This is a genomic window from Pantoea cypripedii, assembly GCF_011395035.1.
Classification (GTDB): Bacteria; Pseudomonadota; Gammaproteobacteria; order Enterobacterales; family Enterobacteriaceae; genus Pantoea; species Pantoea cypripedii_A.
On sequence record NZ_CP024770.1, the window covers coordinates 433,785 to 488,815 of the forward strand.

General features: G+C 53.2%; 63 protein-coding genes and 1 pseudogene. 18 read left to right on the plus strand and 46 right to left on the minus strand.

Annotated features, from left to right (window positions below; all coding sequences use genetic code 11):
- Positions 1-109 precede the first annotated feature (109 nt).
- A complete protein-coding gene (locus CUN67_RS25230) occupies positions 110-325 on the plus strand; it encodes a YdgH/BhsA/McbA-like domain containing protein (protein WP_084878987.1) in 216 nt (71 codons plus the stop codon).
- A gap of 297 nt (positions 326-622) precedes the next feature.
- Positions 623-835 carry a transcription antiterminator/RNA stability regulator CspE gene (gene cspE, locus CUN67_RS25235; protein ID WP_016495754.1) on the plus strand — a complete coding sequence of 71 codons (213 nt, stop codon included), beginning with the start codon at positions 623-625 and terminating at the stop codon, positions 833-835.
- Between the two features lie 247 nt (positions 836-1,082).
- On the opposite strand, the gene CUN67_RS25240 is transcribed toward cspE, so the two are convergent.
- Entirely contained in the window at positions 1,083-1,850 is a 768-nt protein-coding gene (locus tag CUN67_RS25240; RefSeq protein ID WP_208718220.1) for an arylamine N-acetyltransferase family protein, read from the minus strand.
- Positions 1,851-1,886: 36 nt separating this feature from the next.
- Here CUN67_RS25240 and CUN67_RS25245 point away from each other — a divergent pair, with 36 nt between their 5' ends.
- Both CUN67_RS25245 and CUN67_RS25250 read left to right on the plus strand, forming a co-directional pair.
- The gene (locus tag CUN67_RS25245) at positions 1,887-3,371 is read left to right on the plus strand and encodes a PLP-dependent aminotransferase family protein (protein ID WP_208718221.1); all 1,485 of its coding nucleotides are present in this window, start codon (positions 1,887-1,889) and stop codon (positions 3,369-3,371) included.
- Between the two features lie 173 nt (positions 3,372-3,544).
- Positions 3,545-3,769: a hypothetical protein gene (locus CUN67_RS25250; RefSeq protein WP_208718222.1), complete on the plus strand. Its 225-nt coding sequence runs from the start codon at positions 3,545-3,547 to the stop codon at positions 3,767-3,769.
- A gap of 87 nt (positions 3,770-3,856) precedes the next feature.
- Here CUN67_RS25250 and CUN67_RS25255 read toward each other — a convergent pair whose 3' ends face one another.
- Both CUN67_RS25255 and CUN67_RS25260 read right to left on the minus strand, forming a co-directional pair.
- Complete coding sequence (locus tag CUN67_RS25255) at positions 3,857-4,465, minus strand: hypothetical protein (protein ID WP_208718223.1); 609 nt, start codon at positions 4,463-4,465, stop codon at positions 3,857-3,859.
- Between the two features lie 267 nt (positions 4,466-4,732).
- Positions 4,733-5,608: a LysR family transcriptional regulator gene (locus CUN67_RS25260; protein WP_208718224.1), complete on the minus strand. Its 876-nt coding sequence runs from the start codon at positions 5,606-5,608 to the stop codon at positions 4,733-4,735.
- A 136-nt stretch (positions 5,609-5,744) separates the two neighbouring features.
- Here CUN67_RS25260 and CUN67_RS25265 point away from each other — a divergent pair, with 136 nt between their 5' ends.
- The 3 genes from CUN67_RS25265 to CUN67_RS25275 are packed head-to-tail and all read left to right on the plus strand — an operon-like array spanning position 5,745 to position 7,489.
- On the plus strand, positions 5,745-6,440 hold the full coding sequence (locus CUN67_RS25265; protein WP_254711481.1) for an AzlC family ABC transporter permease: 696 nt from the start codon (positions 5,745-5,747) through the stop codon (positions 6,438-6,440).
- Positions 6,430-6,738, plus strand: a complete 309-nt coding sequence (locus tag CUN67_RS25270; RefSeq protein ID WP_208718226.1) for an AzlD family protein — start codon at positions 6,430-6,432, stop codon at positions 6,736-6,738. Before CUN67_RS25265 ends, CUN67_RS25270 begins: the two co-directional genes overlap by 11 nt.
- A 25-nt stretch (positions 6,739-6,763) precedes the next feature.
- Positions 6,764-7,489: an alpha/beta fold hydrolase gene (locus CUN67_RS25275; RefSeq protein ID WP_208718227.1), complete on the plus strand. Its 726-nt coding sequence runs from the start codon at positions 6,764-6,766 to the stop codon at positions 7,487-7,489.
- 61 nt (positions 7,490-7,550) lie between these two features.
- Here the strand turns inward: CUN67_RS25275 and CUN67_RS25280 are convergent, their stop codons facing one another.
- Positions 7,551-7,952, minus strand: coding sequence for an H-NS family histone-like protein (locus tag CUN67_RS25280; RefSeq protein ID WP_208718228.1), 402 nt, complete (start codon positions 7,950-7,952; stop codon positions 7,551-7,553).
- 363 nt (positions 7,953-8,315) lie between these two features.
- On the opposite strand from CUN67_RS25280, the gene CUN67_RS30610 reads away from it, so the two are divergent.
- Positions 8,316-8,450: a hypothetical protein gene (locus tag CUN67_RS30610; RefSeq protein WP_302882771.1), complete on the plus strand. Its 135-nt coding sequence runs from the start codon at positions 8,316-8,318 to the stop codon at positions 8,448-8,450.
- Positions 8,451-8,461: 11 nt separating this feature from the next.
- A complete protein-coding gene (locus CUN67_RS25285) occupies positions 8,462-9,574 on the plus strand; it encodes an alkene reductase (RefSeq protein ID WP_208718229.1) in 1,113 nt (370 codons plus the stop codon).
- 40 nt (positions 9,575-9,614) lie between these two features.
- On the opposite strand, the gene CUN67_RS25290 is transcribed toward CUN67_RS25285, so the two are convergent.
- From CUN67_RS25290 to CUN67_RS25300, 3 genes are all read right to left on the minus strand, one after another.
- The gene (locus CUN67_RS25290) at positions 9,615-10,340 is read right to left on the minus strand and encodes an SDR family oxidoreductase (RefSeq protein ID WP_208718230.1); all 726 of its coding nucleotides are present in this window, start codon (positions 10,338-10,340) and stop codon (positions 9,615-9,617) included.
- Positions 10,341-10,418: 78 nt separating this feature from the next.
- Entirely contained in the window at positions 10,419-11,189 is a 771-nt protein-coding gene (locus CUN67_RS25295) for an enoyl-CoA hydratase/isomerase family protein (protein ID WP_208718231.1), read from the minus strand.
- A 21-nt stretch (positions 11,190-11,210) separates the two neighbouring features.
- Positions 11,211-11,834: a glutathione S-transferase family protein gene (locus CUN67_RS25300; RefSeq protein ID WP_208718232.1), complete on the minus strand. Its 624-nt coding sequence runs from the start codon at positions 11,832-11,834 to the stop codon at positions 11,211-11,213.
- Between the two features lie 136 nt (positions 11,835-11,970).
- Between CUN67_RS25300 and CUN67_RS25305 the strand changes: the two genes are divergently transcribed.
- Positions 11,971-12,858 (plus strand): LysR family transcriptional regulator, encoded by an 888-nt coding sequence (locus tag CUN67_RS25305; protein WP_208718233.1) that lies wholly within the window; start codon positions 11,971-11,973, stop codon positions 12,856-12,858.
- A 92-nt stretch (positions 12,859-12,950) separates the two neighbouring features.
- A complete protein-coding gene (locus CUN67_RS25310) occupies positions 12,951-13,649 on the plus strand; it encodes an RluA family pseudouridine synthase (protein WP_208718234.1) in 699 nt (232 codons plus the stop codon).
- A gap of 22 nt (positions 13,650-13,671) precedes the next feature.
- Here the strand turns inward: CUN67_RS25310 and CUN67_RS25315 are convergent, their stop codons facing one another.
- From CUN67_RS25315 to CUN67_RS25330, 4 genes are all read right to left on the minus strand, one after another.
- Positions 13,672-14,211 carry a DUF2058 domain-containing protein gene (locus CUN67_RS25315; RefSeq protein WP_208718235.1) on the minus strand — a complete coding sequence of 180 codons (540 nt, stop codon included), beginning with the start codon at positions 14,209-14,211 and terminating at the stop codon, positions 13,672-13,674.
- 336 nt (positions 14,212-14,547) lie between these two features.
- The gene (locus tag CUN67_RS25320; RefSeq protein WP_208718236.1) at positions 14,548-14,940 is read right to left on the minus strand and encodes a putative quinol monooxygenase; all 393 of its coding nucleotides are present in this window, start codon (positions 14,938-14,940) and stop codon (positions 14,548-14,550) included.
- 42 nt (positions 14,941-14,982) lie between these two features.
- A complete protein-coding gene (locus CUN67_RS25325; RefSeq protein ID WP_208718237.1) occupies positions 14,983-15,384 on the minus strand; it encodes a nuclear transport factor 2 family protein in 402 nt (133 codons plus the stop codon).
- A 136-nt stretch (positions 15,385-15,520) separates the two neighbouring features.
- Positions 15,521-16,438 (minus strand): LysR family transcriptional regulator, encoded by a 918-nt coding sequence (locus tag CUN67_RS25330; protein WP_208718238.1) that lies wholly within the window; start codon positions 16,436-16,438, stop codon positions 15,521-15,523.
- Between the two features lie 126 nt (positions 16,439-16,564).
- On the opposite strand from CUN67_RS25330, the gene CUN67_RS25335 reads away from it, so the two are divergent.
- Positions 16,565-17,119, plus strand: coding sequence for a VOC family protein (locus CUN67_RS25335; RefSeq protein WP_208718239.1), 555 nt, complete (start codon positions 16,565-16,567; stop codon positions 17,117-17,119).
- Positions 17,120-17,167: 48 nt separating this feature from the next.
- Entirely contained in the window at positions 17,168-17,623 is a 456-nt protein-coding gene (locus tag CUN67_RS25340) for a nuclear transport factor 2 family protein (protein ID WP_208718240.1), read from the plus strand.
- 61 nt (positions 17,624-17,684) lie between these two features.
- Here the strand turns inward: CUN67_RS25340 and CUN67_RS25345 are convergent, their stop codons facing one another.
- The 14 genes and pseudogenes from CUN67_RS25345 to CUN67_RS25410 form a co-directional block, all read right to left on the minus strand.
- A complete protein-coding gene (locus tag CUN67_RS25345; RefSeq protein ID WP_208718241.1) occupies positions 17,685-18,065 on the minus strand; it encodes a hypothetical protein in 381 nt (126 codons plus the stop codon).
- 103 nt (positions 18,066-18,168) lie between these two features.
- Complete coding sequence (locus tag CUN67_RS25350; protein ID WP_208718242.1) at positions 18,169-18,954, minus strand: hydroxypyruvate isomerase family protein; 786 nt, start codon at positions 18,952-18,954, stop codon at positions 18,169-18,171.
- A gap of 9 nt (positions 18,955-18,963) precedes the next feature.
- Positions 18,964-20,235, minus strand: coding sequence for a 3-oxo-tetronate kinase (gene otnK, locus CUN67_RS25355; protein WP_208718243.1), 1,272 nt, complete (start codon positions 20,233-20,235; stop codon positions 18,964-18,966).
- The gene (locus tag CUN67_RS25360; RefSeq protein ID WP_208718244.1) at positions 20,229-20,906 is read right to left on the minus strand and encodes an aspartate/glutamate racemase family protein; all 678 of its coding nucleotides are present in this window, start codon (positions 20,904-20,906) and stop codon (positions 20,229-20,231) included. The genes otnK and CUN67_RS25360 overlap by 7 nt, the downstream gene beginning before the upstream one ends.
- A 38-nt stretch (positions 20,907-20,944) precedes the next feature.
- The gene (locus CUN67_RS25365; protein ID WP_208718245.1) at positions 20,945-21,649 is read right to left on the minus strand and encodes a molybdate ABC transporter substrate-binding protein; all 705 of its coding nucleotides are present in this window, start codon (positions 21,647-21,649) and stop codon (positions 20,945-20,947) included.
- A gap of 37 nt (positions 21,650-21,686) precedes the next feature.
- Complete coding sequence (otnC, locus tag CUN67_RS25370) at positions 21,687-22,325, minus strand: 3-oxo-tetronate 4-phosphate decarboxylase (protein ID WP_208718246.1); 639 nt, start codon at positions 22,323-22,325, stop codon at positions 21,687-21,689.
- 17 nt (positions 22,326-22,342) lie between these two features.
- Entirely contained in the window at positions 22,343-23,674 is a 1,332-nt protein-coding gene (locus CUN67_RS25375) for an MFS transporter (RefSeq protein ID WP_208718247.1), read from the minus strand.
- 91 nt (positions 23,675-23,765) lie between these two features.
- The gene (locus CUN67_RS25380; RefSeq protein ID WP_208718248.1) at positions 23,766-24,533 is read right to left on the minus strand and encodes a DeoR/GlpR family DNA-binding transcription regulator; all 768 of its coding nucleotides are present in this window, start codon (positions 24,531-24,533) and stop codon (positions 23,766-23,768) included.
- A gap of 274 nt (positions 24,534-24,807) precedes the next feature.
- A pseudogene (locus CUN67_RS25385) lies at positions 24,808-25,007 on the minus strand (nitrogen fixation protein NifQ); the annotation flags it as partial.
- 208 nt (positions 25,008-25,215) lie between these two features.
- The gene (locus CUN67_RS25390) at positions 25,216-25,731 is read right to left on the minus strand and encodes a nitrogen fixation protein NifQ (protein ID WP_208718249.1); all 516 of its coding nucleotides are present in this window, start codon (positions 25,729-25,731) and stop codon (positions 25,216-25,218) included.
- Positions 25,728-27,131 carry a nitrogenase cofactor biosynthesis protein NifB gene (gene nifB, locus CUN67_RS25395; RefSeq protein WP_208718250.1) on the minus strand — a complete coding sequence of 468 codons (1,404 nt, stop codon included), beginning with the start codon at positions 27,129-27,131 and terminating at the stop codon, positions 25,728-25,730. The genes CUN67_RS25390 and nifB overlap by 4 nt, the downstream gene beginning before the upstream one ends.
- A gap of 146 nt (positions 27,132-27,277) precedes the next feature.
- Complete coding sequence (gene nifA / locus CUN67_RS25400; RefSeq protein ID WP_208718251.1) at positions 27,278-28,849, minus strand: nif-specific transcriptional activator NifA; 1,572 nt, start codon at positions 28,847-28,849, stop codon at positions 27,278-27,280.
- A complete protein-coding gene (locus CUN67_RS25405; RefSeq protein ID WP_208718252.1) occupies positions 28,846-30,333 on the minus strand; it encodes a PAS domain-containing protein in 1,488 nt (495 codons plus the stop codon). Before CUN67_RS25405 ends, nifA begins: the two co-directional genes overlap by 4 nt.
- Positions 30,334-30,466: 133 nt before the next feature.
- Positions 30,467-30,634, minus strand: coding sequence for a hypothetical protein (locus CUN67_RS25410; protein WP_208718253.1), 168 nt, complete (start codon positions 30,632-30,634; stop codon positions 30,467-30,469).
- A gap of 46 nt (positions 30,635-30,680) precedes the next feature.
- Between CUN67_RS25410 and CUN67_RS25415 the strand changes: the two genes are divergently transcribed.
- From CUN67_RS25415 to CUN67_RS25430, 4 genes are all read left to right on the plus strand, one after another.
- Positions 30,681-31,211 carry a flavodoxin gene (locus CUN67_RS25415; RefSeq protein WP_208718254.1) on the plus strand — a complete coding sequence of 177 codons (531 nt, stop codon included), beginning with the start codon at positions 30,681-30,683 and terminating at the stop codon, positions 31,209-31,211.
- 187 nt (positions 31,212-31,398) lie between these two features.
- Positions 31,399-31,608 carry a YdgH/BhsA/McbA-like domain containing protein gene (locus tag CUN67_RS25420; protein WP_013508023.1) on the plus strand — a complete coding sequence of 70 codons (210 nt, stop codon included), beginning with the start codon at positions 31,399-31,401 and terminating at the stop codon, positions 31,606-31,608.
- A 137-nt stretch (positions 31,609-31,745) separates the two neighbouring features.
- Complete coding sequence (locus CUN67_RS25425) at positions 31,746-31,961, plus strand: YdgH/BhsA/McbA-like domain containing protein (protein WP_084878987.1); 216 nt, start codon at positions 31,746-31,748, stop codon at positions 31,959-31,961.
- A gap of 570 nt (positions 31,962-32,531) precedes the next feature.
- Complete coding sequence (locus CUN67_RS25430; RefSeq protein WP_208718255.1) at positions 32,532-35,093, plus strand: bifunctional diguanylate cyclase/phosphodiesterase; 2,562 nt, start codon at positions 32,532-32,534, stop codon at positions 35,091-35,093.
- Positions 35,094-35,153: 60 nt separating this feature from the next.
- On the opposite strand, the gene CUN67_RS25435 is transcribed toward CUN67_RS25430, so the two are convergent.
- Genes CUN67_RS25435 through CUN67_RS25455 form a run of 5 tightly spaced genes read right to left on the minus strand, consistent with a single transcriptional unit; the run spans position 35,154 to position 39,278 of the window.
- Positions 35,154-36,122: an agmatinase gene (locus tag CUN67_RS25435; RefSeq protein ID WP_208718256.1), complete on the minus strand. Its 969-nt coding sequence runs from the start codon at positions 36,120-36,122 to the stop codon at positions 35,154-35,156.
- The gene (locus tag CUN67_RS25440) at positions 36,112-36,888 is read right to left on the minus strand and encodes an amino acid ABC transporter ATP-binding protein (RefSeq protein WP_302882790.1); all 777 of its coding nucleotides are present in this window, start codon (positions 36,886-36,888) and stop codon (positions 36,112-36,114) included. The genes CUN67_RS25435 and CUN67_RS25440 overlap by 11 nt, the downstream gene beginning before the upstream one ends.
- Complete coding sequence (locus CUN67_RS25445; RefSeq protein WP_208718257.1) at positions 36,885-37,556, minus strand: amino acid ABC transporter permease; 672 nt, start codon at positions 37,554-37,556, stop codon at positions 36,885-36,887. The genes CUN67_RS25440 and CUN67_RS25445 overlap by 4 nt, the downstream gene beginning before the upstream one ends.
- A 12-nt stretch (positions 37,557-37,568) precedes the next feature.
- Complete coding sequence (locus CUN67_RS25450) at positions 37,569-38,297, minus strand: transporter substrate-binding domain-containing protein (protein WP_208718258.1); 729 nt, start codon at positions 38,295-38,297, stop codon at positions 37,569-37,571.
- 15 nt (positions 38,298-38,312) lie between these two features.
- Entirely contained in the window at positions 38,313-39,278 is a 966-nt protein-coding gene (locus CUN67_RS25455; protein WP_208718259.1) for an agmatinase, read from the minus strand.
- A 106-nt stretch (positions 39,279-39,384) separates the two neighbouring features.
- Between CUN67_RS25455 and CUN67_RS25460 the strand changes: the two genes are divergently transcribed.
- Positions 39,385-40,266, plus strand: coding sequence for a LysR family transcriptional regulator (locus CUN67_RS25460; RefSeq protein ID WP_208718260.1), 882 nt, complete (start codon positions 39,385-39,387; stop codon positions 40,264-40,266).
- Between the two features lie 283 nt (positions 40,267-40,549).
- On the opposite strand, the gene CUN67_RS25465 is transcribed toward CUN67_RS25460, so the two are convergent.
- The 16 genes from CUN67_RS25465 to nifH form a co-directional block, all read right to left on the minus strand.
- On the minus strand, positions 40,550-40,939 hold the full coding sequence (locus tag CUN67_RS25465) for a putative T6SS immunity periplasmic lipoprotein (protein WP_208718261.1): 390 nt from the start codon (positions 40,937-40,939) through the stop codon (positions 40,550-40,552).
- Positions 40,940-40,944: 5 nt separating this feature from the next.
- Positions 40,945-41,487 (minus strand): type IV secretion protein Rhs, encoded by a 543-nt coding sequence (locus CUN67_RS25470; RefSeq protein WP_208719481.1) that lies wholly within the window; start codon positions 41,485-41,487, stop codon positions 40,945-40,947.
- 255 nt (positions 41,488-41,742) lie between these two features.
- Entirely contained in the window at positions 41,743-42,522 is a 780-nt protein-coding gene (gene nifM / locus CUN67_RS25475) for a nitrogen fixation protein NifM (RefSeq protein ID WP_208718262.1), read from the minus strand.
- 5 nt (positions 42,523-42,527) lie between these two features.
- Positions 42,528-42,965 (minus strand): nitrogen fixation protein NifZ, encoded by a 438-nt coding sequence (locus CUN67_RS25480; RefSeq protein ID WP_208718263.1) that lies wholly within the window; start codon positions 42,963-42,965, stop codon positions 42,528-42,530.
- Positions 42,962-43,219: a nitrogenase-stabilizing/protective protein NifW gene (locus CUN67_RS25485; protein ID WP_208718264.1), complete on the minus strand. Its 258-nt coding sequence runs from the start codon at positions 43,217-43,219 to the stop codon at positions 42,962-42,964. The genes CUN67_RS25480 and CUN67_RS25485 overlap by 4 nt, the downstream gene beginning before the upstream one ends.
- A 1-nt stretch (position 43,220) precedes the next feature.
- Positions 43,221-44,363, minus strand: a complete 1,143-nt coding sequence (gene nifV, locus CUN67_RS25490; RefSeq protein ID WP_208718265.1) for a homocitrate synthase — start codon at positions 44,361-44,363, stop codon at positions 43,221-43,223.
- Between the two features lie 13 nt (positions 44,364-44,376).
- A complete protein-coding gene (gene nifS, locus CUN67_RS25495) occupies positions 44,377-45,579 on the minus strand; it encodes a cysteine desulfurase NifS (RefSeq protein WP_208718266.1) in 1,203 nt (400 codons plus the stop codon).
- 30 nt (positions 45,580-45,609) lie between these two features.
- A complete protein-coding gene (gene nifU, locus CUN67_RS25500; protein ID WP_208718267.1) occupies positions 45,610-46,434 on the minus strand; it encodes a Fe-S cluster assembly protein NifU in 825 nt (274 codons plus the stop codon).
- 204 nt (positions 46,435-46,638) lie between these two features.
- Complete coding sequence (locus tag CUN67_RS25505; RefSeq protein WP_208718268.1) at positions 46,639-47,103, minus strand: NifB/NifX family molybdenum-iron cluster-binding protein; 465 nt, start codon at positions 47,101-47,103, stop codon at positions 46,639-46,641.
- The gene (nifN, locus tag CUN67_RS25510) at positions 47,090-48,463 is read right to left on the minus strand and encodes a nitrogenase iron-molybdenum cofactor biosynthesis protein NifN (protein WP_208718269.1); all 1,374 of its coding nucleotides are present in this window, start codon (positions 48,461-48,463) and stop codon (positions 47,090-47,092) included. Before nifN ends, CUN67_RS25505 begins: the two co-directional genes overlap by 14 nt.
- A 15-nt stretch (positions 48,464-48,478) precedes the next feature.
- Entirely contained in the window at positions 48,479-49,852 is a 1,374-nt protein-coding gene (gene nifE / locus CUN67_RS25515) for a nitrogenase iron-molybdenum cofactor biosynthesis protein NifE (RefSeq protein WP_208718270.1), read from the minus strand.
- Positions 49,853-50,014: 162 nt separating this feature from the next.
- Positions 50,015-50,677, minus strand: a complete 663-nt coding sequence (locus CUN67_RS25520) for a NifB/NifX family molybdenum-iron cluster-binding protein (RefSeq protein ID WP_208718271.1) — start codon at positions 50,675-50,677, stop codon at positions 50,015-50,017.
- Between the two features lie 10 nt (positions 50,678-50,687).
- Positions 50,688-50,906, minus strand: a complete 219-nt coding sequence (nifT, locus tag CUN67_RS25525) for a putative nitrogen fixation protein NifT (RefSeq protein WP_208719483.1) — start codon at positions 50,904-50,906, stop codon at positions 50,688-50,690.
- A gap of 42 nt (positions 50,907-50,948) precedes the next feature.
- Positions 50,949-52,511, minus strand: a complete 1,563-nt coding sequence (gene nifK / locus CUN67_RS25530) for a nitrogenase molybdenum-iron protein subunit beta (protein ID WP_208718272.1) — start codon at positions 52,509-52,511, stop codon at positions 50,949-50,951.
- Positions 52,512-52,566: 55 nt separating this feature from the next.
- Positions 52,567-54,015 carry a nitrogenase molybdenum-iron protein alpha chain gene (nifD, locus tag CUN67_RS25535; RefSeq protein ID WP_208718273.1) on the minus strand — a complete coding sequence of 483 codons (1,449 nt, stop codon included), beginning with the start codon at positions 54,013-54,015 and terminating at the stop codon, positions 52,567-52,569.
- 13 nt (positions 54,016-54,028) lie between these two features.
- Positions 54,029-54,910, minus strand: a complete 882-nt coding sequence (gene nifH, locus CUN67_RS25540) for a nitrogenase iron protein (protein WP_208718274.1) — start codon at positions 54,908-54,910, stop codon at positions 54,029-54,031.
- Positions 54,911-55,031: the final 121 nt, after the last annotated feature.

Genomic DNA, 55,031 nt, shown 5'->3' on the forward strand with positions numbered 1-55,031 from the left:
ATCGCACTAATATCGCACTAATTATCAATCGTGAAATGATAACTAAGGTTATTATTGCTTCCATCGAAGGCACACAGCCTTCTAAACAGACAAATTAAGGATTAAGACCATGAAAACTATCAAAGCAATGTCCATCGCCGCTGTCGCTGCTCTTTCACTGATGTCATTTGGCAGCTTTGCTCAGAGCATCTCCGTCACCTCTTCAACACTGGACGGTGCGGAAGCGAAAATCGCCGCTCAGGCAGCACAGCAGGGTGCGCAGTACAAAATTACCGAAGCGAACACCAATAACCGTGTTCACATGACCGCAGAACTGTACAAATAATGGATGGTCGTACAGGGAAGTGCCGGAAGAGGTCGCCGCAAGGCGGCCTTTTCCGTTTGTAAGCGGATAAAATAAAAAAACATAAACGTTGCTAAATTCATTTCGCTGTGTCTTAATGGCGCCCTCGGTTTGGAATACAGACCTTATGAAAGCAGTTTTAGTAAAGCAGTCCTCAGTTCAAGTGTTATCCGCAGATACCCTTCTTCATGAGCCTCCTCCTAAGTGCCAAATAAGTCACTCTCTCATTACAGGCCATTTCTGCCGCTCTTAGTGGCTCATAAATTTAAGGAAGTATCTATGTCTAATAAAATGACTGGTTTAGTAAAATGGTTTAACTCAGATAAAGGTTTTGGCTTTATCACTCCAGACGATGGCAGCAAAGATGTATTTGTACATTTCTCCGCTATCCAGAGTGACAGCTACAAAACCCTCGATGAAGGCCAGAAAGTCTCCTTCACCATCGAAAGTGGCGCTAAAGGCCCTGCGGCCGGAAACGTCACCGCGCTGTAAGCCGCGCTGATTATCAGTGGTACTTACAACAGCGATGAAGGCAATAGCCTGAGCAGCTAAGCTCTACTGATAATAAAATGAACCCGCCCAGTGCGGGTTTTTTTATTGCATTAATTTTGGACGACCACTCTCTTTCCTGTCTGGAAAAGGGACGGATCAGAGTTACTCATTGAATCAGCCTCGGCTGATGCATATTCCGACCCAATTCGATCACCAATTCCGGCGTAACCGACCACGCGCCGATTGATCACGGGACGGACAGAGCGAAGTGGTTCGCCAGTACATGAGCAATGTCGTTTTCCGCCAGCGTCTGTTTTTCCACGCCATCTGCAGTGACCGTCTTCAGCATATCGCCCAGCAGGATTAGCCGTCCCTCGGGACGGTGCTGCACGATCAGCAGTTTCTGTACAAAGATCGCATCGGGGTGGGTGGAGTTGAGATAGTTGGCCGGGACGAAATCGACCCATTCCTGGGGTGACAGATCAAAGCCGTATTGATTCGCCCATTCACCCTCCACCTTCGCCTGCAGCAGGTAGTTGCCATGCGCGTCACAGGTGAGTCGGAAAGTGTCGAAATCCTGCACGATATCGGTATCGAGCCTGTCTAAGGCCACCGGCGCGCGGATACCGTAGCTACCGAACCCAAGGTCGCAAAGCCACTGACGGCCATCGACTTCAGCAATTAACGCCATATGGGTCTTCGGTCGGCGCGCTGGGTAGAACATCGGCCGTGCCGCGATGAAACGGTAGGGAATACCTAACGCTTGCAGCGCCATGGCAAATAGCCCGTTGACCTCATAGCAGTAGCCACCCCGGCCATGATTCAGTAGCTTGTCGGCAATGTCTTCCGGCACCAGTGAGACGACTTTGCCGGCCTGCACATCCAGATTCTCAAATGGCACCGAAAAGAGTTGATGGCGCATGATGGCGTGCAACGTGGCAGTATCGGCAGCCGCATGCCCGGAATAGTTAATACGATGGAAATAGGTGGAAAGATCGAAATTGTCGCTATGCATAATGCCTCCCTGACTGGATGGTGTTCGACACTATAGATGGCACACCGCTTCGTCTGTATAGTCAGATTTATCGAAAATCAGACTGTACAGATCGTCATGTCCGTCCCATCCCTGCCGTCCTCTCATTACCGCCGGATCGCTGAAATGCTGCGGCTTACCCTTGCCTCAGGTGCGTTGCGACCCGGCGATCGAATGATCTCCGCTCGTAAACTGGCCGAACGCGAGCAGGTCAGCCTGCCAACGGCACTGGAAGCACTGCGTTGCCTTGAGGCGGAAGGCCTGATTGTCGCCCGACCGCGCTCAGGCTACTTCGTCAGCCGGAGCCTGGTCGGGCAGCCATCCCAGGCGTTGCCCGGCCCCGTGCCGGTGACAATGTCAGCCGTCGCGCGTTCACTGTTCAGCAGCGCAGAATCTCGTCTGGTGCCGCTCGGGGCAGCGCTGCCCGATCCCGCCTGGCTGCCGACAGATACCCTGCAGCGGGCGCTGCAGGCCGCAGGTCGTCGCCTGGAGGCGCGTGGGCAGAGTTACAGCCTGCCTCCGGGCAGAGCAGATCTGCGTAGTAAGATTGCTGCACGCGCTGCACAGTGGGGGGCCCGTTTTAGTTCGGATGATCTCGTCATCACTGCTGGCGCGACGCAGGCGCTGCGTCTGGCTCTCCGCGCCGTGTGCCAGCCGGGCGATGTGGTGGCGATCGAGCAGCCTGCCTACTTCGGTACGCTCCTGCTGCTGGAGGACTTAGGCCTGAAGGCACTGCAAATCCCCACGGATCCAGCCGAAGGTTTGTTGCTGGCACCGCTTGCTGAAGCCATTGAGTGCCACCGTCCCGCTGCCGTGCTGGCCTCGCCCACGGTGCAAAATCCGCTCGGTGCCAGCATGCCCGTGGCGCGTAAACGGGAACTTGTGGCCATGCTGGCACGGGCGGGCATCCCTTTCATTGAGGATGATGTGTATGGCGATCTGGCGGGCGAGGGGCAGCGTCCTCCGGCCTGTAAAGCATTCGACCTGAGCGGAAATGTTATCTACTGCAGTTCGTTGTCCAAAACCCTTGCGCCGGGCTGGCGCATCGGTTGGATTGCGGCTGGACGCTATCATGCACAGGTATTGCAGGCTCGCATGGCCGGAGACTGGGCAGGCGCGCCGCAGCTTGAAGCCGCGGCGAGTGAAGTACTGGCAAGTGGCGACTACGAACGACATCTGCGACGCCTGAAATTGCGGATCGCAGAGGGGGTGCAAGCCGTCATCACCAGTGTCGAGGCGAGCTTTCCGCCCGGCACACGAATTGCCATGCCAGCAGCCGGGTTCTTGTTGTGGGTAGAACTGCCGCACCCGATAGATGCGCTGGAGGTACATCGTCGCGCGCTGGCGCTGGGCATTGGTGTCAGCCCGGGCCCCCTGTTTTCTCCTGGCGCAGAATTGCAGAACTTTCTGCGATTAAACTGTGCGAACGAACCCACGGCCCAGTTGCTAAAGGCAGTGGAACAGATCGGCGCGCTGTGCCATGAACTGGCTGCTGAACTTTAGCTGCTACGCAATATCGCTCTTTCAGGGCGACTACCGCTGTCACCGGCATCGAACCGTGTTCCGGAAAAAAGTTCACCATCGCCATGTGTAGCGTTAAGTCGTTAAAGTAACTTGCATTGGGTGTGATTTTTCTTTGTAATGATTTACACACCTGATTAAGCGAGGAGAATACCGTGGGGGATTTTGAACGTATATTCGGAGCAGGGAAAAGCGTTGAATCTATGATTGATGGAATTAACCAGGACTATTTTCATGAAGCGCTGATAAATAATTCAAAGAGAACGTTTAAATCTTATAAAGAGGCAAGTGAATGGGCAAGGAAAAACCCAGGTAAAGTGATCATTAAATCTCAGTGGGGTGAGGGATATGAAGAAAAATGGCCATCTTCATCAGAGTGAGTCACACATCTTTAACCTGTTATTTTTTCTCAATGCTTAGAAAGGTGCCTGAATTCAACGGCTGTGTTCACATCCATCACTGTTATTTTATTCATTTTCTAACTCTTTATCCTTTCTCAGCATTTCTGCTATTTCCGCATCTCTTACTTTTTGATAGTGTTCCCTGGAATACTGAGGAGAAACCAGGTCCAGGTAAGCATGCTTTGTTAGCTCCTTATAAAGGGTTTGGTCCTGGTATATGCTGGCATCTATTATTTCGTTGTTGTATTTTCTAAATATTGCTGAAAGCAAATGAAAAATGTCATAGTATTCTTCTCCAATCATTAATAACACATCAAGCTGCGCAAGTTCTGCTTCGGTGGGTTTGATATAACTCATTTTTATCTTTCTGTTAAAATCAGTCAGATTTAGTAATGGATCAAGAAAGAATTTTTTCTTGTATTTATACTTAGTGATTTGTGTGAGTGTAAAGCCGACGGCGTAATAAATATTATTAAAACAGTGATCGATATGCTCACTTTCGAACTCTTTCCAAAAGAAATTACGAGAGGAGTAATAATCATGTAAAGCAGAGAAAAGAGTTTCTGAAATTTCTATTCTGCTGAAATATAATTCGTGTCTTTTTAGATCGGCCGCAGACACTTTACTTATATCTAACCTGTAAGATAAATGACTGGGGAAAAATTTTATGCTCATGTTAGCTTCCTTGTTTTTCATCATTCACGAAGACCAATCTATCATTGTTAGTCGAAGTGAGAATCTAATTCAAGCTGGAATTTAATTTTCGCGACAGTCTGAGTTTAGGCTTTCTTATGAATTGCTGGTCTTAGGGAAATTTAATACATACATAAGTTATGTTTTTATCGGGTTCTTGAGTTTTGAGTCAAAATTTTTATCAAGAGTGTTTATAGATTAAGGCCTGCTATCACCATCAATCAGAAGCAGGCATTATTTACAATACTCCTATATCTGCGCTGTCTCAGAAATCCTCAGTGTCCTGATTAACAGGTCATAGAACCGGTCAACCGCCTCAGCCCCCTTTGAAGCACGGCTTCTGAACACGGCCACCTCCATCGGTTCCAGCGGTCCCAGCCTGTGATCGCTGCCCAGAATATCCAGGTGAGGAGGGGCACTGCATTGCGTCAGCACTGCAACAGCTAATCCACTTTCCACTGCGGCGATCTGTCCGGCCAGGCTGGAGCTATGATAAACCACCTTATAGCGACGCCCCTGCAATGCCAGGGCGTTAATGGCACTACGCCTGGCGAGACTTTCACTTTCATAAACTGCAATCGGCAAGGGATCCCGTCGCCAGACTTCGAATTGTGGGCAACCGACCCACACTATCGGCTCGTAAAATAATAACGTCCCCTGATTGGGATATTCCCGGGAGACCAGTGCCAGATCCAGATCCCCACTCTCTACGCGAGGGATCAGTGAAGTTGATTGTTCGCAACTCAGCTCGATTTCCACTGAACCATGATGCAGGGCGAACTTTTTGAGCGCGGGAGTCAGGTATTTTGCTGCATAGTCGTCAGGTACGCCCAGCCGGATTCGGCCAGCAACCTCTTTCCCGCGAAATGCTGCTTGCGTTTGAGCATGCAGATCGAGCATGCGGCGTGCATATCCCAGCAATTTCTGCCCCTCTGCCGTGAGCTGTAATTGACGCGGTCCACGCATCAGTAGCTGGCAACCCAGCGCAGATTCCAGCTTTTTAAGTTGCATACTGACTGCCGACTGGGAGCGGTGAACTTCTGGTGCCGCAGCAGAAAGCGATCCTGCATCCACTACCGCAACAAAGCATTTAAGCCAGTCCACCTGAAGATCCTGAAATGTCATACCCGCCTCATCTATTCGGTATTCGAATAGTATAAACATGAATTATCCGTTTTTATCAACAAGGTTATCCCGGCATAGTCATGGCTGAAAGTGCATACAGACGAAGGATTAGGCGATGGTTAGCCCTCATAGCAGGATGTATCAACTGGACAGGACATTGGTCTGGTCTGGCTTCCGACAGCTTTTACCCGTATCAGTATTTGTCATGATCTTCGGTGCGGCGTTCGGTCTGGCGGCAACCCAGCAAGGTCTCAGCCATCAGACTGCTGCCACAATGAGCACGCTGGTTTTTGCCGGTTACGCCCAGTTTGCGGCGCTGGATCTATGGGGATCTCAGGTTCCGATCATCACACTGGCATTGACGGTTTTCGCCATCAATGCCCGACATCTTCTGATGGGAGCCACTTTATATCCGTGGCTGCGTGTATTACCGTCAGCTAAAAAATACGGCGTGATGCTGGTTGTTTCCGACGCTAATTGGGCGATGTCAATCCAGGCATTCAGCCGAGGTCAACCTGGCTTCGGTCTGTTGTTTGGTGGTGGCCTGGCGCTCTGGTCTTTTTGGGTACTCGGTACTTTACTCGGTCTTTATTTTGGCAATGCCGTTGGGGATGTTAAAAGCCTGGGGCTGGACATGGTCATGGGCTGTTTCCTGCTCGCGATGGTCTTTGAAGGCGAAAAGAACCTGAGGATACTTTTTATCTGGATAGTCGCAGCCATCTCATCACTGGTGGCTTACCGGTATCTGCCGGAAAACAGCCACGTCATTGTTGGCGCGCTGGCGGGTGGTATTGCTGGAATAACGTCAGGAGCGGCGAAAAATGAATATTGAAACCTCAGGAACAGGGGCGCTGATCATTATTCTGGTGATGGCATTGGTCACCCTGGTAACCCGTTGGGCGGGAGTTTACATTATGTCACTGGTGCCGATCGGTGACAGAATTAAGTTGTTCATCCAGGCCATGTCGGGTTCCGTACTGGTGGCCATCCTGACACCGATGGCGGTGACGGGGGATAATGGTGCACGCATGGCATTGCTGACTACCGCAGTGATGATGCTGTTGCTGAAAAAGCCTTTACCGGCGATCAGTTGCGGTATAATCGTGGCGGCTTTCATCAGGAGCTTTTAGTTATTCTCACACAATGGGGATCGAAGTGAATACTGTTCCACGCTCAATTGTTCTGATTCCTGGCTACATGCTGGATGAGACACTCTGGGATAAATTCAGGGAAAACCTGACGAAAGAATGGTCCGTTTTTAACGCGTCACTCAGCGGTGGAAAGACCATCAGGGAAATAGCCCATGCTCTTGCTGATCATCTTCCGCCCAAATTCGTCCTGGTGGGTTTCTCGTTAGGTGGATATATTGCCAGGCAGCTGGCAGCGGATTTTCCGCATCGGGTGGATGCATTAGTGATTATCGCCAGTTCCCTGCGTGAAGATACCGAACAACAGATGGAATCAAAGCAGCAAGCCATACAGGCGCTCTCGGCATCGACTTTCAAAGGACTGAGCCGTATATCGATCGCCAAATCACTACATCCGCGTAATGCATTGGATACAAAGCTGATTTCTCATATTAAACAGATGGGATGTCGTTTGGGTTACCAGGCGTTTGTCGATCAGTCATCACTACGCCGTACCGATGTTCCGGCCACAACAATCCGTTGTCCAACATTGGTTATTGCGAGTGCTAATGATGGTCTTCGCTCCATGGAGGAAGCGAGTGAATTAGTTGCAGCGATACCCAACGCCTCACTGCAGATTGTTGACGGAAGTGGGCACATGATCCCATTGGAACAACCTGAAGAGCTGGCTCAGACTATTATCCAATGGCTGATGGTGGCGGAATCACACCAGGAAGGTGATGTCATAAAATAAAACAGTTATGTGGAGAGTAAACCCCACATAACTGCCCGCAATAATTAAGACTGAAACGCAATTAAATCAGGAAGTCATCCAGTGATTTACCGCTGTCGATGGCAGCTTTAATCGGAGCGGGAGTACGTCCCTGACCAGTCCAGTTTTTTTCCTGGCCGTTCTCATCGGTATATTTGTACTTAGCAGGACGCGGTGCACGTTTGGCACGCGGTTTACCTGCGCCTTGCAGGGATCCCAGTAATTCATTGGGATCAATACCGTCTTCCAGCAGTAACTCACGATATTTAGCCAGCTTTTCTGCTTTCTCACGAACAGCAGCTTCCTCAGCATGGCTTTCTTCACGACGCTCAGCAACGACCACGCTGAATTTCTCAAGCATTTCTTCCAGATCAGCCAGAGCCAGTTCACGTGCCTGGGCGCGCAGTGTACGAATATTATTTAACGCTTTAAGTGACTCACTCATGGAGATCTCCAAAATCCGGGTTGTAAATTGAATAAAGATGGTTTTTTTAAAAAAATAGGATACAGCCGTAAACAGAGTATATACATACACTCCATTACTGAAAAGTAAAACATGAAGGTTAATAAAAAAGAAGTTAAATTGTGTCTTTTACACAGAACAATATTGCTTAACAACTGCGGTAACTTTGATCACCCAGCGATTTTTCAGACAAATATTAATGCCAGGGCACAAAAAAATATTTACTTTCGATATTTTCTATCATCCCGGCGAAGTGTGGTGCGCCAAAATCCAGGGATAACCGAACAGATAATACATGAGTGTAATTATTTCGTAAGAATGCCCCTGCGATCATGGAGACGCTGGATGCTGATGCTGAATAAGCAAGGGAAGATATTTTTCCAACGGGTTTACGGTATTCCTGAGTGGCATAGCGGTTATGCGGGTGAAAGCGTTTCTGACATTAACTCATCTCTTTATGCTTTTCTCATCATTCAATGAGAGAGCGACAAATGAACACATTATTTACCCCCATAACGGCTGGAAAACTGCGTCTTCAGCATCGTGTCGTCATGGCACCGGCAACGCGGATGCGCACCGATATTGGCGGCATCCCCGGTGATTTAATGGTTGAATATTACCGTCAGCGCGCCAGTCAGGGTGGGTTGTTGATTGCGGAAGCGACCGCAATTTCACCGTTCGCCAATGCCTATGCCGATGCGCCAGGCATCTTCAATGATGCTCAGTCCGTCGGATGGCAACGTGTGGTTGCTGCCGTTCATGCACAGGGTGGCCAGATTGTGCTGCAACTGTGGCATCCTGGGCGGCAGTCGTTGCCGGAGCTGTCAGAGGGACATCAACCCGTCGCACCCTCTGCATTGCTGGCACGCGATACTTACGGCGTGGGTAAAAATGAAGACGGTAGTTACGAGGGCAAATTGTTCCCTGAACCTCGTGCGCTGGATGAGCATGAAATCTACGAAATCATAGAAGAATTTCGTCTTGCCGCAATCAGGGCAAAATCTGCGGGTTTCGACGGTGTTGAACTCCATGCCGCAAACGGATACCTGCCCGAACAATTTCTTCTGGACGGCAGTAACCACCGTCAGGATGAGTGGGGCGGGAGCCGGCCAAACCGTGCACGCTTCCTGCTGGAAGCTGTTTCAGTGCTGACAGAGGTATGGGGAACGGGGCGGGTGGGGGTGCGCATTTCGCCCAGCGGTATTTATGGCGATATGCACGATACCGATCCGGCGGCAACTTTCAGTTATCTGGCCGGGAAGCTTAATGATGCGGGGCTGGCCTACCTGCATATCATCGAGCCACGAATTGTCGGGCCGGAAGATCGGGAAACGGGTGACTACGCTGAACCCATTGCCAGTCGTCAGCTACGGGAGTTTTATCACGGCATCATTATCGCAGCAGGTGGCTTCAAGCCTGAAGCCGCTGAAAAAATGCTGGATGCGGGTGAGGCTGATTTAATTGCGTTCGGCAGGTTGTTTACCTCGAACCCTGACCTGCCAGGGCGAATCAGGCATGGCTATCCGCTGGCACAGTATCAGCGCGATACGTTCTTTGGCGGTGACGCCCGGGGATATACTGATTTTCCAGCCTATGCGAGATAATGAATCAGGGCAGCCCTATGGCTGCCCTCATCTGTGAGCATTAAATCTGAGATACCCCTATCGAAGCGCCGCCATCGATATACAGCGTCTGTCCGGTAATAAACCCCGCCTCTTCTGATAACAGGAAATGAATAGCAGCAGCAATTTCATCAGGTTTCCCGAAGCGTTTCATTGGGACACTGGCGAGATAGCGTTGCTCGCCTTCACTGCCCGGCGCATTGCTGGCGCGAAACAGCTCTGTCTCCGTCGGGCCAGGTGCGACGGCATTCACCGTAATGCCCTGCGTGGCCAGTTCCAGCGCCCAGTTGCGGGTAAAGCTGACTAATGCCGCCTTGGCGGCAGCATATGACGTTCGCTGCGGCACGCCGAGTACCGTCAGGCTGGCAATATTGATAATCCTGCCCCAGCCGCGAGCCTGCATACCCGGCAAGGCAGCCTGAGCCGCCAGCAGCGCGGGATGCAAGTTAACCCTGAGTACCTCATCGAGTACGTCAGGTGTCACATCTGGCATCCACTGTGGGCGTACCAGCCCAACGTTATTGATGACGCCGTCGAGAGTAAACTCAGCACTTAAGTCGCGCAGTCTTAGCTGGACTGCCTGCGTATCGGCGAGATCAAGCGTGATGAAATGGCCGGGATAATCCCGCTCAGGGCTGTGACGGGCAATGCCAATCACGGTATGCCCTGCTGCGGCCAGGCGTTGAGATAATGCGTAACCGATACCTTTGCTGGCTCCGGTAATGAGAAACGTTCTTTGCGGATTCATATCTTCCTCCAATCGGCAAAACGACAAAAACCGGCGCAATGATTTGCGCCGGAGAAATAAAAGTGCCTGCAATTGCGATTAAGACGCAGACGCTGCCTGTAAAGCCACATCGGCGGCACTGATCCCTTCCAGCGCCAGACCGTAACCCGCCCCTTCATCAATGATGCGACGCAATTTCTGTGTCAGTGCGATGCGCGTATAACGGCTGGTCAGGGGTGGCAGGGCGGCAAGCGATTCTGCCAGCTGGTGGGCGCGTGTCAGTAAGGTGTCACGCGGCAGAACCTCATTCACGACGCCCCAGTCTTTTGCGGTTGCCGCGTCCAGTTCCTGACGTGTCAGCAGAAAATAGCGGCCACGCACGCTGCCTATCACTTCAGGCCACAACAGGTTGACGCCGTCTCCCGGCACAATGCCAAATTCGAAATGAGGTTTGTCCTGAAAGACGGTATCGGGTGTTGCCAGCACGATGTCAGAGAGCAGTACGTATTCTGAATGCAGACGAACCGGGCCGTTTAATGCCGCAATGACCGGCACTTCAATGTCCAGCAGATTCATCAGTACCTTTTTGCCTTCGCGATAGATTTTGTCGTAGCCACGAGGCGTGAAGAAATCGAACCCTTCCGGGCTGATATTTTCCATAAAAGCATCGCCTGCACCGGTCAGGATAACCACGCGGTTATCCGGGTCAGCACCGATCTGATGAAACAGTTCGACAAATTCTTCGTGCGTATGGCCGTTAAACAGCAAAGCGCCACCCTCCGTGTGAAACATCACTTCCAGTACACCGCTGTCTGAGCGGGTAAGGCGCGCATTGTTGAAGCTGTGACGGTAATTTTCGAAACGGGACATAGTCATTTTCCTTCCGGGTTATCAGGATTCGATTAAAGCGTTCAGTTTTGTGACAGCACGCATGACTGCGGGACGTGCAGATACGGTTTCAAACCAGCGGGTGAGATTGGGGAGTGCTTCGAGACTGACGCCAGCAAATTCACGTCGCCACAGCCACCCGTAATGAGCGATATCAGCGATGGTGTACTCATCACCAGCAAGCCAGGGGGTGTTAGCCAGCTGACGTTCCAGCAGGCTGCTGACCCTGATGGCTTCAGCGTTAAAGCGTTGCTGTGCCAGTGGCTGGGGTTCACTGGCAAGCCGGTTGAAGAATCCGGCCTGGCCGAATGCGGGACTGACTGCCGAGGCATGGAAAAAAAGCTGCTCGAAAACCCTGGCGCGGGGCAGTCCTGTTGAGGGAAGCAGGGCAGCGTGCTTCTCAGCCAGATAAACCAGAATGGCCGCTGACTCACTCAGCACCATATTGGTGTTGTGGTCGAACAGAACCGGCACTTTGCCGTTGGGATTCAGTTGCAGAAAGTCATGATGTTTTTGCGCACCCTGGCGAACGTTAACAGCGTGCAGTTCCCACGGCTGTTCAAGTTCTTCCAGCAGGATGGCGGGCTTAATGCTGTTGGGTGTGGCAAAGGCGTAAAGTTCGTACATTTTCTGGCTCCACATTTATCAGGCTAACCGGGGCTGTCAGTTCAGCCGCGTTGTCGTTGAAGTGGAGTATCTGCTATTGTCATGGGGTAATGGCAGATAGCCAAAAACCATAATTGCTATTCCTGGGAGGAATATCATGGATCGCTTTCAGGCGATGCAGATGTATGTTCAGGTTGTTGATGCTGGTTCGTTTTCGGCAGCGGCGCGCATACTCGATATTGGTCAGCCCGCAGTGTCGAAGACCATTGCTCAGCTGGAAAAGCATCTGGAAGTCCGTTTATTGCTGCGCACCACGCATGGGCTGACGCCAACCGAAGCGGGACAACGATTTTATGAGCGCGTCCGTATTGCTTTGCAGCAAGCGGAGGAAGCCGAGATGGCAGCGCGCGGCGCTGACAAGGGTCTTTCAGGCATACTGCGGGTTGCCGCCGCACCGACCTTTGCCCGGCTTCATGTCATTCCGCACCTGCCAGAATTTATGTCGCAGCATCCGCAGCTGAAAATCGATATCAAACTCGATGACCGCCCCATCGATTTGGTTGCTGAAGGCATAGATATTTGCCTGCGGATGGGAACCCTGCAGGACTCGGGGGCAGTGGCACGAAAACTGGCGACCTCGCAGCGTTCGGTACTGGCCACAAAGGGATATTTAAGCCGTTACGGTTACCCGAAACATCCGAGCGAACTTAGCCAGCATGAGGCGCTGGTTTTCAGCCAGCTGAATGATACATGGCAGTTCAGCCGGGGAAACGAGGTGGAGAATGTGGTGTTAAAAGGGCGGCTTCATCTCAGCGCAGCGGAAGGGGTCCGGGCGGCAGTGCTGGCGCATATGGGGCTAACCGTTGCGTCAGACTGGATGTTTTCTCAGGAAATCGCCGACGGCACCGTCGAGCGTCTGGTCAGCGACTGGACGTTGCCAGACATTGACCTGTGGGCAGTTTTTCCTGGCGGACGTATGGCCACAGCCAAAGCCCGCCAGTTTGCGGCGTTTGTTGAAACCGCCGTGCAGGCGAATGGGAAATAAGTTTGGGTGTGCCAAGTGACCTTGCCGCGGGAATTCGCCAGTCGGCCTGAAATTCGTTATCATCCGCTCCCACTCTCCAGCCGGGCAGCCTGATGTCTGAAATTGTTGATACCTTTATTGCCCCGCCGTGCCATGACCAGATTGAGTGTCTCTATCAGGACGATCATCTGGTACTGATCAATAAACCCGCCGGGCTGCTCAGCCTCTCGGGTAAAAATCCGCGAAATCTCGATTCAGTTCACCATCGGCTGGTACAGATCTTCCCCGGCTGTACGCTGGTGCACCGCCTTGATTTCGGTACTTCCGGGCTGATGGTCATCGCCCGCAACAAGGCGATTAATGCTGCCCTGTGTCAACAGTTTACCCAGCGTACAGTGACCAAAGTTTACACCGCACTGCTTTGTGGACATCTGAAAGACAACGAAGGGGTGATAGACGCAGCGATTGCGAAGGATCCGGCTCTGTTCCCGCTGATGTTGATTTGCGCAGTCCACGGCAAACCCGCTCGCTCCGGCTATCGGGTGGTGGAGCGCTTTTATCATGAGCTGGAAGATGGGACGTTGCTGCCAGTAACGCGGGTACAGCTAACCCCGGAAACCGGACGTACTCATCAACTCCGTATTCACTGCCAGCAGCTGGGACACCCGATTTTGGGCTGCGATCTGTATGGTGGTCGTCTGTTGCCTGGCACCGAACAGATACCGCGTCTGATGCTGCATGCCAGTGAGTTGCATTTTGTTCATCCCATCAGCGCAGAAAGCATCGCAGCTCGCTGCGCCAGCCCGTTCTGAAAGTGTCTGAAGTAGCGGTTCATTACCACATCAAATCATCGGGCACTTTAAAATCAGCATAGGGATCATCTTCATCCTGCTCTTCCTGACTCAGCGCACTATTTAAGACAATACTGTTCGCATCTCGCTGCGAAATTTTATCGGCGACGCTGGCGGGGATAATAGCGTATTCACTTTCACCATTGTTATCCATAACCACACGAGCAATGGCGAGACGACCACTAATCAATTGAGATTGCGTCAGTTTATCCACAAATATTTTCTTAATTAAGTTATTATCTGTGAAGTTAAAACCAATATCACCTTTTGAAATTTCGATTTTATTCATTTCAATCAGCTGTTTCACCTGAGCTTTATACTCTTTAGACAGAACCTCTTGCTTACGTTGTTCGCTCAGCTTTCGGTCATGCTCAAGTTGTGCTTTTTTATTTTCTTCTACCGCCTCCCTGGCCTCACGAGCCTGAATTCGTGACTTTTTAGCCGTTTTCTGGACTTTGGCCATTTTTTTGCTGGTCACCAATCCTGCTTTTAACATCTGCTCTTGTAAGGTAAGTTTTGTCATCTTCGTATCTAAACCGGTTGGATATTTGGTGAAATTATACATGTTATTGGTATGAATCTGGAGGGCATATCATCGGTGGATGTGGCCTGATAGTACATAAAGCAGGGTTTGATGGTATGTATTATCCGTCGAGGAAGGATAAGCGTTATCAGGCCGGATCCTGTGAGCCAAAAAGCTTTGCCAGACGGTGCAGCTCTGCCATCACCATCGGGTCGGGATTGCTTCAGCTATGGTGAAAGGTTTACCGTTTGAGGGATAACCGTCAAGTATCGTATTACGCTCTTCTATAAAGATAGCCTTGCCGCCAGCGCGATGACTGGCAGCCGCTTATATCACTCAGGACGAGACTTTGCCGCGTGGATCGTCGATATGCTGTTTTGCCACGTCATAGCGGATGCCTTCCCGATGCAGGATACGCACATTTTTGACCACCGTCGCCAGCGCCTTGAGGAAGGTGGCGGAGTGTTCATGGCGTTCATAGGCTTCAATGTCGGCCCAGCCTTCTGATAAATGGAAGGCGTCAGGATTCACTAAATCCTGCGAAAAGGCATAAAACACACAGCCTGGCAGTTGCTGTGCCGCCTGCATTTCCGGCTTAACCGCATCGATAAATGTCTGACGATCATCCGGATGTACGCGGTAGTACGCACTGACGATGATTTCAGTCGGTTGCGTTTTGTCATGATCGCCAGCAGATGAGATACGTGCGTCGGTAGTTTGCTGATTCATTTCATGCTCCTGATGATTTTTATGATCGATGTAAAGGGTGACTTAGCCCTGTTCGCCGGAAAACGCGCGCCAGGCGGCCAGCGTGTCCAGTGATTCACGCAGCAGTTTTATCTTGCCGTCTTCTGCCACCAGGCGACCGGCATAAGTCTGTTTATAGACGCGGTCAGTGCCGGCAATGCCCGCTTCGACACTGTATTCACCGAACGCCTGCGTCGGCGTATCAATCAGGAATTGAATATTGCGGAAAGTAAAATCCGGGACCTTGCTCAGCAGGCCGGCAATAAAGGCCTCAATTTCCTGCGGTCCCTGCACACGATGCGGCAGACCGAGTGTCTGGAGATAAGGTAATTCCAGCACGCCGTCAGCGGCGAAAAGGGAAGCGGCGGTGTGAGGGTTCTGGATGCTGTCGAGATAATTTTGCAGTAGCTGCACGGCTGTTTTCATGATGCGTTTACTCCTGAAGTTGTCATGGTCCGCACCCGTTCGGCGGTGTGAAATCACGATAATCAACTTCAGGTGTTAGCAAAATAGCAAAGAATGAAACCCATCATTTCATTTATGCAATGATGGGTTAACTCTATCAGCCGCGCCAGCGCCAGTCTGGTTCACTCAGATGCCGGGCAAAGAAGTCAGAGATCACTCTGACCTTGAGTGGGCGACTGCGCGAGGTCGGGGTGACGAAATACAGGCCGCCCTGGGTCATGGTCCATTCCTCCAGTAAACGCACCAGACGACCATCGCGCAGATACTCAGTCGCGATAAATTCCGGTAGTTCAGAGATCCCCAGCCCTGCAAGTAACGGTGGGAGGAGCGCATCGGAATTCGTCACGCGCAAGGGGCCGTTTGGCACAATGTCTTCCTGTAAACCCGTGGTGTGGGTGAAACGCCATACCTGACTACGCGCGCGATAGGCATAACTGAAACATTGCCGTGTGGAAAGCTCCCGGGGATGAGCGGGCGCACCGTGCTCAGCAAGATAACCGGGTGTCGCGACCAGGTACTGCGTCACTGCGCATAAGCGTCGTGCCACCAGCGAGGAATCTGGCAGTGCCGCAATACGCAATGCCGCATCGAAGCCTTCGGCGATCAGATCAACCGATGCATCGGAAAGATGCAAATCCACACTCAGCTCCGGGAACTGACGCATCAGTTCAGGCATGAGCGGCGCAACCCAGCGCAGGCCAAAGGACATCGGCACGGCGAGACGCACCTGTCCGCGTGGCTGAACGGAAAGCTCATGAGCCTCACTCTCAACTTCTTCCGCCTGGCGATACATCTCCGATGCTTTCGCCGACATGCTCTGGCCAAACTCCGTCAGCGCGAGCTGGCGGGAGGTACGGTTAAACAGCCTGCCACCCAGACGCTCCTCAAGACGGGCCACGGCACGTGACACCGTGGGGACAGATACGCCCATCACGCGCGCTGCTGCGGCGAACGAACCTTCTTCCGCCACCTTGGCAAACATCGCGAGTCCTTCAAAGTCGGGAAATTTGTTCATTTCAAATCTGCAATGATGAGTTTCAAACCATTCTATTTTGAAGCGTTCAATTCGTCGATATGCTTTTTCCATCGCGACAACAACCGCTGTCGTTCATGACTAACCACTGGAAAAAGGAATACACACATGACAATCAACCGCATCGCTTCAACGCTTTTCGCTTCCACGCTGTTACTGGGCATGGCCAGTGCATCCGCTCCGGCATTCAGCGCGTCTGCATCACCGGTGGTGAGCATTTCGGGTGTGGATCATGCCGGCATCAACGTGCCGGACATTGGCAAAGCAATCGCGTTCTTCCAGACCACTTTTGGGGCGCAGCTGGAATCAGACATTACCCCCGGAGCGATTCCCGATGCCTGGAAAGCCGCATTTAACTGGCACCAGTCCAGCGAGTTAAAACGTTTTGTGATGATGCGTTTGCCGGATGGCACCGGTGTGGAGCTTTTCCAGTACAGCGGTGAGCAGATCAATCATCAGCATCCCCATGAAGACGACGCTGCCGCCACCCATATTGCGCTGAGAACGCCGGATGTCCTGTCCAGCTATCAGGCCATCAAAAAGGCGGGGCTGAAGACGCTGAACGAACCGGTGACCAATGCCGACGGCACCCAATGGTTTTATTTCCTGACGCCCTGGGGTTCGCAGATTGAACTGGTCGGCAAGGTGAAAAAAGGCAACTGATACCCACCGGTGCGGCAATGCAAAGCCGCGCCTGTTCTGGAGAATCCTATGAAAACGTTAATTACCACTGGTTTCCTGCTGAGCGTATTGCTGGCCGGAACCAATATCTCATTCGCGGAGAACACCACTATGAACATCAGCACCACTGAGGTTATGCCATCAGGTCTGCAACAGTTAATCGATCGCCATTTTGCCATCTGGAACAATACCGATGCCGTTGAACGGGCTAAAGGATTTGCCGATGTCTACACGTCAGACTTTTTCGTTGCCGATTACGATGGTCTGTTTGAAGGCACTGAACGGGTCACCGCCGCGATTAACAGAGTGCAGTCGCAGCATCCTGGTTTTATTTTTACCCCGGCACCGGTGGAGTGGAACCACGGTGTTGCCCGGGTCACATGGGGCTATGGCCCGAAAGAGAATCCGTATCTGGTGCGCGGCGAGGATGTTTTGACCGTCAGCAACGGAAAACTGTCGAGCGCCCGTGTGTTTCTTAATAAATGATGTCAGTAGCTGGCGGGTAACGTTATCTGCCAGCGAGTTATTGTGCAGTCATCCGGTTAGCTTAAGGGCTTATTTCAAATGGACCGGTGTAATCAAAAAAGCCGTTACGGCAATCCAGAATGACAGTTGCCGAGTATTTGCCTTTTTCACCGAGCACCAGAAGTTCGCCTGACCAACTGTTCCCGGCGAAGGAGGGATGGGTAAAAAACGCCACCTTTGACAACCCAATCGCTTTCAGGCTGTCATCTTTTGCTGCCATGCGAAACCATGACTGAATAAATTCGTTTTTTATCTGCTCAGTATCAAAATTGGGACAGGCTTGCTGAAACTCTTCACTGGCAGGGAAAATGCGGCCAAAAGCCATCATGAGAAAAAGGGTTGAAAGCGTCAGAATAACGCCGATTAATACCATTAATAAGCTGTAAGCGATTTTTCTAATCATTCACGGATCTCCCTGTGTGAATACACTCTTATCAACTCTGCATCGAATTGCAAGGTGAGTATTCTGGCAGGGAGCGGTGGACGATCACCACCGCTTTATTGTCTTACCTGACGAAATCACTCAGCCATTTCAGACCGGCAACCGTCTCAGTTGCAGGGCGGTATTCACAACCCACCCAGCCCTCGTAGTTAAGCTCTGTCAGCGCATTGAAAATAAAAGACCAGTTAAGCTCTCCTGTACCCGGCTCATTGCGACCAGGGGAGTCAGCAACCTGCACATGTCGGATATGAGGGAAAAATTCCCGCATACGCGCGGTGACATCGCCTTCACTGCGTTGCACATGGTAAACGTCAAATAACAACCCTACGTTTGCTGCGCCGACATCGCGGATAACCGAATATGATTGGCCCTGTGTCCTGAGGATAAAACCAGTAATGTCATTCGGGTTCACCGCTTCCAGAACAAGAGTGACATTATCGGCCTGTGCAGCCGCCCAGCGCACATTTTTAACCAGCGTAGTGTACGCGGCATCAAAGCTGACATCCGGCTGGCGAATTCCGGCCTGCAGATGAATCATGCGGCAATCCATACCGTTGGCGTACTCCAGCGACTTCAGGAAGTCACTTCTGAACGCATCGATACTGTCAGGGTGACACGCCTGACCAGAAGCCTTAACGGTACCTGGCTTTCCGGTTGGCGTATTGATCAGCAACTGCCGCAGGCCGCTGTTGTTGAGTAAATCTCTGAACAACGCGACAGGGCGATCATAAGGCCAGGCAAATTCAGCCGCTTTGAAACCCGCAGCCGCAGCGGCATCATAGCGCTGCTCAATAGGTAACTCGGTGAAAAGCCATTTCAGGTTGGCACTGAACTTCAGTGGAGTGGTCATTTCGCCTCCTTATTTACCCTGCAACGTGGTTACGGCTTTGGAAAAGAAGTCGGCAGAGCCGAAATTCCCCGATTTGAGCGCCAGCGCCAGAGGTTTTTCGCCGGGAGATAACAGGGCAGGTACGCCAGTATCAATCTCGTTACCGATTTTAAGCTCCCCAAGATGCAATGCACTGACCACCGCTCCCGATGTTTCACCTCCGCCCACCACCAGCCTGCGAATGCCGCTGTCGACGAGGCTCTTCGCCGTGGTACCAAACAACGCATCGAGTGTGGATGAGACCTGCTCGCGGCCATACGTATTCTGAGCACGGGTCACATCAGCCTTGTCACCTGAGGTGAACACCAGCGGCGATTTACCCTGGTGGGTTTGAATAAAATCGACTAATTGTGCGGCGTTCACTTTCCCCGTCATCACGTCATCCACGCTAACCATCATCACAGGATGTGATTTGGCATGCTCTGAGATCTGCCGCAGGGTGGTACTGGAACAACTGCCCACCAGAATGGCTTCCGGACCCTCAATATGGGGCACATCACTTTGTGAGCCGGAAGCCAGACCCCGGGCGATAAAATTATGCGGCAAACCCATGGCGATACCTGATCCACCGGTAAGCAGGCGCGAGTCAGCACTGACTTTGGCGATGGTAATCAGATCCTCATCGTTAAGCGCATCAATGACGGTCAGCGTATCGCCATTGGCGGCAGATTGATTCAGCGCCTCACGCAACGCCTCCGCTCCTTTATGTACCGTTTGCCAGGCAATAAACCCCGGTGTGCGGGTGGATTGTTGTTTCAGCACGCGGCGAATATCGGCATCTTTCATCGGCGTCAGCGGGTGATGCTCCATACCAGACTCATTCAGCAGACGATCATGGACAAACAAATGTCCCTGATACACCGTCCGGCCCATGGCAGGGAAAGAGGGGCAGACAGGCACCGCTTTTTCACCCAGCAAGGCCGCCAGCGCGTCAGCCACCGGCCCAATGTTGCCATCGGCAGTTGAGTCGAAGGTCGAACAGTATTTAAACACGATTTGCTGGCAGCCCTGGGCCAGTAACCAGCGACAGGCCGCCAGTGACAGTGCAACGGCCTCGGCTGCCGGAACGGAACGGCTTTTAAGTGCAATCACGCCTGCTTCCACATCCGGGGAAGCTGCCTGTTGCGGGGTGGTCAGATAAAGCGTCGTTTTGAGGCCACCTTCACCCGTGATGCCTTTTGATAAGGTCACGGCAATGTCGCTCGCCCCGGTAAAATCGTCAGCAATAACACCTATCAGCATGATGATCCTCCTGCCTGCGCCTGAATTTGCGATTTCATCAGATTGACTGCGGCGTCAGGGGCGCTCAGAACCGGAATCGACACCTTTTCTTTTACTGCTGACATCGCACGGGAGGTGGAGAAATGCGCCAGCATGATGACATCACAATCTGCCAGTTCATGGGCACGCGCCGCAATCAGGCGATTGTGGGTGTCGGCATCGCCTTGACGTAAAAGATCGATAGCCTCTTCGACCACAATCGTTTGCAGCGTGGCGTCGCTGCCACTCCCGGCGACGAATTCATTAAACTCTTCGGTCATGGTGATCACCGCAGGCGCGAAGGTCGCCAGCATACCAATGCGTTTTCCCTGCTGCAGTGCGGCACGGAACATCGCTTCATTCGGTTTCAGCACCGGAATGGGCAGCTCCGCGGCCATTTGATCAATCGCAGGGCCAAAGGCGGAGCAGGTCACCAGAATCCCGGCAGCCCCCAGACTGAAGCCATAGTGACCAAAGCGCACAAACCGGTCGATCATGTTGGCAGAGAGGTCGGTCTCGCGGGCACGGTCAATGGTCAGGCCATCGTCGAGCAGGTTAACCAGTTCCGCTTCGGGCCAGAGGGCGTTGAAGCTTTGATGAATCGGTTGCATGGCGACAGGTGTGGCATGCAACAGGACAACTCGTTCGGACATAAAATCACCACTCGTATAGGGATGCGCTACGGCAATCGTTAGCGACACATCAGGCCGTTGCTGGCATAAGCCGAACGACATTGTTCCGTGAGCAAATAATGGATAAACGACTGTGCACTGGCCCAGTCAACACAATCATTCATCACTGCAATTGTGAATGGCGTCAGATGCTGAAGTTCATCCGGGAAACCACCGACAATGGTGATGCCCTCCACGGTCATCAGTTCGCTCATTTGCTGGACAGCAAGATCCGCCTCGCCTGTCAGCAATTTTTCCCCGGTAAAACCCTGGGCGATTTTCGTCGCCTTAGGCTCCACCTGCTCCATCACGCCCTGTTCGGCCATAATTTTTTGCAGATAGATGCCACTTGCGCCACCAAGGGAGTAAGCGACGGAGCGTGCCTGGACCAGCGCATCAAGAAAGCCTTGTTTCGTGGCAATGTCGGGTGGTGTCTGTCCTGCGGGTACGGCGACGCCGAAATAAGCTGTGGCCAGTTTGAAACAGTTCTCTGGTTTGACTAACCCGCTCCGGACCATGCCAGCAATGGCATCATCGGTCGCGATAACCACATCGGCATGAAGTCCCTCGGAGAGTTTCTGCTCAATAATGGTGGTGGGACTCCACTCAAAGCTGAGATCGGACTGATGTTCAAAGCCTGCCAAAACTCCCCGGTCAAAGGGGGCGCGCACCGCCAGGGTGCTAAAAACTTTCAGTGTCTTAGCCTGGGTTTCAGCGTGATTCATTGATAGCTCCAGAAAGTTAAAATTTGAGAGAAGCGCGTTACCACTGGCAGTCAAACGTATCGAACAGTTCCTGCATGGCGGCGGCATTCAGGGCGTCGGGTTTAGGGTTGCTCATCAGCCAGAGTTTTGCCGTTTCTTCCAACTCTTCGAGGATTTCCGCCGCTTTGGTGACGCTGGGTCCCCAAATCACCGGTCCGAGACGTTCCAGCATGATCCCTTTGACTGTGGCGGCCAGCTGACCGGCCTGTACCGCAACTGCAGGTGAACCCGGACGGCAATAGTTGATGAGCGGAATCTTGCCCACCTTCATGACCTGATACGGCGTAATAGGCGGCAGAATCGCTTCCTGGCTCCATACCTCACCCAGCGTCATCGCCACAAGATGCGTTGAATGGGTATGAACGATGCCGTGCACGGCATCGTTGTTGGCATAAATGGTGCGATGCAGCGTTAAGGTCTTAGAGGGCTTACCACCATTAACCCATTCCCCCTCAGCGCTCACTTTGGCAATCATGTCGGGTTCCAGTGCACCGAGGCAGATGTCGGTCGGCGTAATGAGCCAGCCGTCATCCAGACGGGCGCTGATATTCCCTGAACTTCCGACGGTAAAACCACGCTGATACAGGCTACGTCCTGTCTGGCATATTTCTTCACGAATGGTGATTTCATGAGACATCTTTATACCTTCCCGATTTAATTTGCGTGCTTTGTTGCGCTATGCGATGGGCGCTGTGAGGTGTTCTCGCCCGCATCTGATGCCACTAAACCCAGCGGTTCAATTTTTCCCACGATGAAGATGTAAGAGAGCGCGCCAATCAGACAGATAATGCCGGTCGCGACCAGTGGGACTTCATAAGAACCGTTGTTCATCGACAACATGATCCCGGTGAATGAGGAGCTGATAATGCCTGCCAGATTACCGGCGAAGTTTTGAATACCGCCGATGGTGCCAACATACTCACTGCCTGGCGCGACATCCGCAGGCAGCGACCAGACGACGGCGGCCGAAAAGGCGATGCTGGCGTAAGAAATTGAAAGCAGCGTAATGATCAGAGGGATACTGTCGGTGTATGTCGCCAGGCTAATGACTGACGAGAGCAGCAGTCCCAGAACCAGGCATGATTTACGGGCGAATGTCAGGCTGAAACCTTTACGGAACAACCAGTCAGACAGGTAGCCACCTAACATACTTGCCGGAATCCCCACCAGCGGAGGGATCATCCCCAGCGTACCCAGTTGTTTCAGAGAGAATCCCTGGCTGGCCATCAGATAGGACGGAAACCAGGTCAGGAAGAAACTGAGGGCAATATTCAGGCAAAAGAACGACAGCATCATGCCCCACATGGTGCGGTAGCGGAACAGGAACAACCACTCCTTCTTACCACTGCTTTTGGCTTTTGCCGGGCCACGATCCGCGATCAGATTGTCTCGCTCGACGGCGTTGAGTCCTTCTTTCAGTTCCGGTGTGCGGTAAATAATATACCAGGCGATGGCCCAGACAATGCCCAGCACGCCCGTGACAATAAAGGACATTTCCCAGTTCCAGGTACTGATGATCCAGGCAACCAGTGGCAACGCCAGCGCGGAACCGGCTCTCGGACCGGCATTAAAAATCCCGCTGGCGGTGGCACGGTCCTTTTTCGGGAACCATGAGTAAACGACTTTGGCACAACCTGGGTGACCACCGGCCTCGCCAATGCCGAGCAACATACGCAAGCCCATCATCGAAATCAGCCCACGACCACAGGCAGTCAGCACGGTGAAGACAGACCACCAGGCGACAGCAATGGTCAGGCCCAGGCGTTCACCGAATTTGTCCAGCAAACGTCCGGCAGGGATTTGCATCAGGGCATAGGTCCAGAAAAATGCCCCCATGATAAAGCCCATACTGACATCATCTAACCCCAGGTCATGTTTGATATGCGGGGTGGCGACGGAGAGGTTAACGCGGTCAATATAATTGATAGCCATGGCAATAAAGCACATGATTATCATAAACCATCTGATCTTAGGGTAGTTACGCATTATAGTTTTCCTGTTGGCTAACGTTTTTTCAGCACGAAAAACCCTGCTGTCTGTATTCTGAAATACAGGCAGTGCTGTTTGATTTTATTAATTAGATATCAACCAATTTCAGCTCTACATTCTGGTTTTTGATTTTTCCCTGCGCTTCCAGAGGAAGATAAGAATCGGTGATAATGGTATCCATCTTGTTTAACGGACAAATGGAATATAATCCGTATTTCCCATACTTACTGCTATCTGCGACGAGGATTTTCTTTCTTGAGACTTCAATAACTGCCTGTTTAACTATCGCTTTCTCTTCATAAGGGGTTGAAATTCCTCTTTCAGCATCCCACGAGCTTGAACTGATGAAGGCAATATCGACATTCAGCGTCTTAATAAAGTTGGCCGCACTGATTCCGACGGATGAAAAATTTCGTTTATCGACCAGGCCGCCAGTATGGAAAAGATTTATTTGCGCCTTATTCATTAAATACTGGCTGATGGAAAAATCATTGGTAATGATAGTGGTATTGAATTTTTCCCCAAGGTATTTAGCCAGTTCGAACGTGGTTGTCCCTGCATCTACGTAGATAACCAATCCATCATCGACCAATTCCGCAGCGGCTTTGCCAATAATCTGCTTTGAGCGGTGATGAATAAGTGCCTTATCGCTATAGCGCATTTCATGACGCAGCACGTCATTCAGCTTGATGCCACCACTGACGCTAACGACCTTGCCTTCATGTTCCAGCAGCTGGATATCCCGTCGTATGGTCATATGCGAAACGTTCATCAGATCCGCCAGCGCATTGATGGATGCGGTCCGGTTCTCATAGACATAACGGTAGATAAAGTCCTGCCTTTCACTCGGGATCATGCTGTCACCTTAACTAAACTATCGATATCAATGACATCATGCTCGTGTTCACTGAATGAGTACATTCTCTCCCACATTAATTCACATATGAATGACCTGCATCACATAACCGGCAGCGCACGAAATGAGTTAATTGTTTGAAAGATAATAAATTTGTCGATTAACATCGTTCACATGATTTTGTGAAAAATGTGATGATGTGGAAAATACTGGTGTGAGTTGTGAAAATAAGGCTGGCGGGTTTAATCGGTTCTTTTCAACATAATGACGGCTATTAATCACGGCAACTCAAAACAGCCCCCCGTTCACAGCACTCATCGCAGCTGGGGGAGCGGCAAATCAATTCACCTTCGGCATGCAGGCAACGCTGGCGATAGAAGAATTTTTTCCAGCGCATATTGTTATGATTCATCGCCACCATTGGGGAAAACAGTCGGCCATCAGCTGACGCAGCTCCGCCCTGGAGCTCAGTCCTTGGCCGTGGATCACCAGCAATCGACCTACATGCAGAGATTGCACGCCGTAGCTTATTTCCTATTTGACCTTTTCTGTGTTCTCTATGTGGTACATATAGGCTTTATTCGTACCATTCATGGCACATGCAAGTAAAAAATCGAATCAATAATTCATTGCCCTTATCATAACGGGTAAATTAGCTTGTTCCCTATCATGATTGCCTCCATTAACATGGCAACTCAAAACACACCCCCCGTTCACAGCACTCATCACAACTCGGCGAACGGCAAATCAATTCACCTTCGGCATGCAGGCAACGCTGGCGATAGAAGAATTTTTTCCAGCGCATATTGTTATGATTCATCGCCACCAGTGGGGGAAAACAGTCGTCCATCAGCTGACGCAGCTCCGCCCTGGAACTCAGTCCCAAATCCTCCCACAAATGATTAAATGCCAGCGAGACGCTGGCGATAATACGATGCATCGGACTGGCGTCAGGATGAATATATTCCGCCAGCCATAATTCCAGCTGCTGCTGTTCATCCGCACGCGTCGCAATCAGTTCGCTCATCAATTGATGGCGCAGCAGTGTGTCCGCAACCATTGAAGGTTGCTGGACTGGAATCTGGCGCTGCAACTGCGCCCACTGTTGCACGCCAAGCCCCATCATCAGGGGATAACTCCCCCGGCCCTGCAAATAAAGGGAGGTGAGCCGACACAGCCAGTGATGTTGCGGTGTCATGCGACCCCCTTATTTTGCAACGGCATAGCCTTTACATTGGTGCGATATGTCTGCCACCAGCGGTGCAGCGCTTCGGTCACCGGTTGCCACGCATCATCAACACAGGGCTGAATGCCGCGGGCCTCCAGTTTTTGCCACGGGGTATAACCCATGCGCACACAGAACACCGCTTTGACATCAGCCAGCAGATCAAAAGTCGCCCCCATGCGTGCCTCACTGTCCTGTTCCGGCTCGCAACTGTCGCTGCCGTGGCAATATTTCGGGGTAAAGCGCTGATTGACCAGTACCACACCGGCAGCAGACAGGCTGTAGATGTAAAAACGATCCGCATGACCGAAATGGCTGTCAATCACATCTCCATGCTTTGAGGCGACGGCCACCAGGCAGGCTTCTTCCTCATCCGATTCCCCCTGCGTCGCAATGCTGGCGTGTAGCCTGGCCCGCTGGAACAGCATGGGCAGCCAGGATTGCGGAGACAGCTCCGGCTGCGGGACCTGCGCAAACTGCTGGCTACGGTCCTCGCCCAGCATCCCAATGGCATCCGCGCGGCACTGATGGCAGTGCGTCATCTGCGGGATGATCTCACCGCAGCGCTGCCGCACGGCAGCGATCATCGCAGCATCAGGCTCAGGCTGGCCTTGCAGACCAAACATCGTGCCATGCTCCGGGCGGGAAATCAGCGGCATGATGTTATGGATAAAAGCACCGCTGGTTTGCAGCATCTGGCTGACATCCGGCAGCGCCTGATCATTAATCCCCGGGATCAACACCGAGTTGATTTTCACCAGCACCCCCTGCGCAGTCAGCCGACGCACGCCCTCCAGTTGACGGGCGATGAGGATCTCTCCTGCCTCACGTCCGCTGTAGCGCTCCCCATCCAGCCACAACCAGGCGTAGATTTGAGCGGCGATAGCGGGGTCAAGGGTATTGATGGTCACCGTCACATGATCCACACCCAGCGCGACCAGCCGATCAACGGCATCCGGCAGCATCAGGCCATTGGTGGATAAGCATAGCTTCAGGTCCGGAAACGCCTCCCGCACCTGTTCGAGCGTACTGAAGGTGCGATGGATATTGGCCAGTGGGTCACCGGGACCCGCAATGCCCACCACCGACAACTGCGGAATCGCGGTGGCGACCTGGCGCACTTTGGCGACCGCCTGTTCCGGCGTCAGCAGGGTAGAGGAGACGCCAGGGCGGGATTCGTTACTGCAATCAAACTTGCGGTTGCAGTAGTTGCATTGCAGATTGCAGGCGGGTGCCACGGGCAGATGCATGCGCGCGAATCGGTGATGCCCGCTACGCGAGTAGCAGGGATGCGAAGCAACTTTACCCGCGACCAGATCGGTCAGCATCTCACTGGTCGGGGCGTGGCAGGCAGAAGAGGAGCAGGAAGTCATGGCGTTACCTTGATGATGTAGTCTGATCTTCCTGCTGCAATTTTTGTACCGCGGATAATCCATTGAAATACAACTATTTCTATTCGGGATTTCTTGTCATTATTCCCACCTGTAGCTGACAATGTGTTGATCGTCACAATTTTGTGTCAGATACGCGGCATGGTGATGTCCATAGTCTGGATACGATAAGCCACCTGGCGTGGTGTCATTCCCAGCAGACGTGCCGCCTTAGCCTGCACCCATCCGGCTTTCTCCAGTGCGGCAATCAATCGCTGGCGTTCATCAAGGTTCTGATCGAGCCAGCTGTCTTCCCGTGGGGCACTGACAACCAGCGGTTTCGGGGCGACTTCCCGGTGATTAAACAGGATGACCTCACGATCAATTAACCCGCTATCCGACATGACCGCCGAGCGTTCGAGACAGTTCTCCAGCTCGCGCACATTTCCCGGCCAGTTGTAGCTCATCAGCAGGCGGATGGCACCGTCACTGATACGCAACGTGCGGTTCTGGTTTTGCCCGATCTTGCGCACCAGAAAATGGGCCAGTTCGGCGATATCGTCCTGACGTTCCCGCAACGGTGGCAGTGCAATCGGCATCACATTCAGGCGGTAATACAGGTCTTCCCGAAAGTTGCCGACGCGAACTTCTTCCTCAAGATTACGGTTGGTCGCGGCAATGATGCGCACATTCACCTGCAGGGTTTCATCGCCACCGACACGTTCCATTTCCCCCTCCTGCAATATCCGCAGCAGTTTGGCCTGAAACGAGGCGCTGCTTTCGCCGATTTCATCGAGGAACAGCGTGCCGCCATCGGCCAGTTCAAAGCGGCCTTTGCGCTGGCGCACTGCGCCGGTAAAGGCACCTTTTTCATGGCCGAAAAGCTCGCTCTCCAGCAAGGTGTCGGGCAATGCCGCACAGTTAAACTTGACGAACGGCGAGGCGGAGCGAGGGGAATTGTGATGAATCGCATTGGCAATCAGTTCCTTACCCGTACCGCTTTCACCGCGAACCAGCACCGTGGTATCCCAGCGGGAAACCTGGCGGATAATCTCCAGCGTTTGCCGCATCGCCGGGCTTTTGCCCACCATATTGTCAAAGCCAAAACTGTGGGCTGGTACACAACTTCGCCCCCGAGCCGGTTGAGCCGTCACCGGGCGAGACGCGGGCGTGGCAGGTGGTGTCATCAGGCGTACCGTCTGCGCCACCAGGTTAGCAACTGTTTCCAGAAAACGGGTGCAGGAGGGCAGACGCGTGTCGGTGCGTGCCATCGGTTGTGCCGCCAGCACCCCCAGCGGTCTCGAGTCTGGCCCCATCAGCGGGACAGCAATAAAAGGCAGGTTATAGTCATACAACCCCAGCCGATCGAGAAATCGCGGGTCATCAGCCAGACGCGGTAACACCAGCGACTGGCCCTGAGCCAGCACCGTTCCCACCAGTCCTTCTCCTGCCCGATAACGAACTCTGGCGCTGTCGCTAAGCTGGGACACATCGGCCTCCGGCAACGCTTCAATAGTCAGCAATTCCTGCTGACTGTCGTACAGACAGATCATCCCGTGCTGCATAAAGGCATCATTGTGCAGCACGTACAACACGTCCTGTAACGTCTGACCTATTTCAGTCGCCCGGCTGAGTACCACGCTAATGCGCTGCATGGCGGTAAATTGCTGGGACAGGTCAAAGCGCCAGACCGTGGTCTCTGATTCAGATTGCTGGGTCATTTGGAGCCTCCGGTCAGTGAAGCGAATAAGGGAAACCGCAGGGTCAGGCAGGAGCCTCCCTCGGACGGGGAGGTCAGTTCAATCGCGCCATGATGATGTGCTACCAGCGTCTGGATCAGGCGCAGTTCCATGCCTTTTCCGGGCGCGTTTAACGCATCAGGTGCGTGGGTGTACTGCACATGCCTGAGCGGCACGTTGTCGCATAAGTAAAAGGTCAGCCAGCCCTGTTCTTCCCGGGCGTAGATCTGGGTTTGCAGGCTGAAATCAGCGAGTCCGGCCGCCAGGTCGAGCGTGCGATCCAGCCACAAACTCAGGCAGGCGAGGAGCTGGGTGCGCTGGCCGAAACACACCAGGTGAGGGGAGTCCTGCGTCACCTGCAGGTTATCCCCCTGTTGATAGCGGGTGTGGTACAGCGCGCGCAGATCGGCAAAGAAATCATCCAGTGACCACAGGGCCGCATGTTCCAGATCCAGCGAAGGGCGGCAGCGCTGCAGTCGCGCCATTGCCTCTTCTCCCTCGTGCCAGGCGGAATCCAGCGCCACGTTACTATGGTCGGCACCGTTCAGGCGTCGTGCGGCAGCCAGCATATTGATCGGGCAGTTGAGCTGGATCAGTGCCGCATCGAGTGAGTCGCGGATCGCTGCCAGCAATTTGCCGGTGGTCATATGTTGTTTCAGGCGATCCAGCCGTCCCTGTTCCTGCTGCTGTTGTTGTTGGGTGTGATCGGTGATCACCACCAGCGTGCGCGTAGGGCTGTTATCCACAAAGTAACGACTGGCTTCCTCACTGACACCTGGCAATGTCCAGCAATTCACCCGCAGCCAGCGCACCGCGCCACACAGCACCACGGGGATCACCGCGCCCTCGGCAAACTCCTTTTTGCGGGCGGAGAAATCCAGCTCCGTCAGCAGTTCTTTGCCGCCACAATCGGCACATAAGGTTTTATAGGTCAGGTTGTCCATCACCACCTGATCCTGTTCATTCACCACCACCACGGCAGCCGGGATATTATTCAGCACGGCTTCTGTCAGCGTCATTTGATTGCGCAGACGTTGTTCCAGTGCATAGCCGGTGCTGATATCGCGCTGCATCGCCAGATAGTGTTCCAGCTTGCCGAACGCATTGAAAACCGGGGTGATATCGATTTCCACCAGAAACAGGCTGCCATCGCGACGGCGGTTGATCAATTGCCCGCGCCACGGTTGACGCAGAAGCAGGGTACGCCACATATCTTCATAGATAATGCGCGGAGTTTGTTTGCTGGCAAGCAGGCGGGGATTTTGGTGCAGCAATTCATCCAGCGCATAACCGGTCTGACGGCAGAAGGCCGGGTTAGCATAAATAATGCGTGCCTCGGCGTCAGTCAGCGAGATGGCAATCGGTGCCTGTTCGACCATGGTCAGGAACAGGCCGGGATGCTGCTGAGAAAGCCCTCGTGCAATGGCTTGCGGTGCAGTGGCATCCATCATCATATTCTCAGTCATCACACTCTCCGGATTTCAGGTGCGGTTGTGTCGCAGTTATGACAATTTGTCCCACTCTGCCGACAGAGTTAGCAGACGGTGGCAGTGAGAAATAACCATGCAAACTGTAAGCCTTACAGGTGAGTTACCCGCCTTAACCTTGATCCAGATCGGGATTACGCCGCTTTTCACTGCTTTTTTCCCGCAGAATGCGTCGGTTCAACGCCAGATACCCCCAGTGTGCAGGCGAAAAAAGCATCACGCTGGTGCGCAGCGATGCAGCACGGTGCAACACCGGCACGCTCGATAACTGGCACAGCATTCGCAATATCCAGGGGACTGATACTTTCACTCCACAGGAGCGCGCTATGGCGAACGTCGGTATTTTTTTTGGCACAGATACGGGTAAAACCCGCAAGATTGCGAAGCTGATCCACCGGAAACTGGGGGATGTGGCGGATGCACCGGTTAATATCAATCGTATCTCTCTGGAGACCTTTCTTTCCTATCCGGTGCTGGTACTGGGTACGCCCACGCTGGGCGATGGACAACTGCCGGGAATGAATGCCGGTTGTGAGGAGGCGTCATGGGGAGAATTTATGGCACAGCTTGAGGGAGCAAGCCTGAGCGGTAAAACCGTGGCCCTGTTCGGACTCGGCGATCAGGTTGGCTACCCGGATAACTTTGTCAGCGGGATGCGTCCGCTTTATGACGCCCTGAAAAACTGTGGTGCGCAGTTGATCGGCCAGTGGCCCAATCAGGGATATGAATTCACGACTTCGGCGTCACTGGAGGAGGGAGCGTTTGTTGGCCTGGTGCTGGATCAGGACAATCAATATGACCTCACCGAGGAACGGCTGGATGCATGGCTGGAGGCCATCAGGCCGGTGATGGTGTAAGCGGATCGCGCCGCGACAGTGTTTGCATATCATTGTAGCGGCGCAATTCATTGCGCAGATGTTAATCAAATTTTTTGAATTTCTTCACCAGATCACTCAGCTTTTACTCACCGGTCAACAGGTCTATTCTCTCTCACATCGGGGCACAACGCCCCACCCACTAAAAATTATCTCTGAGGAATTGACCATGAAATCTATCAAAACTTTCGTTGCAGTTGCGGCCCTGTCACTGGTTTCTTTCGGCAGCTTCGCACAGAGCATCACCGCTTCCGCCTCAACCCTGGATGGCGCAGAAGCCAAAATCGCTGCTCAGGCCAAACAGGCCGGTGCTTCTTACAAAATCACCGGTGCACGCGTCGATAACGGTGCTTATCTGTCAGCTGAACTGACTAAATAAACGGTTAACGCGGAAGTGATAATTAGCCAGATCACAGTTGTCGCACTAATTATCAATTATGAAATGATAACCAAGGTTATTATTACTTCCATCGAAGGCGCACAGCCTTCTGAACAGACAAATTAAGGATTAAGACCATGAAAACTATCAAAGCCATGTCCATCGCCGCTGTCGCTGCTCTTTCACTGATGTCATTTGGCAGCTTTGCCCAGAGCATCTCCGTGACCTCTTCAACTCTGGACGGTGCGGAAGCAAAAATCGCCGCTCAGGCAGCACAGCAGGGTGCGCAGTACAAAATTACCGAAGCGAACACCAACAACCGTGTTCATATGACCGCAGAACTGTACAAATAACGGATGGTCGTACAGGGGAATGCCGGAAGAGGTCGCCGCAAGGCGGCCTTTTTTTCATTCTTCATATCTCTCCCGCAAAAGCTGAACGCACCGCCCGGAAGACGCGCTCTGTACGGTTCTTACCTGCCCGCGGTCCCTTAAATGTGAACCAACTGCCGGTATGCATCAGGATATCAGCGATAAATGACTGATCTAATTCTTTGCCAGTAAATAATGAACGCCTTTCGCAGGCTAATTATCAACACAATTACTTACTGTCTCATAACACAACGCTTCAGATAACCTGTTAAATTTCATGGCAAATTAAAAAACTTACGCAAAATTAAATCTTCAATATAACTCTTTATGGTTATGTCAATGACGGAGAACAATTACTGTTAAAGCATGAATGAAAATTTTACGATCAATGACCATAAATCTCTCAAGTAAATGACCGATAACCTTATGGCAAGCGAGGATTTATGTGAGCGCACACTCAGAAACGCTTAATACATAAAACATTGGTAACTACATAACTCCTTGTTGTGAAAGAACTTATAACTCTAACGCCACAATTGAAAGGTTGTAATTATGTTAATATTCAACCCGGGAATTTATTCTGACCCCAGTCGTAAACGGCTAAGACAACCGATGGTGATAATGTTGTTTTTACTGGTGTCAGGATTTGTTATCACATTGCTGATGATTTTTCTCATTGCTCATGAATTAAATAACAGTTCAGATGCTGAGGATGCTTTTCTGCTAAGGAAGATCATAACGTTGCAACAAGAAAGCATCATTTCTCACACTACAGATAATGCCATATGGGGGGAAGCCTATAAAAACCTCCATGAGAAGGTGAATCTCGACTGGGCGTGGAAAGAGCAGAATTTAGGGGCGTCGTTATATGAGACCTTCGGCTATGACGGTATTTTTGTTATTTCTCCTCAGGGAAAAACCGTTTACAGCATTATTGATGGAAGTTTGCGCACTGAGTCAATTCAGGATTGGATGGGAATGGACCCACGTGAAGCGATAAAAGACCAACTGCATAAAAGCGGAGGTGCTGCTTCAGCACAATTTATAATGGCACAGGGTAAGCCTGTTTTGATAAGTGCTGCATGGATAACCCCTGGCAGCGACAGCACTGTCAGCAGGACTTCTAACCAATACTCAACTCTTCTGTTCGTTATCAAAATGAGCGGAGCTAAACTCAATAAAATGGGTGAAGATTATGGTATCGCTAATCTTCATTATGATGTAATGAGCGATGTGTATAAAAATGCGACGAATATCCTTCCTGTTCCAGCAAACGGTAGTAACGGCATTCTGACATGGCAAAGTGATGAGCCTGGACGGGAACTGATTGTTTGGTTATTACCGATGACGATATTATTGTTTTTTGGCATGTTCTTTAGCGCAATAGTACAATTAAGAAGTGTTTTCAGGATAGCGGAAAGTTCGGACGAAAACATTTTCATGCTACAGCAAAGCCAGATTGCATTACTGGACAGTGAACGACGTTTTCGCGATGTGGCAGAAACTACAGCTGACTGGATTTGGGAAACTGATGATAACTTAAAATTTAACTGGCTCTCCTCGCGATTTTCAATCATTACCGGTTACAGTAGCAGCCTGTGGATTGATCGTTCACTCCAGGATTTCCTCATTGAGGGACAAAAGCTGCTCCAGTCGCCACAGACATCTCTGGCTTTAGATGAATATACAACCCTGACACGCTGCCGTTACTACTCAGCTCAAAAATGTATCCGTTATTGTGATCTCTCAATACGTCGGGTTGAATTGACCCCTGGTAAAAAAGGTTTCCGCGGCACGGTAACTGATGTAACTCTCGAAGTTGAAGCCGAAGAAAAAGCAAAATACCTTGCCTTTTATGACGATCTGACGGGATTACCTAATCGTGCACAAATGAAAAGATTTTTATCTGGTCAGCTTGAAACTCCTCTTAATGGCAGCAAACCATTAACAGTCATTATGATCGACTTAGATAAATTTAAACCCGTAAATGATATATACGGTCACTTAATTGGCGATGCCATATTACATCAGGTTTCATCACGTTTTCGTGCTTGTGTTGGTGATTCAGGCTTTACCGCACGCTTGGGGGGGGATGAATTTGTTATTATTATGTCTGATATTACCCGCGAGCAGGTAAACGAACTATGCAATGATATCATCGAAAAAATAAAATCACCTTTTAATATCGATGGTATCAAAATAGTCATTGGCGTAAGCCTGGGTATATCTGTAGCACCTATGGATGCAGATAATATTACCGACCTTTTAAGGTATGCGGATTTTGCACTTTATAAAGCTAAAAATGGAGGGGGTAATAAGTATGAATTTTACCATAAAGATTTATCCGAAAGCATTGTTCAGCGGCGTGAAATGGAAAACCAACTCAGGGAGGCTATCCATGCAGAACAATTCGCACTTGTTTATCAACCACGTTACGATACCAAAATGTCACAAGTTACCGGCGTAGAAGCACTGGTTCGCTGGAATCATCCGACATTGGGGGTTGTTTTCCCCGATCAATTTATTCCTTTGGCAGAAGAAAGCGGGCTGATAAAAGATATTACCGACTGGGTATTAAAACATGCCTGCCAGGATATGAAATCTTATTTTTCAAACATGCGAGTGTCAGTGAATATCAGCCCTTCGGAGTTTAACGACGCCAACCTGGCTGAAAGAGTATGTAACATTCTTAACAGCACAGGCCTTGAAAGTCGACGTCTTGAAATTGAAGTCACGGAGAATGCGCTGGTCAAAAACCCTGAGAACGCATTAAAAACAATGCATGAATTACATCAGCTTGGTATTAAGTTTCATGTTGATGATTTTGGTTCCGGCTATGCTTCTTTTGGTTATTTGAACGATTTTCCCTTTGATGGCCTGAAACTTGATAAATCATTTGTCTTTGCAATGCATCAATCTGATAACTCCCTGAAGATTATTCAAAATCTAATAAGTCTTGGAAGTGCTTACTCTTTAATTGTAACCGCAGAAGGGGTCGAAACAGCACAGCAGATGGAACAATTAATGAAGTTTAACTGTGATTCCTTACAAGGGTATCATATCGGGAAGCCCATCGGACTTACTCAATTGTCCAAAGCCTATCCCGATTTATAGCCTGATGCATTTTTAGTTGCTCCTGAATGGTTTATTACATGATAAGGCAATCCTGAGTCACTATCGTCCCGCGAGTCTGGTGGAGCTCGTCAGCAGCAGATGCCCCAGTAACTCCACCAGCACATGCGCGGCAAGATAAGACGTCACCCCGGTCGCCACATCCAACTGCGGGTTGACCTCAACCAGATCAATACCTACCACCTCCATTCGCCCGATCAGCGCCAGCAAGGCTGCCATCAGTTCGTCATAGCGCATGCCATTTGGCTCTGCGGACGCACAGCCGGGGACCAGCGCCATATCCAGCACATCAATATCAATGCTGATATAACATTTTTCACCCGCGGGCAGATGTTCAAACAGCGCCAGCGGCGAACGCTGGCGAAACTGTTGCTGGCTAATAATGGTGCTGCCCTGTGCCGTAGCATCGCTGAATTCAGAGGGACGTACCCGCAGGCTGCGAATCCCCACCTGAGTCAGACTCTGCACCTGGCTCAACGCCATGATATGGCGAAAGGGCTGACCATTGCTGTAATGCACGCCGTTAGTGACCGGGGCGAAATCCAGATGCGCATCAAACTGGACGACATGCAAGGGTTCCTGGATACCGCGAATCAGCGGCCATGACACCGAATGGTCGCCACCGATCGCCAGCGGTATCGCCTGACGCTGGCGAATCAATTGTGTCATGGCGCTGATATTGTCATGGGTGCCGATCACGTTAGTCGGCAGCACATCCACATCCCCCGCATCCACCAGGCGGCCCTGGGTTATCACATCGGTGAGAAAGTGCTGCTGACGCGAAATGTCGAAAAAACCGGTTGGTGCAAAACGCATCGAATGTTCGCGGATACTGCGCGGCGCAAAACGGCTACCGGGCTGCCAGGGGGATCCTTCATCAAAGGGCACGCCAAAGACCGCAACGTAAGCATCCAGTTCGCTAAGGCTGGGGCAGTAATTGGCGCGCAGAAAAGTGGGAATGCCGGTGAATGCGCGGTTCAGACGTTCGCTGCCGCGCAGATTAATGCTCATGATTTTCTCCTGAGACTACCCGCACATGCTGCAACAGCGCACGGGTTCGGGGATGTTGCGGGCCAGAGAACAGCTTTTGTGTCGGCCCCTGTTCCACAATCATTCCGTCTTCCATCACCACCAGACGATCGGCCACTTCACGGGCAAAATTCATCTCATGAGTCACGATGATCATCGTCATGCCATCCTGGGCCAGCTGCTTCATCACCTGAAGCACTTCGGTGGTCAGTTCGGGATCCAGTGCAGATGTTGGTTCATCAAATAACATCACTTCTGGTTGCAAAGCCAGGGCGCGGGCAATGGCGACGCGTTGTTTTTGTCCACCGGACAGACTGGCAGGCATCGCCTGGGCTTTGTGCGCCAGCCCCACTTTTTCCAGCAGTTGCATCGCCAGCTGCTGAGCAAACGCCCGGCCTTGTTTCAGTATTTTGTGTGGCCCGATCGCCACATTGTCGAGAATCGACAGATGAGGGAACAGGTTGAACGATTGGAAAACCATGCCAGCCTGACGGCGAAGAAGATTGAGGTCCGGCTCGGCCAACATTTTCCCATTCTGCAACAGGTGCTGGCCGCACAAGCGGATGCTGCCTTGCTGCGCGACTTCCAGACCATTGCAGCATCGCAAAAACGTGCTTTTACCCGAACCGCTCGGGCCAATAATCACCACCACCTCGCCCCGCGCCACTGACAGGCTGATGCCCTTCAGGACATGGTGCTGGTCAAAATATTTTTCGACGTTAACCGCCTCAATGATGGCTGGGTTCATTGCACCATCCCTCCCGCACGCAGCTTTTTCTCCACCACGCGCAACAACAGCATGGTGCTGCTGGTCATCAGCAGGTAGATAAAGGCGATCACGATATACACCTCCAGCGAACGATAGGACACGCTGATGACTTTTTGCCCCTCATGCATCAGGTCGTGGATGGTGACCAGGGACACCAGCGCCGAGTTTTTGGTTAACGCGATAAACTCATTCGCCAGCGGCGGCACCATCCGTACCAGCGCCTGCGGCAGAATAATCAGCCGCATCGCCTGCGCACCGGACATGCCCATCGAGCGCGCCGCTTCGGTTTGTCCCCGGTCGATAGACAAAATCGCACCCCGTACCAGCTCTGAGACGTAAGCGGCGGAATAACATCCCAGCCCGATAATGCCGCAGACAAAGGCGGGGATAACGATATTGAAGTAGGGCAGACCGAAGTAGAGGATAAACAGCTGCACCAGCAGCGGGGTGCCACGCACGAAAACCACGTAGCTGTTGCAGAACCACCACACCAGCTTACGCTGGGGAGCAAGCCTCCCCAGACCGATTAAGGTTCCCAGGCAACAACTGATCAGCAGGGCGCAGAGGGTGACTTCAATCGTCACCCAGGCACCTGCCAGCAGATCGCGCCAGGCGGCAAACGCCGGAGTAAAATCAAATTCAACCATGCTCACCCCGGCTTATTGCCCTGCGTTACCAAACCATTTTTTCTGCAACGCATCATAAGTGCCGTTGGCTTTGATGGCTTTCAGCGCATCATTCAGTTGCTGACGCAATTCCGGCTCACGTTTGCTGACAGCGATACCGTATTCTTCATGCGTCACCGGCTCCGCCAGGATCTGCGTGGTGCCACGGGTTTTGCTGTACAACAGCGCCGCCGGTTTGCCGGTGACGACCGCATCAGCACGGCCCGCTTCCAGCGCATTAAACATCTCTTCATTCTTTTCCACTTCTACCGTCTGCGCGCTCGGGAACTCATCAGACATGACTTTGACCGACTTGGTCCCGACCTGCACCGCGACACGCTTGCCAGCCAGATCCTGCGGCGTTTTGATCCGCGTATCGCCTTTTTTCACCATCACCACCAGGCCTGCGGAGAAATACGGGTCGGTGAAATCCACCACTTTCTTGCGGTCATCGGTGATGTAAATTGCGGACAACACAATATCCTGACGACCTGCCAGCACTGACGGCACCATCGCTTTAAAATCCATATCGGTATACACCAGCGGGCGTCCCATCTGCTTTGACAGCGCGGCCGCTAAGTCAACATCGAAGCCGGTCCGCTGGTTGTTTTGAATAAACTCCATCGGTGGGAAGGTTGGGTCAATCGCCACACGGATGGGTTCGGCGGCCTGAGATAATGAGGAAAACAGGAGCGCACTGAGCAGAAGTGAACGAAGAGTCATACGTCCTCCAAAAGATTAAAGGTTGCTGTCGCAATACCCGGCGCGAATGGCCGCACCAATTAAATTGAGCACCAGACGGCCTGCGGTCATGCAGGAGAGCTGATGCACGTCTTTTGCGGGTTGAATTTCCACAATATCCATCCCAACCACGCGTCCTTTTTTCACTAATCCATGGATCAGTTTACGGGCCTGAACAAAGGTCACGCCGCCAGGTGCCGGGCCTGCCACGGCGGGCATCACGGCAGGATCAAAACCGTCAGCGTCGATGGTCAGGTAATAACGGCCACCGTCCGGGATTTGCCCCAGCACCGCGTCCATACCGCGGTCGTGCAGCTCATAAGCGGTGATAATTTTGGCACCCCATGCCCGGGCGTAATCGGCTTCTTCCTGACGCGCACTGCCTGACGCACGCATGCCAATCTGAATGATGTCTTGCACGAACGGCAGCTCCGACGCACGACGCATCGGGCTGGATAAACCATCGCGCACGCCATTGACCTCATCACGCCAGTCGAGATGCGCATCGAGATGCACGATAGTGATTGGCCCCTGGTCATTAAAGGCACGCAGAATCGGGTTGGTGATACCGTGGTCGCCCCCTAAAACGATGGGGATGGCACCCGCTGCGAGAATTTTGCGTACCGCCTGTTCTGCACGAACGAAATGACCACGCGGATCGTCAAGATCGGCAGGCACGTCGCCACAATCGACAAAGCGGACATCATCCCGACCCTGTAGCAGCGGGCCATCAATGTCAAAGTCATAGCGCTCGGGACCGCGAATCACCCGGTCTGATGCCTGACGAATGGCGGTGGGGGCGCGTACCTGGTCGTTGTTGTAGTCCTGCGGGGTATAAGCCGCGCCATAAGGCACGCCCAGCACGGCAAAATGTGCTTGCAAATTATCGAGATCAAGGGCTAATTCGGAAAACAGCAGTGATTTATGATTAGTTTGCGGTGGCACTGTTAACGGTAAAGACATAATGATTTCCTGGTATTGGCGAAATACGAACTGAGGCGAGTGTAGGTAGGCTTTTTCACCAGGAAAACTGATCTTATTTGCAATCACGGTTACGGAAACAGCAACCATGAAACCCCGGACACTGAACGAAAAAGATTTACGCGCCCTGAGAATATTCTGCGTTGTGGCGCAATCTGGCGGATTTTCTGCTGCTGAAAACTCTCTCAACATGACCAAAGCGACCATCAGCCGTCAGATTAAATCGATTGAAGAAACGCTCGGCACCGCGCTCTGTACCCGCGGGCCGAAAGGTTTCGAACTGACGGCGGCGGGCGAGTCGGCGCTGCTTTATGCGCGTGAAGCGCTTGGCGCACTGGATCGCATCTTCCCGGCGATGGATGCCAGTCGGGGCGTGATTTCAGGGCCGCTGGTCATGGGGATTACCGATAACGTGATCAGCCACAGTGCTTCACATCTGCAACAGGCATTACGCGCCTTGCGCCAGCGAGCACCACAGGTACAGCTGTCACTCAGCGTCATGGCGGCGTCACAACTGATTCAGGCCTTGCTCGACCGAAGGCTGGATATTGCTATCAAAGGGGTGATGGATTATCAGAAAACGCCTTCGCTGCATTACGCAGAACTGTTTGCCGAGTCCCACGGCCTGTACACCCTGGCGGGTCATGAACTGCGCGCCAGGCAATTGCCGCTGGTGTATCGGGCGCAGCAACCCTTTGTCGAAGACGCACTGGCCCGGCTGCACCTGAACCGGGGACCCGAAGCGGTGGGTATCGAAGCGGTGGCGATGTTGATTGCCGCCGGAGATGTGGTGGGGATTCTGCCGCATCATTATGCACAACTGATGCAGGCGTGTATTCCCCTGGTGAAGGTGCCGGACTCTCCGACATGGACCGTGACCCACTATGCGGTCACTCACGCCGCCTATCCGCAATCACCGGCAGCGGAACAAATGATTGCTGAACTGCGTCGGGCACAACATATTCTGTAAACGCCCGGACCGGAGCTGCCAGTGGCTTTTATTATGACTGATGCGGCTTCCTGCGATTGTTTCATCATAAATTCATATCAGCATTTGCTTCAGCCATTGCCGCTGCCAGCGTTGCTGCAGCATCTTCCGCACCTGGATGGCGCAGAAGCTAAAATCGCCGCTCAGGCTAAACAGGCCAGTGCCTCTTACAAATCACCGGTGCACGCGTGGATAACGGTGCATATCTGTCAGCTGAATTGGCTAAATAAACACTGGATTATGTGGTGCGATGCAAAGTCAGACATTAATGAGCGTTTCTCACCTTGATATTCCCAGATGAGTCGATATATTTTAAAAACTCTACAGTAATTAGATGTGAACCTGAATTTACAGACATCACATCATAAGCGATTGAATACTTCTGCCCCGATATGAATGAATAATCAAATACGGGCAGACATCCACCACGCGCCACATAAACCGGTTTTGCTTCAAACGTCCTGATTAATTTTTCGTCTTTGTCACTGTAAATTTGTACAGCGATGATTTGTTCCCCTGGTTTCATCGGGGACAGGATGCAAACGTTATTCTCTTTCAATGTCGCCGTTGCTGACGAACGTGATACCATTCTGTCCCCCGGACCAGGACAACCGGATAATAAGAATGCCGTTGCCAATACGATAAATTTCTTCATGGATATCAATTCCCCCCACCTGTAACAATACGATGATAAAGTGAAGGAATATCTTTGGCGTTATCATTACCTCTGTACTGTCCCATTCGGCCCTGCCGTTGATAGTAGTGCCATTTATCAAAACCGTATACCAGTAGTAGCCAGTAATCTGCTAAAATAGATGCCTGTTGTTCAAGGGAGTAATCAATCAGTTTTTTCCTGTTAAGTTCGTAGTTGTACTCAGCCGCCCAACTAAAAATACCTCTTAACCTCACCCACTGTCCTTGCTGGTGTTGCCATACATGACCAAGCTCATGAATGAATAAATATTTATCTTCCAGGATAACTAAATTTGCAGAAAAATCTTCTCTATACATTTCTTTTCTATACCATAACTCTCCATTAGGCGTCATAGCATAATTTTGCTTCTGTAATCCGAACGGTAAATAACTGTCACAATGAATCCAGACACGGCTGTAAACTATTGCGTTGCCGTAAATTCGTTGCGCCATTTTAATTTCACCGAGCGTCATGCGTCTCAGAAAGCCTTCCTCTGCCTGATCATCCATATTTCTGTCTTCCATGTTGTTTTGTCCGCATCCTTGCATCTTTTTTTAACGCAGTCTATGTTTCATGTCTTATTTTTAGAAATAATTCACTTGAATGACAACGTCAGACATATAACCGAACGAAAAAATCATATTTTTACCATGGTGCCAATAATGAAGAATAACTTACTCGAATGAGTTAACTGTTCCTGTCACCAACATGGGCAGAAACTCACTACGCCATTTGCTCACAATCACCGGCCGTGGAATTAATGATTACAGCAGATGCTGCAGCCATTGCCGCTGCCAGCGTTGCTGGTTCTGCTGATGCAGCAGGGTGCGTACCTGCGCCAGGGCAGCTTCCCGTTCCATTGGGGCGGGAGGGCGAATCAGTTCACACCACAGCAAATGCCAGCCCAGCGCCGTTTCAATGGGCTGACTCACGGCGTTCGGCTTCATCTGAAACAGCACGCTTTCCAGTTCCGGAAAGAGTAATCCCCGGCTGATCCAGCCCATACGTCCTCCTTCCAGCGCGCTCGGGCAATGGGAGTAGCGTTGCGCGAGGGTGCTGAACGCCTGCCGGGATGCGCTTATCTGCTGGTGGAGGTGCTGGATTTGCTTGCGTATCGCCGCATCCTCATTCTCCGTGGTCAGCAGCAGATGCCAGCTCAGACGCTGCTCCGGGCGCATAAATTTCTCCTGATGACGCTGGTACCAGGCCAGCACCTGTAAATCATCAGGAACGGGTGCCTGCCCGGCCACGCGCGCCAGCTGCATTTCCATGCGGGCGTGGTGGCGAATGATGGAGGCCCGCTCATCATCGCTAAACGGGGACTGCGCCAGGGAGGAATTAAGTGACATTGTCACGCTGGCGATAACGGTTTCAGGGATCCTGTCGTCACCCGTTGCCCGAACCACCGCATATTCCAGCTGCCGCTGGCGTTGCCAGAGCTGGTTAAACTCTGCCTGTTCACTGGCGGGGATGGATTCCGGCAGGCACTGCCAGCGCGACTGACTCAGCTGTTGCCGGGAAAAACGTTCCCAAAGTTCAGCCACGAGTGTTATTCCTCCAGCAGCCTGATGGCGCTGGCGGGCACCTGAAACCAGCGTTCACCAAACATCACCGTATAAATTTCCCCCTTTTCGCCCTGGTCGGTACGCTCGATGCGGCCTCGTTCTCCCGCGCGAACGACCACCTTGCCGTCGGAGGTGAGGATATGACGCGAGGTCACGCTGTCACCGAATTGAAAATGGCCCGCATGCCAGGCTGCCGCTGCGCTGATCATTTCCGGCTCCCGGCACCCAACGATCATGTCGGTATCGAGAAAATGGACCTGATAAATAATCTGGTCCATCAGGAAGGTGCCGCATCCACGCACGAAGCCGGTACTGCCGCGCCGTACCAGCAATTCACCGGTGGCGTAACCATACATGGTGCCGTCATTACGGATCGCGCGGATCACCCTGACTTCGTCACCTAACGCATATTTTGCTCTCATGTCTGGCTCCCGTGCAGGTGATGCTGATAGCTTTCCGTCAGCAAGCGGCGCGCCAGCAGCCATGGCCCACGCGGTTCCGCTTCCAGATGGTTTTGCAGAGGGACGTTGTCGCGCAGTCGCTGGTGAAAATCGCGTAACACCGGCAGACAGCAGGGTTTCAGGCGTGCGGCATCGTAATCAACGGCAAAGAACTCGAAAAAGGATTCCGCCGTATCGAGTGCCTCGACCCCCGGGATTTGATAAAACCATTGCATATTAACCCCTTAGTGTCTGAGCAGTTTCTCCACAAAGCTGGTCGTAAATGGCGATCAGTTCGTAATCCTGCGGGATGCGTTTCCAGCTTTCGGCGAAACGGCGTATGGCAGGCAGGATCAGGTCAATTTGCAACGTATCTAACCGGTATCCCATTTTGCTGAACACCCCATCCACCGCCTGACGTCCGGAATGTTTACCCAGCACCAGGCGATACTCGCGTCCCACCAGCTCGGGATCGATGGCCTGATAACTCTCGCGGTCGCGCAGCAGTGCGGCGACATGGACGCCGGATTCATGGGTAAAAACCTGGTCACCCACCAGCGGGTGCTGGACATCAATGATGCGCTGCGCAGCAACCGCCACCGACTGACACAGCGCCGGAAGCATGCGGAAATTGACGCCGCAGTCCATCTCCAGACAACGACTGAGGCCCAGCGCTACCGTCTCCAGCGCCGCATTGCCTGCACGCTCGCCCAGTCCCAGCACCGTGGTGTTGACGCTGGTGGCACCGGCCTGCACAGCCGCCAGCGTGTTGGCGGTTGCCAGCCCCAGATCGTCGTGGGCATGCATTTCGATCTCACCGGGCCAGAAGCTGCGCAGGGTGGTGATACGGGCGGCGGTGGTGAAGGGATCGAGCACGCCGAGGGTATCGGCAAAGCGTAACCGTTGTGCACCGGCTTCCTGCGCGGCCTGCGCCACCCGCTGCAAATCGTCATCGCTGGATCGCGACGCATCTTCGCAGCCGACACAGACCTGCATGCCGAGGTCGCTGGCAAATCTGATTAACTCAGCCAGCCTGGCCAGCAGCACCGGCAGAGGCTCGCGCAATTTGTACTGGCGTAGCTTCTCGGACGTTGGCAGGGAGATATCGACCCAGTCCATCCCGAGATCGGCACTCTGGCGGATTTCCTCGCGGTTCATCCGGCACCAGGTCATTAACGTGGCCTCGGGCAAATGGCGGCGCACCAGCTGAATGCGGGTGCGTTCTTCTTCTCCCATGGCCGGCGTGCCGACTTCCAGCGCAGTGACGCCTGCGTCAAACAGCGCCTGAGCAATAGCGATTTTTTCACTGGCACGAAACGCGACGCCCGGGCTCTGTTCCCCGTCCCGCAGCGTAGTATCGTTAATCAACACCCTGGACATCTTCGTTTCCTTCTTAGCCGTAGATCGGCATAAATGAAGCCTGTTGCTGAACCGGCTTACCATCCTGCCAGTAAGGTGACAGCAAGCGCAGGCGGGCAATAATCGACGGCAGCGTCTGGATGACGTACTCGATCTCCTTTTCCCGCGTATAGCGCGACAGAGAGAAGCGGATGCTGCCGTGCGCTGCCGTGTAGGGGATGTCCATCGCCCGCATCACATGAGATGGCTCCAGCGATCCCGATGTGCAGGCGCTGCCACTGGAGGCGGCAATCCCGGCCTGATTCAGCAGCAACAAAATGGCTTCCCCTTCGATAAACTCAAACGCGATATTGACGGTGCCGGGAACGCGAGGCTGATTGCCCCCCATCACCTTCACCGAGGGAATCTGTGCCAGCACGCCTTCCTGCAACTGATCGCGTAGCTGGGCAATGCTGCTCATACCGGGTAAATGCACCTGCGCCAGTTCGCAGGCCATCCCCATCCCGACGATACCGGCGATATTTTCCGTGCCCGCCCGCCGACCGCGTTCCTGATGCCCGCCACGCAGCAACGGACGAAAACGCGTGCCGCGCCGCAGATAAAGACAACCGACACCTTTCGGGCCATGCAGCTTATGGGCGGAACAGGAGAGCATATCGATGCGGGTCTGCCCGATGGATAGCGGGATTTTTCCCGTGACCTGAACCGCATCGCAATGAAACAGCGCGCCGTATTCATGAGCCAGCCCGGCCATTTCCTCCACCGGAAACATCACGCCGGTTTCGTTGTTGGCCCACATCACACTCACCAGCGCCACCCGGTCACTCAGCGCCTGGCGATACTGCGCCATATCCAGCGCGCCATCACTGTCGACGGCCAGCCGGTGGATAACGTATCCCTGGCGCTCCAGATGCTCACACACTTCAAGAGTGGCGGGGTGTTCCACGGCGGTGGTGATAATCTCCCGTCTGTCCGGCTGCGCTTCGATAGCGCTATGCAACGCGGTGGAGGTGGCCTCGGTGGCGCAGGAGGTGAAAATAATTTCACTGGCGTGCTCCGCACCCAGCAGGGCCGCCACCTGCTGATGCGCGCGCTCTAACGCGGCGCGCGACGGTGTGCCAAAATCATGGATTGAGGATGGATTACCGTAATGCTCAGTGAGGAAGGGCATCATCGCCTCAAGTACCATCGGGTCAATACGGGTGGTGGCATTGTTATCCAGATAAACCTGTTTCATTGGCATGTTCCTCCAGTTATTCACGACGGTTTAAGCCGCCACCACTTCCATATAACAACCGGTACGTTCCATCAGTTTTTGCTGCAACCAGGCCAGCGTCATATCGGTCATCATGCAACCACTGCAACTGCCCGCCAGGCTGACGGTGACGGTGTGATTGGCGACATCAACCAGCGACATATCGCCACCGTCGGCCTGAATGTAGGGACGCAGTTCGGTGATGGTTTCCATCACCTCCTGCCAGTGGGGATCTTTTGCGCTGCTCGCCGGGGCGGCGACCTGTGGGGCGTTAGCGAGAATGTGGGCCAGGGCCAGCTCAATCTTTTCATGGCAGGAGGTACAGCCGCCGCCCGCTTTGGTGTAGTTGATCACGTCTTCCAGCGTGGTCAGGCCGTTGGTGAGCACCGCGCGGCGGATGTGTCCCTCATCCACGCCGAAACATTTACAGATCAGCGCGCCTTCCTCGTGGTCATCGTCGAGGCTCAGGCCGCGATAGTTCGCGATGGCCGCATGCAGTGCTTCCTGGCCCATCACCGAACAATGCATCTTCTGCGGGGGCAGGCCGTCGAGATAATCGGCGATTTGCTGATTGGTGACCTGTTCCGCTTCGGATAGCGTGCGTCCGATAATCAGCTCGGTCAGGGCGGAAGACGAGGCGATGGCGCTGCCACAGCCGAAGGTCTGAAATCCGGCCTCAAGGATGGTTTCATTTTCCGGATCAACCCGCAGCATCAGCCGCAAGGCATCGCCGCAGCTCAGCGAACCCACGTCACCCACCGCGTTAGCGTCATCCACCACACGGGCGTTACGGGGATTAAAAAAATGGTCTTTCACCTTCTCGGAATAATTCCACATGCTCTCAGCTCCCAGTACTCAGACGGAAAGCGCCTTGGCGCATCTCCCCGCAGCAATCAACAGCGGGATAACAAAACCAAGCAAAAGCAGTACCAGAAGTAGAAAGTGTGAATTTTCAGATGGATAGAGAGTTGTGGTAATAAAAAACCGCGCCCTGTGTCGCGGTTGAGTGTGAGGTTTGTCACAGTTGTGTCAGAGAAACGACTAGCGTTCGTCTTTATCCTGCCATTCCTGTTCTGCCAGTAGCTGAGCGAAGCGATCCGGATTGCGCTGGCGCTGCTGTTTGCGTTGTTCTTTGTCATACCAGTAATGTTGGATTTCCTGCAACAGCGCGCTGACCGGGGTATTGGCAGGTACCCGCACCGCACGCACGCCAATCTTTAATAACTGGCTGAACACCTTCTCACCAATCGCCACGCAATACAGGGTGACGCAGTCCTCCAGCGCGTTGATGCGACAGGTTATTTTCTCCTCCTGATGCCCGGCAAACACCGAAAAATCAGCCACCCGCAGCAGCATGGCGTCATCCTGTTTCACTCCGTACACCACCAGCCGCGGAGTGGCACCAAAGTGCTGATCAACGTGGCGGCAATCCGAGCTGGCAAACGCCACTTTCATTGACCACTCCTCCACGCAGATGGTGCTGAACTGCCGGTTAACATGATGCATGCTGATCTCCCGGGCTGAATTGCTGGCGCAACGGGGAGTGCCAGGCCGGAAGCGTGTGATGGTGCTGACTCATCACATTCGCCAGCTCAAACAACGTATCGCGCATACCCATATAACCCTGACGCACGCGGCGGAATTCGCCCAGGCGATCATAAATCGGGAAACCGGCGCGAATCAGGGGGATATCCATCTGCTGTGCCAGATTCGCCGCGTGGGAATTGGCCACCAGCAGCGCCGCCGGGCTGTTGTGTAGCAGATCCTGCATATCTTCCAGATCGCCGATGACCACTTTGCCGACCGGCAAATGGCTCAGTCCACGCTGGCTCACCGGAGCGATAAGCGGGCCAGGCACCATGCCCTGGCTGGCGGCAAAATCACACCAGGCGGCCAGCAAATCCCCTTCCGCCGCCATCGCTACCGCTACCCCCTGCAACCACATATGACAATCGATCATCGCATCCTGTAGTTGGCCGCGTTGGCGTTCAATCCAGCCAGGCACGTTGCGGCCGGAGATCACTTTCAGCTGATTAATAAACTGGTCGCAGGTTGCCAGGGTCATCAGGTGCGGCAACGGGATCACCTCACCCCGGCTGCGCTGGGCCAGCAGGGTGGCGGCATGCCCCAGCGACACGCCGATCGCAAAAGTACATAAACTCTGGCCCATCTGTTCAATGTGGGCCAGCGGCGTGCCGCCCTGGGTGACCGGTGAGAAATCACCGCTTGCCAGATGCCCATCGAGCGATAACGACAGATCCGGCACTATCACCGGTTGCAGACCGAATGCCTCCACATAGCTGCGCAGCAACTCGACATCGCCAGGGGTGATCAGGTGGCTGAGCAACAGATTGACGCGCCGGTTACGCCCGGCGGGCAACGGCTTCTCCGGCATCCATTGTTCAATCATGCTTTCCAGCACCGCACTGAAGCCATTCTCCAGCGAGCCATAAAAGTCAGGGGTGTTCACGGTTAGCAACGCCACATTTTTATAACGGGGTGACGCCTCGCGAAACTGACGCACCACGCGCGTAATATCGCTGCCCTGGGCCTCAGACAACCCGGTACTCAGCAACACGATAGCTTTCGGGTTATTGCGCTGACACAGGGTGTTCAGCGCGGTAATGATATTGTCGTCGGCCCCCATGATGGTGGACATCGGATCCATCGCGGTGGATTGCAGGGGGATCGGATCGTGAAAATGCTGGATAAAAAACACCTTAGCGAAGGCGCTACAGCCCTGCGCACCATGAACCAGCGGGATGCAGTGTTCAAAACCCATGCTGGCAAGGATGGCCCCCAGCGGTTGCCCACTCTTCACCGGGCTGACAGCCAGCGGTTTTTTGGGGCGAATGATTTCAGCCATAATCTGCTCCTTCCTTTAGTGCCAGGGGGCGCGGGCGTGGGTTTGTGACCATATCGGGCTTTCCAGCGTCTGACATAACTGCTGTGCCAGCGTGACAATCCCGTGGTAACCCGCGTAAGCATGCTCACGCTCCTGATTGATATCGAGAAACGGCAGACGGGCCTTGTAAGCGGTATACATATTGCGCCCACCGGCGATCATCATGTCGGCCTGGTAGCGATAGACCACATCAAGCAGGGTGCGGGCGTTGCCTTCATCCAGCATCAGGGCATCATCGCCCATCAGTTCCCGGATACGTTGTTTGTCTTCCTCGGTGGATTTGCGCGTGCCGGTGGCGACCACCGTCATGCCAAGATCCTGCAAGGCCGACACCACCGACCAGGATTTCACCCCGCCGGTATACAACAGGGCCTTGCGTCCGCGCAGCCGTTCCCTGTAGGGGGCGAGTGCCTCGTCAGCCACCCGTTCTTCGCGCGCAATCAGGGCTTCGGTGCGCTGCATCAGGTCGCGATCGCCGGTCAGCGCGGCCAGCTGGCGCAGGGAGTCTGAGGTGGCGCGCACGCCATAGAAACTGCCTTCAAACCACGGTGTGCCGTAGCGCTGTTCGAGGGCGCGCGCCACGTTGATCAGCGCGCGGGAGCACACCAGCATATTGACCTCGGCACGGTGCAAGGTCTGGATCTCGGCAAAGCGCCCGTCGCCGGACAGGGTGCCCAGCACGCGGATGCCCAGCTCATCCAGCAGGGGCTGGATATGCCAGAATTCCCCGGCGATATTGTATTCACCAATCAGGCCGATATCGTGGCGGTGTTCGGGTGGAAAGGGGGTGTCCGCTGGCCAGGGCGCAGGCTCACGTCCGCCAATCACCTGTTTCACCATCATTTCTCCCGCCAGGCGGTTGCCGAGGTTCTTGCTGCCATAAAATCCGGCGACATCGATGGCGATGACCGGTACGCCGGTGGCGGTGGCTGCGGCGCGGCAGACCGCTTCAATATCATCGCCCTCCATTGCCGGAACACAGGTGTTGTAGATGAACACGGCGGCGGGATGGTAACGATTGACGATATGGCGAACCGCATGAAACAAGCGGCGCTCGCCGTTGCCCATAATCACATCCTGTTCACTTAAGTCGGTGGTCAACCCCAGCCGGTTAATCACCGCCCCCGAGCTGAAACTGCCCCGGTTATCCCAGGAGCTGCCCGTGCAACCAATCGGACCGTGTACCAGATGCGCCACATCGGCAATTGGCAGCAGGGTGATTTGCGCCCCATCAAAAGCGCAGCCACCGGCAGTCGCACCGGGTTTGGGCGCACTACAGCCGGATTTTTGTTTATGGTTATGCTCGCAGGCAGGCTCATCCAGCAGGGCCAGGATTTCATTCCCCTTCATAGGTACCTCATTGGCTGATTGGGTTAACTGAGCCGTTGCAAATCCCGGACCAGGAAATATCCATTGATTTTTAAGAAGAAAATGTTGTCGGCTTTACGACAAAACTAACAACGCAGGAAGGGACCCCACAAGACAAGCCTTGTCTGATGGGGTCAGAATGGATCAGAAAACGCGTGATTCCAGCGGATTAGCGCGGTCGAGGCGTTTTGCCAGCCACGGTGGCAACTGCCCGGCAAACAGCTTTTTGATGTTGTCACACTGGGAGGTGATGGTCAGTCCTGCCGGTACCTTGATGGGATGGATATTGTGGCGAATCAGCCGGGCGGCGGCAGGGCCACCAATCGCTTCGCAAAATAACAGCTGACAGTCGCGCAGCAACTGCGCCCGCACCTCGTTCGGTTCATCCTGCTGCGGCGCAGAAGGATAACGCCGTAAGCTGTGCAGCCAGTACCCGTCATCATCAAAGGCATAAATAAAGAACAACCGCCCCTGACCAAAGTGACCATTGATCATCAACCCATCCTGCGAAGCAAAAGCCGCCAGCAACTGCGGCTGACGCTGGGGAAAGGTTGCCACCCGCAGATGGTGGGGCAACTCCCCGCGCAGACAGGCTTTGACCCGTGACCAGCGCCCCGGCGACATCAGCACCTCATCACCTGGAAAGAAGGCTTTCAGCTGGCTTTGCGTGAAGGCCGAGAGCCGAGCTGGGGTCAACGCCTCATCCTGGTCGCGAGTCAGCCAGGTCATGATTTGCGCGGGCTGGAGTTCCGGCAGGCTCTGAAACAACGCCAGCATGCGCCAGAAAAGAACATCGTGGTCAGACATATCAATCCCCTTAATTCTGTGCATCGCGACTGGCGCGCAGGCTGACCGGAAAGTCCGGACGTCCCGGTTGCTCGCTGACGTAATAGCAGCGCCCGCCTTCCAGAGACACGGCTCCACCCCAGCGTTCGGGGGTGTCGTGTTCGACCTCGATCACTTTGGCTTCCAGATCCTGTTTGGCGATATAGCAATACAAATCCGCCCCACGTCGACGAAAGGTAACCATCGGCATCATGTCCCCCTGTAGCCCCGCGTTTGGCGGGGCAGGTGTTGGTTAACGGATAAGGTCAAAGCCGTAATCGGTTTTGCCGGATTTGCTGGTGTCGCTGTCGATTTTTTCCAGCACCGCATTCACCAGGGTGGTGAGCATGCTCATCGCCCCTTCGTAACCCCAGGTGGTCTGGCGATGCAGGTGATGGCGATCAAACAGTGGGAAGCCAAGGCGGATCAGCGGCACTTCAAACTGTTCACCTTTTGCCAGGGTGTCGCGCTGGATGAATTTGGCGTAGGAGTTACCGATCATAAAGTCCGGCTGGCGGGTGAACATCAGGGATCGGAAATGCCACAGGTCACAGTTGATAAAGACTTCGCTCTCCTTGCCATAAGGTGACGCCTCCAGCATCTTCTTCATGGCCTTCTGCCAGCGTTTATTGCCGTTATGGCTCAGGATAACGGTGGGTTCGCAACCCAGTTCCAGCAGGAAGCGCGTCAGTCCCATGACAAAATCCGGGTCGCCATACAGGCCGAATTTTTTCCCGTGTAGCCAGGAGTGGGAATCCAGCATCATATCCACCAGACGACCACGCTCCAGCGCCAGCACATCGGGGATGGCTTTGCCGGTCAGCTGGCTGATGGTCATCAGTAATTCGTCGGTGCCTGCCAGCCCCAGCGGGATCGGCACCTCGGTGGCGGGCTGGTGCCACATCTCCTGCACCACTTTTTTGCTTTTCACCAGCTGCCACGGCTGAAGCAGCAGGGTGTCGATGGCATCAGGTGCATCGCGCATTTCCTGCTGCGTGGTGCCACCAGCGTACATGCGGTAATGGCCATCAGCCGGAGTATCCAGCACGTCCGAAGGGTCGGAAAGCAGGCTGGCAGGCACCTCCATTTGCGCCAGCATGCGTTTCAGCACGCGGAAATTCCCCAGATAGGTTTCAAATCCGGTGACCAGATTCAGGCGCGGGAGCCTGCCCGGCTGGGCTTCGCGATCCGCGGTGAAGGTTTTGGCAAAGCCTTCAAACATATTGTCCCAGCCGGTGACATGGCTGCCGATAAAACTTGGCGTATGGGCAAACGGCACCGGCAGGCTGGCATCAACAAAACCGTCTTTTTTGGCGTTGGCGATAAACGCCTGTAAATCATCGCCGATGACTTCAGCCATGCAGGTGGTGGAAACTGCGATGATCTCCGGTTGGTACAGGGTGCTGGCGTTTTGCAGCCCGGTATTCATATTGTTATTGCCGCCAAATACCGCCGCGTCCTCGGTCATCGAGTCAGAGACGCAGGCCACCGGCTCTTTGAAATGACGGTTAAAGTAGGTGCGGAAATAGGCCACGCACCCCTGCGAACCGTGTACATAGGGCAGGGTGTTGGCGAAGCCCAGCGAGCAGAGCACCGCCCCCAGCGGCTGGCAGGCTTTGGCCGGGTCAATGGTCAGCGCTTCGCGTTTAAAATTCAGCGCTTCATATTCGGCGGTGGTGGTCCACTGGAAGACTTCCTGCACGCGCGCCGGGTCCCAGGCTTCTTCCTGCGATCGTTTGCTGGTGAACAGCGTCTGGTACTCATCCTGTTCAAACAATGGATGACAATTGTGAATCTTATCAACAGTCTGGCTCATGGTATTCTCCTCCCGCGCCACAAATCGGTGAACTGACGGGATAGTAAAAGAGATGTCAGGCGGACTTCAGCCAGGGCGCGGTTAACTGGCCCCAGGCGGGATTGTTCAGAGTCATATCCATATCACGGGCGAAAATGGCGAAACCGTCATAGCCGTGGTAGGGGCCGGAGTAGTCCCAGGAGTGCATCTGGCGGAATGGCACGCCCATCTTCTGGAAAATGTACTTTTCTTTGATGCCGGAGCCGATCAGGTCCGGTTTCAGCGCTTTCACAAAGGCTTCCAGCTCGTAACTGCTGGCATCATCGAACAGCAGGGTGCCTTCTTTCAGGTCCGGCAGGGTACGATCGTAATCGTCGTTATGACCGAACTCGTAACCCGCGGCGATGATCTCCATACCGAGATCTTCATACGCCCCAATCAGATGACGTGGCCGCAGCCCGCCCATATACAGCAGCACTTTGCGGCCCTCCAGGCGTGGGCGATATTTTGCGATGATGGCATCGTTCTGCGCCTGATAGCGGGCGATCACCGCTTCGACATTGGCCCGGATGGTGTCGTCAAACTGGTCGGCAATTTTGCGCAGCGACTCCGCCACTTTGGTCGGTCCGAAGAAGTTGTATTCCATCCACGGGATACCGTGCTTCTCTTCCATATGGCGCGAGATGTAGTTCATCGAGCGATAGCAATGCACCAGGTTGAGTTTTACGAACGGGGTGTTTTCCATTTCAACCAGGGTGCCATCGCCTGACCACTGCGCCACCACCCGCAGCCCCATCTCTTCCAGCAGAATGCGTGAAGCCCAGGCATCGCCACCAATGTTGTAGTCACCGATAATCGCCACATCATAAGGGGTGGTGGCAAAGGGCTGGCCTTCGCGGTTATCGAGGATCCAGTCGCGGATCACGTCATTGGCGATATGATGACCGAGGGATTGCGACACGCCGCGAAAACCTTCACAGCGTACCGGGACCACCGGCTTGTTGATGACCTTTTCGCTGGCTTTGGCGACGGCAGAAATATCGTCACCAATCAACCCGACCGGGCATTCCGACTGAATGCTGATCCCTTTGGTGAGCGGGAACAGTTCCTCCATCTCTTCAATCAGTTTGGTGAGCTTTTTGTCACCGCCAAACACGATGTCACGCTCCTGAAAATCCGAGGTGAAGTTGAGGGTGACAAAGCTATCGACACCGCTGACCCCGGTGAAGTAGTTACGGCGTCCGGCACGCGAATACTGGCCGCAACCGACCGGGCCGTGTGAGATGTGGGCCATATCTTTGATCGGCCCAAATACCACCCCTTTCGATCCTGCATAGGCGCAACCGCGCACCGTCATCACACCTGGCTGCGATTTGCGGTTGGAGATGATGCATTTACCGACGCTCTCCATTTCCGGGTCGGTCACCATCATGTGTTTACGGCGTTCTTTGCGCGTTTTCTCCGGGTAGATCTCCAGCACTTCCTGGATGATCGCCAGATTACGCTCCGCTGTTTCGTTACTCATGGACGACTCCTGATCAGTTGGCGTTTTCTTCTGCGGCGGTTTTACCAATGATGCTGGTGTCTTCCGCATCCATAATGCCGAACTCCATCAGCAGTTCTTCCAGCTCATCCATGGTGCAGGGCGTCGGCACCACCATCATGGTGTTGTTGACGATTTTGCTTGCCAGGGTGCGGTATTCATTGGCCTGGTTGCAGCTGGGGTCGTACTCGATCACCGTCATACGGCGGATTTCAGCGCGCTGGACGATATTGTCGCGCGGGACGAAATGGATCATCTGGGTGCCGAGCTTTTCCGCCAGCGCGATGATCAGTTCATCTTCCCGGTCGGTCTGGCGTGAGTTACAAATCAGTCCGCCGAGGCGGACCTTGCCGGATTTGGCATATTTCACGATCCCTTTGGAGATGTTATTGGCGGCGTACATCGCCATCATTTCCCCGGAACAGACGATGTAGATCTCCTGAGCTTTGTTTTCACGGATGGGCATGGCAAAGCCACCGCAAACCACGTCACCCAACACGTCATAGAAGACAAAATCGAGATCGGGTACGTAGGCACCTTCTTCTTCGAGGAAGTTGATGGCGGTGATCACGCCGCGTCCTGCACAGCCAACGCCTGGCTCCGGGCCGCCGGACTCAGCACAGCGCACGTTGCCGTAACCGATTTGCAGCACATCTTCCAGCTCCAGGTCTTCCACGGAACCCACTTCCGCCGCCATCTCCATAATGGTGTTCTGCGCTTTGGCGTGCAGGATCAAACGGGTGGAGTCCGCTTTGGGATCGCAGCCAACAATCATTACTTTCTTACCCATCTCCGCCAGTGCGGCGACCAGGTTTTGTGTCGTGGTGGATTTGCCGATACCACCTTTGCCGTAGATGGCACATTGACGCATGGTCATTGTATGTCTCCTGTTGGTTTGGTGTGTTTGCTCAGGGAACAGTGCAGGGAACATACCAGCCATGCCACAACAGATAACTTTTTGATAAACATGTCTTTATGGTTTTTCGCCCGCCTCACGG

Excerpts from the sequence above, each read along its gene's own strand:
- CUN67_RS25290 (WP_208718230.1), bottom strand. The coding sequence starts at position 10,340 with ATGAATCCGCAAAGAACGTTTCTCATTACCGGAGCCAGCAAAGGTATC.
- CUN67_RS25305 (WP_208718233.1), top strand. The coding sequence starts at position 11,971 with ATGGATCGCTTTCAGGCGATGCAGATGTATGTTCAGGTTGTTGATGCT.
- CUN67_RS25420 (WP_013508023.1), top strand. The coding sequence starts at position 31,399 with ATGAAATCTATCAAAACTTTCGTTGCAGTTGCGGCCCTGTCACTGGTT.
- otnC (WP_208718246.1), bottom strand. The coding sequence starts at position 22,325 with ATGTCTCATGAAATCACCATTCGTGAAGAAATATGCCAGACAGGACGT.
- CUN67_RS25240 (WP_208718220.1), bottom strand. The coding sequence starts at position 1,850 with ATGCATAGCGACAATTTCGATCTTTCCACCTATTTCCATCGTATTAAC.
- nifT (WP_208719483.1), bottom strand. The coding sequence starts at position 50,906 with ATGCCGATGGTTACCTTTCGTCGACGTGGGGCGGATTTGTATTGCTAT.
- CUN67_RS25390 (WP_208718249.1), bottom strand. The coding sequence starts at position 25,731 with ATGACACCGCAACATCACTGGCTGTGTCGGCTCACCTCCCTTTATTTG.
- CUN67_RS25455 (WP_208718259.1), bottom strand. The coding sequence starts at position 39,278 with ATGTCTTTACCGTTAACAGTGCCACCGCAAACTAATCATAAATCACTG.
- CUN67_RS25450 (WP_208718258.1), bottom strand. The coding sequence starts at position 38,297 with ATGACTCTTCGTTCACTTCTGCTCAGTGCGCTCCTGTTTTCCTCATTA.
- CUN67_RS30610 (WP_302882771.1), top strand. The coding sequence starts at position 8,316 with ATGCTGATGCTGAATAAGCAAGGGAAGATATTTTTCCAACGGGTTTAC.
- CUN67_RS25435 (WP_208718256.1), bottom strand. The coding sequence starts at position 36,122 with ATGAGCATTAATCTGCGCGGCAGCGAACGTCTGAACCGCGCATTCACC.
- CUN67_RS25295 (WP_208718231.1), bottom strand. The coding sequence starts at position 11,189 with ATGTCCCGTTTCGAAAATTACCGTCACAGCTTCAACAATGCGCGCCTT.
- CUN67_RS25245 (WP_208718221.1), top strand. The coding sequence starts at position 1,887 with ATGGCACACCGCTTCGTCTGTATAGTCAGATTTATCGAAAATCAGACT.
- CUN67_RS25405 (WP_208718252.1), bottom strand. The coding sequence starts at position 30,333 with ATGACTGAGAATATGATGATGGATGCCACTGCACCGCAAGCCATTGCA.
- CUN67_RS25320 (WP_208718236.1), bottom strand. The coding sequence starts at position 14,940 with ATGAATCAGCAAACTACCGACGCACGTATCTCATCTGCTGGCGATCAT.
- CUN67_RS25310 (WP_208718234.1), top strand. The coding sequence starts at position 12,951 with ATGTCTGAAATTGTTGATACCTTTATTGCCCCGCCGTGCCATGACCAG.
- CUN67_RS25375 (WP_208718247.1), bottom strand. The coding sequence starts at position 23,674 with ATGCGTAACTACCCTAAGATCAGATGGTTTATGATAATCATGTGCTTT.
- cspE (WP_016495754.1), top strand. The coding sequence starts at position 623 with ATGTCTAATAAAATGACTGGTTTAGTAAAATGGTTTAACTCAGATAAA.
- nifN (WP_208718269.1), bottom strand. The coding sequence starts at position 48,463 with ATGGCTGAAATCATTCGCCCCAAAAAACCGCTGGCTGTCAGCCCGGTG.
- CUN67_RS25330 (WP_208718238.1), bottom strand. The coding sequence starts at position 16,438 with ATGAACAAATTTCCCGACTTTGAAGGACTCGCGATGTTTGCCAAGGTG.
- CUN67_RS25280 (WP_208718228.1), bottom strand. The coding sequence starts at position 7,952 with ATGAGTGAGTCACTTAAAGCGTTAAATAATATTCGTACACTGCGCGCC.
- CUN67_RS25265 (WP_254711481.1), top strand. The coding sequence starts at position 5,745 with ATGTATCAACTGGACAGGACATTGGTCTGGTCTGGCTTCCGACAGCTT.
- CUN67_RS25325 (WP_208718237.1), bottom strand. The coding sequence starts at position 15,384 with ATGAAAACAGCCGTGCAGCTACTGCAAAATTATCTCGACAGCATCCAG.
- CUN67_RS25410 (WP_208718253.1), bottom strand. The coding sequence starts at position 30,634 with ATGCTGTGCCAGTTATCGAGCGTGCCGGTGTTGCACCGTGCTGCATCG.
- CUN67_RS25425 (WP_084878987.1), top strand. The coding sequence starts at position 31,746 with ATGAAAACTATCAAAGCCATGTCCATCGCCGCTGTCGCTGCTCTTTCA.
- CUN67_RS25345 (WP_208718241.1), bottom strand. The coding sequence starts at position 18,065 with ATGATTAGAAAAATCGCTTACAGCTTATTAATGGTATTAATCGGCGTT.
- CUN67_RS25485 (WP_208718264.1), bottom strand. The coding sequence starts at position 43,219 with ATGCAATGGTTTTATCAAATCCCGGGGGTCGAGGCACTCGATACGGCG.
- CUN67_RS25360 (WP_208718244.1), bottom strand. The coding sequence starts at position 20,906 with ATGTCCGAACGAGTTGTCCTGTTGCATGCCACACCTGTCGCCATGCAA.
- CUN67_RS25480 (WP_208718263.1), bottom strand. The coding sequence starts at position 42,965 with ATGAGAGCAAAATATGCGTTAGGTGACGAAGTCAGGGTGATCCGCGCG.
- CUN67_RS25300 (WP_208718232.1), bottom strand. The coding sequence starts at position 11,834 with ATGTACGAACTTTACGCCTTTGCCACACCCAACAGCATTAAGCCCGCC.
- CUN67_RS25380 (WP_208718248.1), bottom strand. The coding sequence starts at position 24,533 with ATGATCCCGAGTGAAAGGCAGGACTTTATCTACCGTTATGTCTATGAG.
- nifK (WP_208718272.1), bottom strand. The coding sequence starts at position 52,511 with ATGAGCCAGACTGTTGATAAGATTCACAATTGTCATCCATTGTTTGAA.
- otnK (WP_208718243.1), bottom strand. The coding sequence starts at position 20,235 with ATGCTGATAGGTGTTATTGCTGACGATTTTACCGGGGCGAGCGACATT.
- nifH (WP_208718274.1), bottom strand. The coding sequence starts at position 54,910 with ATGACCATGCGTCAATGTGCCATCTACGGCAAAGGTGGTATCGGCAAA.
- nifD (WP_208718273.1), bottom strand. The coding sequence starts at position 54,015 with ATGAGTAACGAAACAGCGGAGCGTAATCTGGCGATCATCCAGGAAGTG.
- CUN67_RS25445 (WP_208718257.1), bottom strand. The coding sequence starts at position 37,556 with ATGGTTGAATTTGATTTTACTCCGGCGTTTGCCGCCTGGCGCGATCTG.
- CUN67_RS25350 (WP_208718242.1), bottom strand. The coding sequence starts at position 18,954 with ATGACCACTCCACTGAAGTTCAGTGCCAACCTGAAATGGCTTTTCACC.
- CUN67_RS25365 (WP_208718245.1), bottom strand. The coding sequence starts at position 21,649 with ATGAATCACGCTGAAACCCAGGCTAAGACACTGAAAGTTTTTAGCACC.
- CUN67_RS25260 (WP_208718224.1), bottom strand. The coding sequence starts at position 5,608 with ATGACATTTCAGGATCTTCAGGTGGACTGGCTTAAATGCTTTGTTGCG.
- CUN67_RS25520 (WP_208718271.1), bottom strand. The coding sequence starts at position 50,677 with ATGTCTGACCACGATGTTCTTTTCTGGCGCATGCTGGCGTTGTTTCAG.
- nifE (WP_208718270.1), bottom strand. The coding sequence starts at position 49,852 with ATGAAGGGGAATGAAATCCTGGCCCTGCTGGATGAGCCTGCCTGCGAG.
- CUN67_RS25415 (WP_208718254.1), top strand. The coding sequence starts at position 30,681 with ATGGCGAACGTCGGTATTTTTTTTGGCACAGATACGGGTAAAACCCGC.
- CUN67_RS25335 (WP_208718239.1), top strand. The coding sequence starts at position 16,565 with ATGACAATCAACCGCATCGCTTCAACGCTTTTCGCTTCCACGCTGTTA.
- CUN67_RS25270 (WP_208718226.1), top strand. The coding sequence starts at position 6,430 with ATGAATATTGAAACCTCAGGAACAGGGGCGCTGATCATTATTCTGGTG.
- nifU (WP_208718267.1), bottom strand. The coding sequence starts at position 46,434 with ATGTGGAATTATTCCGAGAAGGTGAAAGACCATTTTTTTAATCCCCGT.
- nifB (WP_208718250.1), bottom strand. The coding sequence starts at position 27,131 with ATGACTTCCTGCTCCTCTTCTGCCTGCCACGCCCCGACCAGTGAGATG.
- CUN67_RS25255 (WP_208718223.1), bottom strand. The coding sequence starts at position 4,465 with ATGAGCATAAAATTTTTCCCCAGTCATTTATCTTACAGGTTAGATATA.
- nifA (WP_208718251.1), bottom strand. The coding sequence starts at position 28,849 with ATGACCCAGCAATCTGAATCAGAGACCACGGTCTGGCGCTTTGACCTG.
- CUN67_RS25465 (WP_208718261.1), bottom strand. The coding sequence starts at position 40,939 with ATGAAGAAATTTATCGTATTGGCAACGGCATTCTTATTATCCGGTTGT.
- nifS (WP_208718266.1), bottom strand. The coding sequence starts at position 45,579 with ATGAAACAGGTTTATCTGGATAACAATGCCACCACCCGTATTGACCCG.
- CUN67_RS25430 (WP_208718255.1), top strand. The coding sequence starts at position 32,532 with ATGTTAATATTCAACCCGGGAATTTATTCTGACCCCAGTCGTAAACGG.
- CUN67_RS25460 (WP_208718260.1), top strand. The coding sequence starts at position 39,385 with ATGAAACCCCGGACACTGAACGAAAAAGATTTACGCGCCCTGAGAATA.
- CUN67_RS25440 (WP_302882790.1), bottom strand. The coding sequence starts at position 36,888 with ATGAACCCAGCCATCATTGAGGCGGTTAACGTCGAAAAATATTTTGAC.
- CUN67_RS25505 (WP_208718268.1), bottom strand. The coding sequence starts at position 47,103 with ATGCATCATGTTAACCGGCAGTTCAGCACCATCTGCGTGGAGGAGTGG.
- CUN67_RS25315 (WP_208718235.1), bottom strand. The coding sequence starts at position 14,211 with ATGACAAAACTTACCTTACAAGAGCAGATGTTAAAAGCAGGATTGGTG.
- CUN67_RS25230 (WP_084878987.1), top strand. The coding sequence starts at position 110 with ATGAAAACTATCAAAGCAATGTCCATCGCCGCTGTCGCTGCTCTTTCA.
- CUN67_RS25470 (WP_208719481.1), bottom strand. The coding sequence starts at position 41,487 with ATGGATGATCAGGCAGAGGAAGGCTTTCTGAGACGCATGACGCTCGGT.
- CUN67_RS25340 (WP_208718240.1), top strand. The coding sequence starts at position 17,168 with ATGAAAACGTTAATTACCACTGGTTTCCTGCTGAGCGTATTGCTGGCC.
- CUN67_RS25285 (WP_208718229.1), top strand. The coding sequence starts at position 8,462 with ATGAACACATTATTTACCCCCATAACGGCTGGAAAACTGCGTCTTCAG.
- nifV (WP_208718265.1), bottom strand. The coding sequence starts at position 44,363 with ATGTCCAGGGTGTTGATTAACGATACTACGCTGCGGGACGGGGAACAG.